Source organism: Stenotrophomonas sp. STEN054 (genome assembly GCF_056854535.1).
The window spans coordinates 54785-112256 of sequence record NZ_JBXFWG010000005.1; the positions used below are offsets into that span (position 1 = coordinate 54785).

General features: G+C 64.0%; 48 protein-coding genes and 1 tRNA gene (2 of these 49 cut by a window edge). 25 read left to right on the plus strand and 24 right to left on the minus strand.

Translation table 11 applies throughout. From position 1 onward, the window contains the following. The 5 genes from AC1VXD_RS03115 to AC1VXD_RS03135 form a co-directional block, all read left to right on the plus strand. Positions 1-345, plus strand: the end of a protein-coding gene (locus AC1VXD_RS03115) for a PepSY-associated TM helix domain-containing protein (RefSeq protein WP_482990780.1). 1092 nt of this gene lie to the left of the window's left edge; 345 of the gene's 1437 nt are visible here — the last part of the coding sequence; its start codon lies beyond the left edge, outside the window; the stop codon is at positions 343-345. A 58-nt stretch (positions 346-403) separates the two neighbouring features. Then, positions 404-1111: a superoxide dismutase gene (locus AC1VXD_RS03120; RefSeq protein ID WP_482990781.1), complete on the plus strand. Its 708-nt coding sequence runs from the start codon at positions 404-406 to the stop codon at positions 1109-1111. A 37-nt stretch (positions 1112-1148) separates the two neighbouring features. Then, positions 1149-3287: a TonB-dependent siderophore receptor gene (locus AC1VXD_RS03125; protein ID WP_482990782.1), complete on the plus strand. Its 2139-nt coding sequence runs from the start codon at positions 1149-1151 to the stop codon at positions 3285-3287. Continuing rightward, a complete protein-coding gene (locus tag AC1VXD_RS03130) occupies positions 3287-4216 on the plus strand; it encodes an alpha/beta hydrolase (protein WP_482990783.1) in 930 nt (309 codons plus the stop codon). Before AC1VXD_RS03125 ends, AC1VXD_RS03130 begins: the two co-directional genes overlap by 1 nt. 320 nt (positions 4217-4536) lie before the next feature. After that, on the plus strand, positions 4537-5052 hold the full coding sequence (locus tag AC1VXD_RS03135; protein ID WP_482990784.1) for a tyrosine-type recombinase/integrase: 516 nt from the start codon (positions 4537-4539) through the stop codon (positions 5050-5052). A 127-nt stretch (positions 5053-5179) separates the two neighbouring features. Here AC1VXD_RS03135 and AC1VXD_RS03140 read toward each other — a convergent pair whose 3' ends face one another. Next, positions 5180-5704, minus strand: a complete 525-nt coding sequence (locus AC1VXD_RS03140; RefSeq protein WP_482990785.1) for a DUF6622 family protein — start codon at positions 5702-5704, stop codon at positions 5180-5182. 556 nt (positions 5705-6260) lie between these two features. On the opposite strand from AC1VXD_RS03140, the gene AC1VXD_RS03145 reads away from it, so the two are divergent. Together AC1VXD_RS03145 and AC1VXD_RS03150 are read left to right on the plus strand one after the other, a co-directional pair. Next, positions 6261-6611, plus strand: a complete 351-nt coding sequence (locus AC1VXD_RS03145; RefSeq protein ID WP_482990786.1) for a hypothetical protein — start codon at positions 6261-6263, stop codon at positions 6609-6611. A gap of 351 nt (positions 6612-6962) precedes the next feature. Next, entirely contained in the window at positions 6963-7625 is a 663-nt protein-coding gene (locus AC1VXD_RS03150) for a cold-shock protein (RefSeq protein ID WP_482990787.1), read from the plus strand. A gap of 281 nt (positions 7626-7906) precedes the next feature. Here AC1VXD_RS03150 and AC1VXD_RS03155 read toward each other — a convergent pair whose 3' ends face one another. From AC1VXD_RS03155 to yidA, 3 genes are all read right to left on the minus strand, one after another. Next, positions 7907-8290: a hypothetical protein gene (locus AC1VXD_RS03155; protein ID WP_482990788.1), complete on the minus strand. Its 384-nt coding sequence runs from the start codon at positions 8288-8290 to the stop codon at positions 7907-7909. Between the two features lie 258 nt (positions 8291-8548). Next, positions 8549-10855 carry a TonB-dependent receptor gene (locus AC1VXD_RS03160; protein ID WP_482990789.1) on the minus strand — a complete coding sequence of 769 codons (2307 nt, stop codon included), beginning with the start codon at positions 10853-10855 and terminating at the stop codon, positions 8549-8551. Positions 10856-11189: 334 nt separating this feature from the next. Then, the gene (gene yidA / locus AC1VXD_RS03165; RefSeq protein WP_482990847.1) at positions 11190-12023 is read right to left on the minus strand and encodes a sugar-phosphatase; all 834 of its coding nucleotides are present in this window, start codon (positions 12021-12023) and stop codon (positions 11190-11192) included. A 168-nt stretch (positions 12024-12191) separates the two neighbouring features. Between yidA and AC1VXD_RS03170 the strand changes: the two genes are divergently transcribed. Further along, positions 12192-12854, plus strand: a complete 663-nt coding sequence (locus tag AC1VXD_RS03170; protein WP_482990790.1) for an exopolysaccharide biosynthesis protein — start codon at positions 12192-12194, stop codon at positions 12852-12854. A 139-nt stretch (positions 12855-12993) separates the two neighbouring features. On the opposite strand, the gene AC1VXD_RS03175 is transcribed toward AC1VXD_RS03170, so the two are convergent. From AC1VXD_RS03175 to AC1VXD_RS03205, 7 genes are all read right to left on the minus strand, one after another. After that, complete coding sequence (locus AC1VXD_RS03175; RefSeq protein ID WP_482990791.1) at positions 12994-13401, minus strand: hypothetical protein; 408 nt, start codon at positions 13399-13401, stop codon at positions 12994-12996. A gap of 47 nt (positions 13402-13448) precedes the next feature. Then, positions 13449-14759: a PQQ-dependent sugar dehydrogenase gene (locus AC1VXD_RS03180; protein ID WP_482990792.1), complete on the minus strand. Its 1311-nt coding sequence runs from the start codon at positions 14757-14759 to the stop codon at positions 13449-13451. Beyond that, positions 14752-15192: a DUF2231 domain-containing protein gene (locus tag AC1VXD_RS03185; protein ID WP_482990793.1), complete on the minus strand. Its 441-nt coding sequence runs from the start codon at positions 15190-15192 to the stop codon at positions 14752-14754. The genes AC1VXD_RS03180 and AC1VXD_RS03185 overlap by 8 nt, the downstream gene beginning before the upstream one ends. A 323-nt stretch (positions 15193-15515) precedes the next feature. Continuing rightward, positions 15516-15842 (minus strand): DUF2185 domain-containing protein, encoded by a 327-nt coding sequence (locus AC1VXD_RS03190; RefSeq protein WP_482990794.1) that lies wholly within the window; start codon positions 15840-15842, stop codon positions 15516-15518. Positions 15843-15851: 9 nt separating this feature from the next. Next, the gene (locus AC1VXD_RS03195) at positions 15852-16211 is read right to left on the minus strand and encodes a DUF7668 domain-containing protein (RefSeq protein ID WP_482990795.1); all 360 of its coding nucleotides are present in this window, start codon (positions 16209-16211) and stop codon (positions 15852-15854) included. A 287-nt stretch (positions 16212-16498) separates the two neighbouring features. Further along, on the minus strand, positions 16499-17695 hold the full coding sequence (locus AC1VXD_RS03200) for an aminotransferase class V-fold PLP-dependent enzyme (RefSeq protein WP_482990796.1): 1197 nt from the start codon (positions 17693-17695) through the stop codon (positions 16499-16501). Between the two features lie 62 nt (positions 17696-17757). Further along, on the minus strand, positions 17758-18018 hold the full coding sequence (locus AC1VXD_RS03205) for a hypothetical protein (protein ID WP_482990797.1): 261 nt from the start codon (positions 18016-18018) through the stop codon (positions 17758-17760). Positions 18019-18300: 282 nt separating this feature from the next. On the opposite strand from AC1VXD_RS03205, the gene AC1VXD_RS03210 reads away from it, so the two are divergent. From AC1VXD_RS03210 to AC1VXD_RS03220, 3 genes are all read left to right on the plus strand, one after another. Further along, the gene (locus AC1VXD_RS03210; RefSeq protein WP_482990798.1) at positions 18301-19152 is read left to right on the plus strand and encodes an AraC family transcriptional regulator; all 852 of its coding nucleotides are present in this window, start codon (positions 18301-18303) and stop codon (positions 19150-19152) included. Beyond that, a complete protein-coding gene (locus AC1VXD_RS03215) occupies positions 19149-20219 on the plus strand; it encodes an alpha/beta hydrolase family protein (protein ID WP_482990848.1) in 1071 nt (356 codons plus the stop codon). Before AC1VXD_RS03210 ends, AC1VXD_RS03215 begins: the two co-directional genes overlap by 4 nt. A 77-nt stretch (positions 20220-20296) precedes the next feature. After that, positions 20297-20965: a VOC family protein gene (locus AC1VXD_RS03220; RefSeq protein ID WP_482990799.1), complete on the plus strand. Its 669-nt coding sequence runs from the start codon at positions 20297-20299 to the stop codon at positions 20963-20965. Positions 20966-21042: 77 nt separating this feature from the next. On the opposite strand, the gene AC1VXD_RS03225 is transcribed toward AC1VXD_RS03220, so the two are convergent. The 3 genes from AC1VXD_RS03225 to AC1VXD_RS03235 all read right to left on the minus strand — a co-directional run bounded on the left by AC1VXD_RS03225 (position 21043) and on the right by AC1VXD_RS03235 (position 24899). After that, a complete protein-coding gene (locus AC1VXD_RS03225; protein ID WP_482990800.1) occupies positions 21043-22419 on the minus strand; it encodes a TPM domain-containing protein in 1377 nt (458 codons plus the stop codon). A 22-nt stretch (positions 22420-22441) separates the two neighbouring features. After that, positions 22442-24277 carry a M3 family metallopeptidase gene (locus AC1VXD_RS03230; protein ID WP_482990801.1) on the minus strand — a complete coding sequence of 612 codons (1836 nt, stop codon included), beginning with the start codon at positions 24275-24277 and terminating at the stop codon, positions 22442-22444. A gap of 94 nt (positions 24278-24371) precedes the next feature. Further along, positions 24372-24899 (minus strand): hypothetical protein, encoded by a 528-nt coding sequence (locus AC1VXD_RS03235; protein ID WP_482990802.1) that lies wholly within the window; start codon positions 24897-24899, stop codon positions 24372-24374. 156 nt (positions 24900-25055) lie between these two features. Here AC1VXD_RS03235 and AC1VXD_RS03240 point away from each other — a divergent pair, with 156 nt between their 5' ends. Beyond that, on the plus strand, positions 25056-25679 hold the full coding sequence (locus AC1VXD_RS03240) for a YiiX/YebB-like N1pC/P60 family cysteine hydrolase (protein ID WP_482990803.1): 624 nt from the start codon (positions 25056-25058) through the stop codon (positions 25677-25679). A gap of 72 nt (positions 25680-25751) precedes the next feature. On the opposite strand, the gene AC1VXD_RS03245 is transcribed toward AC1VXD_RS03240, so the two are convergent. Continuing rightward, on the minus strand, positions 25752-25934 hold the full coding sequence (locus AC1VXD_RS03245; protein ID WP_482990804.1) for a hypothetical protein: 183 nt from the start codon (positions 25932-25934) through the stop codon (positions 25752-25754). Between the two features lie 306 nt (positions 25935-26240). Here AC1VXD_RS03245 and AC1VXD_RS03250 point away from each other — a divergent pair, with 306 nt between their 5' ends. Further along, positions 26241-27902 carry an AMP-binding protein gene (locus AC1VXD_RS03250; RefSeq protein WP_482990805.1) on the plus strand — a complete coding sequence of 554 codons (1662 nt, stop codon included), beginning with the start codon at positions 26241-26243 and terminating at the stop codon, positions 27900-27902. Positions 27903-28037: 135 nt separating this feature from the next. Here the strand turns inward: AC1VXD_RS03250 and AC1VXD_RS03255 are convergent, their stop codons facing one another. The 3 genes from AC1VXD_RS03255 to AC1VXD_RS03265 form a co-directional block, all read right to left on the minus strand. After that, positions 28038-29429, minus strand: coding sequence for a short-chain fatty acid transporter (locus AC1VXD_RS03255; protein WP_482990806.1), 1392 nt, complete (start codon positions 29427-29429; stop codon positions 28038-28040). 226 nt (positions 29430-29655) lie between these two features. Further along, the gene (ubiA, locus tag AC1VXD_RS03260) at positions 29656-30549 is read right to left on the minus strand and encodes a 4-hydroxybenzoate octaprenyltransferase (RefSeq protein WP_482990807.1); all 894 of its coding nucleotides are present in this window, start codon (positions 30547-30549) and stop codon (positions 29656-29658) included. A gap of 107 nt (positions 30550-30656) precedes the next feature. Continuing rightward, positions 30657-32882 (minus strand): polysaccharide biosynthesis tyrosine autokinase, encoded by a 2226-nt coding sequence (locus AC1VXD_RS03265; RefSeq protein WP_482990808.1) that lies wholly within the window; start codon positions 32880-32882, stop codon positions 30657-30659. A 638-nt stretch (positions 32883-33520) separates the two neighbouring features. Here AC1VXD_RS03265 and AC1VXD_RS03270 point away from each other — a divergent pair. The 9 genes from AC1VXD_RS03270 to AC1VXD_RS03310 all read left to right on the plus strand — a co-directional run bounded on the left by AC1VXD_RS03270 (position 33521) and on the right by AC1VXD_RS03310 (position 44909). Then, on the plus strand, positions 33521-34687 hold the full coding sequence (locus tag AC1VXD_RS03270) for a nucleotide sugar dehydrogenase (protein WP_482990809.1): 1167 nt from the start codon (positions 33521-33523) through the stop codon (positions 34685-34687). Between the two features lie 44 nt (positions 34688-34731). Next, positions 34732-35784: a polysaccharide pyruvyl transferase family protein gene (locus tag AC1VXD_RS03275; RefSeq protein ID WP_482990810.1), complete on the plus strand. Its 1053-nt coding sequence runs from the start codon at positions 34732-34734 to the stop codon at positions 35782-35784. 98 nt (positions 35785-35882) lie between these two features. Then, entirely contained in the window at positions 35883-36593 is a 711-nt protein-coding gene (locus AC1VXD_RS03280) for a WecB/TagA/CpsF family glycosyltransferase (RefSeq protein ID WP_482990811.1), read from the plus strand. Beyond that, on the plus strand, positions 36590-37546 hold the full coding sequence (locus tag AC1VXD_RS03285) for a glycosyltransferase family 2 protein (RefSeq protein WP_482990812.1): 957 nt from the start codon (positions 36590-36592) through the stop codon (positions 37544-37546). Before AC1VXD_RS03280 ends, AC1VXD_RS03285 begins: the two co-directional genes overlap by 4 nt. Beyond that, positions 37543-39702: an acyltransferase family protein gene (locus AC1VXD_RS03290; RefSeq protein WP_482990813.1), complete on the plus strand. Its 2160-nt coding sequence runs from the start codon at positions 37543-37545 to the stop codon at positions 39700-39702. Before AC1VXD_RS03285 ends, AC1VXD_RS03290 begins: the two co-directional genes overlap by 4 nt. Before the next feature lie 254 nt (positions 39703-39956). Further along, a complete protein-coding gene (locus AC1VXD_RS03295; protein WP_482990814.1) occupies positions 39957-41204 on the plus strand; it encodes an O-antigen ligase family protein in 1248 nt (415 codons plus the stop codon). Positions 41205-41258: 54 nt separating this feature from the next. After that, the gene (locus AC1VXD_RS03300) at positions 41259-42788 is read left to right on the plus strand and encodes a lipopolysaccharide biosynthesis protein (protein ID WP_482990815.1); all 1530 of its coding nucleotides are present in this window, start codon (positions 41259-41261) and stop codon (positions 42786-42788) included. A gap of 22 nt (positions 42789-42810) precedes the next feature. Beyond that, the gene (locus tag AC1VXD_RS03305) at positions 42811-43776 is read left to right on the plus strand and encodes a nitroreductase family protein (RefSeq protein WP_482990816.1); all 966 of its coding nucleotides are present in this window, start codon (positions 42811-42813) and stop codon (positions 43774-43776) included. Beyond that, positions 43773-44909, plus strand: coding sequence for a polysaccharide pyruvyl transferase family protein (locus AC1VXD_RS03310; RefSeq protein ID WP_482990817.1), 1137 nt, complete (start codon positions 43773-43775; stop codon positions 44907-44909). Before AC1VXD_RS03305 ends, AC1VXD_RS03310 begins: the two co-directional genes overlap by 4 nt. A gap of 26 nt (positions 44910-44935) precedes the next feature. On the opposite strand, the gene AC1VXD_RS03315 is transcribed toward AC1VXD_RS03310, so the two are convergent. After that, positions 44936-45925, minus strand: a complete 990-nt coding sequence (locus AC1VXD_RS03315) for a glycosyltransferase (protein WP_482990818.1) — start codon at positions 45923-45925, stop codon at positions 44936-44938. Positions 45926-46079: 154 nt separating this feature from the next. Between AC1VXD_RS03315 and AC1VXD_RS03320 the strand changes: the two genes are divergently transcribed. Together AC1VXD_RS03320 and AC1VXD_RS03325 are read left to right on the plus strand one after the other, a co-directional pair. Then, on the plus strand, positions 46080-47300 hold the full coding sequence (locus AC1VXD_RS03320; protein ID WP_482990819.1) for an alginate lyase family protein: 1221 nt from the start codon (positions 46080-46082) through the stop codon (positions 47298-47300). A 191-nt stretch (positions 47301-47491) separates the two neighbouring features. Beyond that, positions 47492-47568, plus strand: a tRNA-Arg gene (locus tag AC1VXD_RS03325). A 156-nt stretch (positions 47569-47724) separates the two neighbouring features. Here the strand turns inward: AC1VXD_RS03325 and AC1VXD_RS03330 are convergent. The 5 genes from AC1VXD_RS03330 to AC1VXD_RS03350 all read right to left on the minus strand — a co-directional run bounded on the left by AC1VXD_RS03330 (position 47725) and on the right by AC1VXD_RS03350 (position 56589). After that, positions 47725-47931, minus strand: a complete 207-nt coding sequence (locus AC1VXD_RS03330; RefSeq protein ID WP_482990820.1) for a hypothetical protein — start codon at positions 47929-47931, stop codon at positions 47725-47727. 24 nt (positions 47932-47955) lie between these two features. Continuing rightward, entirely contained in the window at positions 47956-48420 is a 465-nt protein-coding gene (locus AC1VXD_RS03335) for a hypothetical protein (RefSeq protein ID WP_482990821.1), read from the minus strand. Positions 48421-48701: 281 nt separating this feature from the next. After that, entirely contained in the window at positions 48702-50057 is a 1356-nt protein-coding gene (locus AC1VXD_RS03340; RefSeq protein WP_482990822.1) for a Gfo/Idh/MocA family protein, read from the minus strand. A gap of 65 nt (positions 50058-50122) precedes the next feature. After that, a complete protein-coding gene (locus AC1VXD_RS03345; RefSeq protein WP_482990823.1) occupies positions 50123-53098 on the minus strand; it encodes a TonB-dependent receptor domain-containing protein in 2976 nt (991 codons plus the stop codon). A gap of 131 nt (positions 53099-53229) precedes the next feature. Beyond that, positions 53230-56589 (minus strand): TIM-barrel domain-containing protein, encoded by a 3360-nt coding sequence (locus tag AC1VXD_RS03350; protein ID WP_482990824.1) that lies wholly within the window; start codon positions 56587-56589, stop codon positions 53230-53232. A 323-nt stretch (positions 56590-56912) separates the two neighbouring features. Between AC1VXD_RS03350 and AC1VXD_RS03355 the strand changes: the two genes are divergently transcribed. Then, a protein-coding gene (locus tag AC1VXD_RS03355; RefSeq protein ID WP_482990825.1) for an SIS domain-containing protein crosses the window boundary here: on the plus strand, positions 56913-57472 show its 5' end (the start). The gene runs 607 nt beyond the window's last position; the window shows 560 of its 1167 coding nt (coding positions 1-560); its start codon is at positions 56913-56915; its stop codon lies beyond the right edge, outside the window.

Genomic DNA, 57472 nt, shown 5'->3' on the forward strand with positions numbered 1-57472 from the left:
GACATGACCTACGCCGACTACGGCCCGCTCGGGCGCGGGCTTGAGTGGGGCATCAACGTGCATCTCGGCCAGGAATACGGCACGGCCAACCGCTTGTTCCTGCTGATGGCCTGCCTCGCCATCGTGCTGCTGTGTGCCAGCGGCGCGGTGATGTGGTGGAAGCGTCGCCCGCTCGGCGGCCTGGGCGTTCCGCCTCTCCCACGACAGGGCCGCAGCGTTGCCGGCGTGTTTGCGCTGTTGTGCATCGGCGGCCTGATCTTCCCGCTGGTGGGTGCCTCGTTGTTGCTGGTGGGCTTGCTTGATTTCCTGGCTACCCGTGGCTGGCGTGCGCAGCCGGCACGCTGATTCGTTGTTCAACGCCCAACTGGGCATCGTTTGTTCCCCTGCCTGGAGACATAACCGCATGAACCGTCATTCCCTGAAGTACGTGCTTGCCACCCCGCTGTTGGCGCTCTCCGGTATCGCTTCTGCAGCCGATGCGGCCAAGACGCCGTTTACGGTGCCGGCCCTGCCTTACGCCAGCAACGCACTGGAGCCGGCCATCGATGCGCAGACGATGGAGATCCATCATGGCCGACATCACAAGGCCTACGTGGATAACCTCAACGCCAAGGTCAAGGATTTCCCCACACTGGCGAGCCTGTCGCTGGAGGATATCCAGCGGAACATTTCGACGTACGACACGGCGGTACGCAACAACGCCGGCGGCCACTACAACCACAGCCTCTTCTGGACGCTGATGGCACCTGCCGGCCAGGGCGGCACACCGTCGCCGGCACTGCGCAGCAAACTGGCTGAGACCTTCGGGTCCGAAGAAGCGTTCCGCACGAAGTTCTCGGAGGCAGCCACGAAGATCTTCGGCTCCGGCTGGGCGTGGTTGATCGTCAAGGACGACGGCTCGCTGGCTATCACCACCACCGCCAACCAGGACAACCCACTGATGGATGCAGTTGCCGAGCGTGGCACCCCCGTTCTGGCGTTGGACGTGTGGGAACACGCTTACTACCTGCACTACCAGAACAAGCGGGCCGATTACATCAAAGCCTGGTGGCCGCTGGTCAACTGGAAACAGGTCAATGCCCGCTATGACGCAGCCTCCAGCAAGCGCTGAGTCCCCCTCTGCAACGCAACTAATCAATTAGGCTGCCATGACACCTAGAACCCTGATCAGCACCGCCATCGTCCTGGCACTGGCCTGCGCGGCGCCGTCGGCCTTCGCCGAAGAAGATGCATCGCCGCCCGCGTCGCGTGCGTCGAATGACGCGCCCAGCTGGACGTTGAAGCCGGTGGAAGTGACCGCCGCGCGCGGCACCTATACCGCCTCGGCCACCTCCGCCGCCACCCGCACCGATACGCCCATCACCGAAGTGCCCCAGTCGGTGCAGGTCATCACCAGCACTCTGCTGCGCGAGCAGGACCGGCGCACACTGGGCGAGGCACTGGTCAACGTTTCCGGCGTCAGCCCTACGCGCTCGGACGAGAATCTGTTCATTCCGCCCATCGTGCGTGGGTTCCCCGCCGAGGTCTATCTGGACGGCCTGCCGCTGTTTGCAGGCAACCAGCAGGCCTACGACCCCACCGGCATGGTGGGTATTTCCAGCATCAGCGTGCTGAAGGGGCCCAGTGCGACGCTCTATGGCGGTGGTCTCGGCACGCCGCTCGGCGGCGTCATCAACATTGAAAGCGAACGCCCGGACCCATCGGCGTCCAGCGGCTACGTCGCATTGCGCGGGGGCAGCTTCTCCACCTGGAACCCCTACGCGGATATCAACGTTCCCCTGTCTTCTACCATCGCAGCGCGGATCGGTGCGGAGTACCAGAAGAACGACAGCTGGATCGATGAGGTTCATGGCGAGCGCTGGTCGTTGCAGCCCAGCTTGCTGATGCAGTTGAGCGAGGCGACCGAATTGCTGCTGCAAGGACAGTTCAACCGCCGTCGCGCTCTGGAGTATTCCGGCCTGCCTGCTGATGCGGCCCTGGTCGGCATGCTGGATCGGAACGCCTTCCCCGGCTCGCCTGACGGCCAACCGTTGACCAGCAACGATAGCAAGATGGGTACTGCCACCCTGCGGCATGCATTCTCAGACCGGGCCGAACTGACCGTGACCGCACGCTACTTCCGCGGCAAGGTCGATGAGAGCGGCAGCTTCGTCTTCCCTGGCTTGGCCCCAACGGACACAGTTGCACCGGAGTACGACGTCTTCCCGATCACGATGGTGAACCGCACGAAAGAAGCAACGCTGGATGCCAACCTCTCTGTCAAGACTGACATGCTGGGCGGGGAGCACACTCTGCTGGGCGGCATCAACTACGACTGGACAAGCTTCTACAGTGGCATGGGCCTGTTCATCAGCGATAGTCCTTCCGGGGTGATCAACCTCGCCGATCCTCGTTACATGCTTCGCTATACGGCGCAGTTGCCGGTCAACTCCTACACCGATGATCGCTTCACGACCATTGCCGGCTACATCCAGGACCAGGCGACCTATGGCCGTCTGCATCTGACCGGCGCACTGCGCTGGACGTCGCTGAAGTTCGTCGAGAACAGCAATATCGGCGTGGCCAACGACAAGACCTTCAGCCATGTGTCACCGCATTTCGGGGCAACGTACGACCTTGCCCCCGGCATCGCGCTGTTTGCAGGCTACGCGACCGCCTTCCGTGCACCGTTCGGCTTCATCGGCCTTGCCACGCCAGAGCCTGAAACGTCCACCAACGTGGAAGGGGGCGTGAAGCTGTCACTGCCAAGCCGGGGGCTTTCCGGCACCGTCGCGGTGTTCCGGCAGAAGCGCGAGGACGTGGCGGTGTCGGACCCGAACAACGTGGGCTTCTACATCCAGAGCGGTCAGCAGCGGGCACGCGGGGTGGAAATGGACGTGGTATGGGAACCCACACCGGCCTTCTCGCTGCTGGCCAACTACGCGCACACCACGACGCGGGATGAAGGTGCCTCTCCTGGGGATCGCGTGGCGCGTGTTCCGGACAACAGCGGGCGCCTTGCAGCGCGCTATCGACTGCTGGAGGGGCCGGCGAAAGGACTGGCCTTCGGGGCGGGCGTTACCGCCGTCAGTGCCAGGGAGCTGACCCTGCCCAATACCGTCGCCATTCCCGGCTATGCCGTGTTCGATGCCCAGGCATCCTACGACTTCGGGCGGTTCACGCTCGGACTGTCGCTGGTCAACCTCACCGGACGCAAGGCGTGGGATCCCTCCTCGTACATGGGCTACGCCGTTGTAGCACCCAACCAGCCCCGGTCGGCATTCGTCACGCTCAGGATGGACCTCTGATGGACAACCCTCTCAAGCGGTGGCTCGCTGCCGCCGCCTTGCTGTCGGCCGTTATCTGCGCATCCTCTGCTACCGCATCACCAGCAACGTCGACTGGCAGCGTAGTCATTCCGCTGTATCCGGCTGGCACGTCGCAGCCACTGGCCGTGCAGGAGCTGCACGACACGTTGGATACCGGCGAGACGCTGATCTACGACGTGAGTGAGCCAACCCTGGAGATGTACCGGCCCGCGCCCGGCAAGCAGAATGGAACGGCGGTCATCGTGGTTCCCGGCGGAGGTTTTGTTGCCCTTGGCTATGTCCGCGGCGGCACGGACGTAGCGCGCGCCCTGGCCGAGCGTGGCATCACTGCCTTTGTGCTGAAGCACCGTACAGTGCGCAGCGGCGATGGGCCGATGCGCATTCCGGCGGTGCACATGAAAGAGATGGAGCAGGTGATGTCACGTGCCAAGACGGGCTTGCCCGTTGAGATGCCGCCGTTTGCCGGCGAGCCGAACGCCGTTGAGGACGGAGCGCGCGCCATGGCCATTGTGCGGCAGCGTGCCGGTGAGTGGGGTGTCATCCCAGGCAGGGTGGGGATGATAGGCTTCTCCAGCGGCGCTTACCTGGCTGCAGATCTTGCCATCGGTCCCAAGGCCACACGTCCGGACTTCGTAGGTCTGATCTACGGCGGCCTGCGCACACCTGTGCCAGCAGATGCGTCGCCGGCATTCATCGCTGGCGCTGCTGACGACGATTATCAGCCGAATGATCCCATCCTGCTCTACAGCGCATGGCGTGGTGCGGGTGTACCTGCGGAGCTGCATCTGTACGAACGTGGGGGGCACGGCTTTGACCTTCAGCCGAAGGGCATGACCAGCGATCTCTGGTTCGGTCAGTTCATTGCCTGGATGCAGGTGCGGGAGCTGATGCCAACGTCGGGGAGGTAAGGGCCCTGCAACGCATCCTTGCAAAGAAGCTTTGGAAATCCCGCAAGGACTGGGCCGTGATCATTTGGGTGATGGTGCACGCATCTGGCGCACTTCTGCTCCGAAACTGCCATCAATCTAACCCCGATAGATCCTTCCGTGAGCTGCGCCAACGATGCCCGCGTCTTGATCCGGCCAGACTGAGCTGATGCCGCAAGGGGAGGCACGCTAGGTGCTCTTTAACTGGAGCATCCCATGTCATCTCACTTCACGCCGTGGAACAAAGGAAGCTGGTCGGTCAGAAGGCACTGCTCAGGCTTAGCGACATTTGGTCGATCAGAGTGCGCCTGCAAGTTGCAGGCCGCACTCGTGATCTGGCGCTGTTCAACCTAGGGATCGACTCGAAGCTAAGAGCCTGCGATCTAGTCAGCCTACGGCTTCGAGACGTGTCGCATGGCTCGGCCATCGACAGGAGGGCGATCGTTTTGCAGCGCAAGACGGGGAGATCAGTTCACTTTGAACTGACGGAGCTTACGAGATCTGCGCTCGCCGACTGGGTCCGAAAAGCTCAGCTATGTTCGGCATCTTACTTGTTCCCTGGGCTGAGGGATGGCCACCTCTCAACGCGACAGTACGCACGCATTGTGGGCTCGTGGGTTACAGCTATTGGACTCGACCGCAACAGCTACGGTACCCACAGCATGCGACGGACCAAGGCATCGCTGATATATCGCCGGACCAAGAATCTCCGCGCAGTTCAGATCCTGCTGGGCCACACCAAACTTGAGAGCACTGTGAGGTACTTAGGGATTGAGGTTGAAGACGCATTGGAACTCGCGGAGCAAACAGAGGCCTAGGGGGAGAGTATCTAGAGGAACCGCGGCCTGCTCAGGGCAATCTGGAGGCCGCTTTCGGCCAGAAGCAGACACCTTCATGGGACGGCAGGTCAAAAGGAGCCTGCAAGCGCCCAGGCTCCTCCCTACCTCAATGCACCGGGCCCAGAGTACTGGGCATGCCCTTGCGCAGCACCGACAGATACCGCAAGTACTTGCCAACAAAGATGCCGGTGAACCCGCCGGACAGCAGCAGATACGCGGCACTGAAGCTGCCGTCGGCACTCAGCGCAGGCGACACCGCAAGCGCCACCTCGAACCCGTACTTCACCAGAAACGTGGCCAGCAGCAGCGGCAGCAGACTGTAGTCCGCGCTGCGCCACAGCTGGCCCGTTGCTTCATCCACGGTCAGCGTCGCCCGGCGCAGCAGCACCCAGCCCAGCATCGCACCCGCACAGATGCCGGCGAGCCATTCGCTCCACGCCACCAGCGAACCGCCGTAGCGGTGGCTGATCGACCAGATGCCCCACACAGTGAACAGGGCCGGCACGATCGCCAGCCTCCGCAGCGAGGTCTGTCCTGGCCGCATGGCCGCGACGCCGCGGGTGATGAGGTACGCCAGGATCACCCAGACCCAGATCGGAGTGTGCGAGAGGATGGGCTGCAGCTGGGTCACGGGAGGTCCTTTCAGTGAGTGCCCGCACGGAGGGCGGTGGATGGCGCTCACTATTGACGGACCGGGCCGGTTGGACAAGTGACAGGTGTCAGCGACTACACCAACGTCTTCGGCCGTACATGCCTCATCTCTCAGTGTCGTACTTGCCACATCCGCGCGCCCTGATCGGCCATCTGACGCACTCGTCGCAAAAACGCCAAAGCCCTTGTCTGCCAAGGATCTGCTTGCGCTGCACCCTATAAGAAAAATACGAAAGAGCATTGGACGGTGGCGGGATTGCCCCTAACCTCTTGGCAATCCCAACAGCATCAGGCAACTCTGGCAGTGCCACCGACAACGGGTGGCCGGGCGTCGAAAACCCGCATGTTAGACGTTGTTTACGCTTGTCAGCCGGCACCACCCCGCGTGGTGCCGGCTGGCAATCCGTCTGCCGGCTACGGCGGGCGGTGCGTGGGGGTCTTGTACCCGCCGGCATTGTCTAACTCCGGTTTTCGAGCCACGCATCGTCCGCCACCTTTATCGGTGGCGGCTTCCGCTTGCTTGCACGGAGCCTGCCATGAACCAGCCGCATTCCCCTCCCCCGCGCCCCATCCAGGAAGCGCCCTCGCTTGGGTTGGATCCCAATACCCTCATCGCCCTCCTGCACAGCATTGGTGCGGGTGCGGCGTCCGACGGACAGCCTTGGCCTGAGCGCCATCACCTTCGCGGCCGGCAGATCGCCATGGCCGATGCGGACTGTGCGTTGGCAGGCCAGCGCGTGGTGCAGGAGATTCTGCTGGCGGCGATTCGCGCGCAGCAGAACGGAGACCCGGATCAGTACGTGGGGGATCGCGTGTTGGAGGGGTTGGCGATGGCTGCGCTGGCGCTGACGGCGTTTATCCAGGAGCGGGTGCGGCCGGAGGGGTGAGGGTTCTTGGGTTGGCCGCCAAGGGCATCCACGCGTGGCGTGGATCTACCTGGGGTCAGAGCCCTCCGCGGGGCGGAGGGATCCGACCCCGGTTGGTTGGTCGCGAAGGGCATCCACGCGTGGCGTGGATCTACCTGGGGTCAGAGACCTCCGCGGGGCGAAGGGATCCGACCCCGGTTGGTTGGTCGCGAAGGGCATCCACGCGTGGCGTGGATCTACCTGGGGTCAGAGCCCTCCGCGGGGCGGAGGGATCCGACCCCGGCCGGTTGGTCGCGAAGGGCATCCACGCGTGGCGTGGCTCTACCGGGTCCAGCCTGGACGGTGATGGGGTCGCATCGATGGAGGTGGTGAGTGAAGCAGTGGCGTTTCGCTTTGGCGCTGCTGGGCGTCGGGTTTGCGGGTGCGGTATGGATGCACTGGCCTGCGCCCGCAGGCGATGTGGTTTCGGCTTATCGCAAGCTGCCGGTGATGCACTACCGGATGGTGCAGACCGATGCGATGGTCTTTGCCGAGGCCAAGGGGTACCAAGGGCTGCGGTTCGTGCCGCGCACGGATGGGACGGGGTCGTTCGAGATCCGTTGCAAGGGGGTGCCGGTGTTGGTGGTGGAAAACACGCCTGCACGGGTGCTGGTGCGGTTGCCTGCCGATGGGTTGCGGCGGGCGCCGGATGTCGCGTGGTTGCTGGACACCCAGAGGCTGTGGCTTGTGCCTGAGCCGGGCAATGCAGCCGTGGGGAGCATGCATGGCAAGCCGTCGTGGTGGGAGGCGCGGTGGCGGGGGGTGGTCGAGCGCGTGCCGCGTCGGCAGCGATGCTTGCTTGAGGGCGACCGCCAGGGGCCCGCACCGGTCGAGCTCGCGCGGCTGTTCTGGCAGGGGGTGGTGGTGCGGTGGGGTCAGCGCCCTTTCCCGAGCGAGCTCGACGCTACGAGTCGGGTGCTACGCGATTCGGAAGGAGGTGCGGTGGGTGGCATCGAAGTGGAGGGCAGCTACTGGCACGGTACCGACCATGGGTAGCAGCCCGAGTGCATGCTTCTCCCACGGTTCCACTGCGCCTTCCACATCGATATCCACGGTGTGCACGCGATACTCGGCGGGGTAGTCATCCAGCGCATCGTCAAAGGGGCAATCGAGCAGCCACGGGCGTGAAGCCTCGTCGTCCACCCACATCAGACGCGGCAGGTCATGAAACCCGCGGTAGGCGAGGATGCGGTAATGGCCTGGGGGTAGAGGCATCGGCGTTTACTGCGCTGGCGCGGACGGGTGGCCGCGTCTCTACGATACGCCTGGGGCTGGGGTCAGAGCCCTTTCCTGCGGAAAGGGTTCTGACCCCTGCCAGCGACGGTTGCCAGGCGGCGGCTGACGAGGCCGTAGAGGTCCTGTAGTTCGGTGGCCCGCTCGGGGGTCATGTTGCTGCCGAAGAGGACGCGCGCGAGTGCGGCTTCGTGGGTGTCATCGGGGAAGCGTTCGCGGGCGCGGTAGACGTTCTGGAAGACCAGCCAGGCGAGGCGGAGACCGCCGCCGGGGAGTGGGTGAACGAGGCGTTCGTAGGCCTGCCAGAACTGGTACTCGGCCGTCAGATCGACCGTCGGCGCCGCGTAGGGCACCGGATGCGGGCGTCCGTGGGCACGCGGGCGGGTGGGCAGGTAGACGGAATCGGGCTGGGCCATGGTGGACAGCATGCCCGAGGAACGTTGTGGGAACCTTGCGTGGGTGCCGGAATATCAGTGCGGGTTGTGCAGAATGCGACGTGGAGGGAGGGGTCGGATCCCTTTGCGGAGCAAAGGGCTCTGACCCCGGTTGCGAAGAGCATCCACGCATAGCGTGGCTCTACTGGGGTCAAAGCCTGGGTGATGCGGCGCGCCGGAAGCATTCCGCCGGGCATGGCCCGGCGCTACCGGATTGCGGGTTTCACGGTGATGGGGTCAGATCCCGCCGCGTTAGAACTGCAGTGCGGTGCTGAACATCACCTGCCGTGGGGCGCTGCGCTGCAGGGTCTGGTAATCGCCATGGAACGCGGAGCCGGCAATCGTGGCGGTGCCCACGTTGTTGCGGTTGAACAGGTTGCTCACATCCAGCCGCAGTTCCAGCCCGGGCAGCACACTGCCCTCGCCCAGCGTGTACGCGGCATAGGTATTCACCTGCCAGAACGTGGGCACGCGGATGTCGTTCTCATAGGTAAACGGCTGGCGCAGGTACGAGGTGCTGGTGGCACCAAAGCGCCAGTCACCGAAGTGCGCGGACAGATCGCTCACCAGCGAAATCTGCGGGTAACCGGGCTGCGCCTTGCCATTGACCGGGTACACGGTGTCGTCCACCACGAAATCACTGCCGTAGTACGAACGGGCCACGCCCACGCCCTGGTAGAACTGCACGCGATCGGTAATGTCGGCCGTAATACCCAAGTCGCCGCCAATGACGTGCATCTTCGGCATCAGCCGCACGGTATTGATCTGCGCGAACTGCGTGCCCACCGCAGCCGACAGCAGACGGTTGCGGATATCGTTGTAGAACACATCGCCGGTGACGGTGAACCGGTCGAAGCGGCGCGTGGCGCCCACGGTGAAGTTCCAGTTTTTTTCCGGCCGCAACGTGCCGGCCACGCGGTCGAATTCGTCCTGCTCGCTGATGGTCCACGCCGAGGCGGTGTAGCCGATGTTGCCGCGCTGGGCCACGCGGTAGCCGTTCATGGTGTTGGCGATGTCGATGAAGGCATCGGTGGAGTCGCTCGGGCTCCAGAACAGCGAGACGTGCGGCAGGAAGTTGTCCTTGGCACGCAGCGCGCCGTTCACCGGGCGGTCCGGCGCATCGCCGAGGCCGCCGCCATCGGTACGGAAATCCACCGCCTTGAAGCCAACGCCCAGCTTCAACGTGTCGCTCAGGGCGATGTCATCGTGCAGGTAGAGCTGGCGCGAGCGGGTCACCCACGCCGAGGCGCTGTCGGTCATGAACGCCGGGCCATGGGTATCAAACGGGCCGGTGGCCTTCAGCGGCTTGCCCTCGCCCAGCAGCGGCTGCTGGTACCAGTCGGTGCGCGCGGCGGCCTTGCTCTTTTCCTGCCAGACACCTGCGCTGAAGGTATGTGCGCCGGTTTCAAACTGCAGGTTGCCCATGCCGCCCAAGCGGTTCACTCGCGGGGTCTGCACCTGTTCGGAAAAAGGTGCGCCATTGGGTGACGGCACCGTGGGGTCGGTCAGCGTGGCCTGGGTGTGGCTGTTGGCGTTGTACAGCTGCACGTTGCCGCTGAGTGCGGGCGTGATCTGGAAACGGTGGTTGATGGACGCCACGCGATCGCGGGTGATCTGGCCGGTCTGGTACGGAATCAGTTCGGAAAGCTCGCCGCAGGTGTACGCGCCGCAGGATTTGTCGGCATTCTCAGGCGAGGCCACGTAGTACGCCCACGCATAATCGGGATAGAAGCTGTCGCTCTTCCAGCCCAGCTTGCGGATCATGTCGAAGGAGATGTTGTTGTAGCCCCAGACTTCGGCCTTGGCGTCGGACAGGAACACGATGAAATCACCCCAGGCCACATCCTGCTGGGCCTTCAGGTTGCCACGCAGGAAATCCTGCGTGCCTGCCCCCTGGTACTTGTCGGCCGAAATGCGCTGCAGGTCGACCAGCACTTTCGGGCCGTGCTCGCCCAGCTGGCCGTTCTGCGCAGACACCGTGGTGACCAGGGTGCGGTTGCTGCCCACGCCTTGCTTGATGCGCAGGCTGGGCGTGTCCTGCAGATCACGCAGGCGGTATTCCAGGCTGCCGCCGTTGGCGCTGCTGGAAAACACGCTGACCGGCGCGCCGCCCGGGCTGACGGTGATCGCGCCGATGCCATCGGGCACGCCCACATTCACCACGCTGGTGCCGGTAAGCGAGAGAAAGCCACTGTCGTTCAGCGGCACGCCTTCGAAGGTGATGCCCATTTCATTCATGCGGAAGCCGCGCACGAACAGGCTGGTGGCGGAGATATCCAGGCCCAGGCCGTCGGTGGCGGTGTAGCTTGCACCGGGCACGGCCTTGAGCATGGCCAGCCCGTTGTTGCCGGTGACCATGCCATCGAGATCGGCGGCGTTGAGGATGTAGCGGTTGGGGCCAACCACCTGCGTGGGCGCAACGGCGGCACCGCGCGGCGTGGCGATGACCTGCAGGGCGTTGAGGGTGGTGGGGGCGTCGTTGGCTTCGGCGGCGCAGGCCGGTGCGGCGAGGGCGGCGCTGAGTGCGAGGGCGAGCAGGGTCGTGGGTGGAGTGTTCATGGCCAGATCCAGGTGCAGGAGGAAGAGGACGCAGGCGCACGCCCAGCGCGTTGCAGCACCGGATGGTGCGGCCGTGGCTGGCGATGCAATTACGTTGAAGAGGGAGGGGCGCTGTACGCGCCGATCAGGGGCAGTGGAAGACGTTCAACTGCCGGGTGATGCGAGGGGGTGGTTTCGACGGGCGGCAGTGTTGCACTGCCGTGCCGCGCGCACCATTGCACCGTGGTACACCACGGATATACGCAGGTATCGTGCGGCGTTGGTAGCGGCCGACCTTGGTCGGCGCTCGGGTCTGCGTTTGCCAACCAAGGTTGGCACCTACCGGTGCAGCGGGTTACTGCAAAACGAACCGTTCGATGGCCTTGGCCACGCCATCTTCGGAATTGGTGGCCGTTTCAAAGCGCGCCACGGCCTTCACTGCGTCGATGGCATTGCCCATCGCTACGCTGGTGCCGGCGAACTGCAGCATGGTCAGGTCGTTTTCCTGGTCACCGATGGCCATGACGTTGGCGCGGTCGATGCCCAGGTGCTCGGTCAGCTTCTGCAGGCTCGGCCCCTTGCCGGCGCGGTGGTCGAACACTTCCAGGAAGAACGGCGCGCTCTTCAGCACGGCGAAGCGCTCGGTCAGTTCGGCCGGCAAGCGGCCGATGGCGGCGTCGAGCATCTCGGGTTCGTCGATCATCATCAACTTGATGAAGGACATCGACGGGTCCATGTCCTCCACGCGGCGGTACGACAGCGGCACGTGCGAGAGGTGCGAGTCGATGACGGTGTAACGGCTGATGTCCTGGTTGGGCGTGTACAGGCGCTGGCCATCGAGGGCCTGGAAGTGCACGCCGATCTCGCGCGCGACCTGTTCGCAGTAGCGGAAGTCTTCGAAGCTGAGCGGGAATTCGGCCACGTTCTCGCCGGTGCCCAGGCTCCGCACCAGGCCGCCGTTGCAGGCGATGCAGTAGTCGTCGTTGCCATTGATGCCCAGTTCGGCCAGGAACGGCGCCAGGCCGGACACGGGGCGGCCGCTGGTCAGCACGATGTGCACGCCCAGCGCGCGCGCCTGCGCGATCGCCGCCTTGGCCCGTTCGGTGAGCGTGTGGGCGGGGTCCAGCAGGGTGCCATCCATATCGATGGCGACCAGTGCGATGGTCGATTGCCTGCGGCCCATGTCCATCAACGTCCAACCGTGCATGTGGGGACCGCTATTTTAGGCCAGTCGCGCGCCTGCCCGCCTCATCCGCGGTTCATACCGCCGGGCACGGCTGCAGGGATACTCAGCAAGCCTGTGCGCCCCCCACCGCAGGACGGCCCCATGACCGCCCTACCCTGGAGATCCAGACGCATGACCTACCGCGCCCCCGAGGCCACCGACACCGCACCGCTGGCCGAGCAGATTGAAGACCTGATCCACGGCCTGCCCGGCGAGCAGATCCGCGTGGGCACGCTGCTGCAGGCGCTGGGCGACGAGGGGCTGATGCTGATCGTGATCCTGCTCTCGGCGATCTTCCTCATCCCGGTGTCGATACCCGGGCTGAGCACGGTGTTCGGTGCGTCCATCCTGCTGATCGGCCTGAGCCGCGTGCGCGACCGCCCGCTGTGGGTGCCGCGCCGCCTGGCCGAGCGCGAGGTAGCGACCGAGAAGCTGAAGGCCAACCTGGGCCGTGCGTTGAAGTGGGTGCACCGCATGGAGCGGCTGTCGCAGCCGATGCGGCTGGCGGTGATGGTGCGTTCGAAGAAGATGATGCGGCTGAACAACCTGGCGCTGGTGTTTGCCACGCTGTTGTTGATGGCGCCGGCGGGGCCGATTCCCTTCAGCAACACCCTGCCCGCGCTGGCGCTGATGTCGTTCGCGATCGGGTTCATCCAGCGCGATGGTGCGGCGGTGGCGGCGGGTTATGCGTTCGTGGTGGCCACGGCGGTGTACTTCGGCGTGCTGCTGGGTGGGGTGGGGTTTGCGGCGGAATCGGTGTTCAGTGGGATGCGTGGCAGCACCGCGACTGTGTAGAACCGAGCCCATGCTCGGCTGGTTCTGATCTTCCGTAGAGCCGAGCCCATGCTCGGCTGGTTCTGATCTTCTGTAGAGCCGAGCCCATGCTCGGCTGGTTCTTTGAAGAGCAGCCGAGCATGGGCTCGGCTCTACAAAATCAAGCCCGGCACACCGGCGGGCGGGCGCCCATCCACTGCGCGGCACCGGGCCGCAGCACGATCACTTCCCCATCCTGCCCCTGCAGGTAACGCACCCGAATCTGCGTGCGCTCACGGGTGATCGAAAACAGCGCCGGCGCCCCCGCAGCCTCGACCGCAACCGTGGTGCCGCCTTCCTCGCGCAGCATCAGTACCTGTGGTGGCAGCCCCTCGCCTTCGAAGGGCTGCCAGAGCACGGCCGTGCCGCCGCCGTAGGCAATGAAGGACAGCTCCGCGCCCAGCAGGTCACCCGATTGCGGGTGCACGCAGACGTTGGAGTAGCTGCCCTGCCAACCCGATGCGGACACCGGGTTGGCAACCACAAGGCCCGTGCACAGCAGCGCGGACCACAGCAGTGCCCTGGACATCCCTGTCGCTCCTCGGCCTATGGCCAAGCATTGGTGATGGGCGGACTCTACTTCGCCGACACCCGCCACACCACATCGCCCACGTCGTCGGCTACCAGCAGCGCGCCGTCGGCGTCCATCGCCATGCCCACGGGGGCGCCCATCAGCGTCTTTTCATCCTTGGAGGTAAAGCCGCTGACCACTGGCTCCGGGCGGCCGGTCGGCTTGCCGTCCTTGAACGCGACGTAGACCACTTCGTAGCCGCTCAGCGGCGAACGGTCCCAGCTGCCGTGTTCGCCGATGAACGCGCCGCCGTGATACTTCGCCGGCAGCGCCTGCGCGGTGTAGAACATCAGGCCCAGCGGCGCCACGTGCGAGCCGATGGCGTAGTCCGGCACGATGGCCTTGGCCACCAGGTCCGGCCGCTGCGGCTGCACCCGCTCATCCACGTGCTGGCCGTAGTAGCTGTAGGGCCAGCCGTAGAAGCCGTCTTCCTTCACCGAAGTCAGATAGTCGGGCACCAGATCGGCGCCGATTTCATCGCGCTCGTTGGCCACCGCCCACAGCGTGCCGGTGCTCGGCTCCAGGTCCAGGCCGGTGGGGTTGCGGATGCCCGATGCATAGATGCGGCTGCCACGGGTGGCCACGTCCACTTCCAGCACCACCGCGCGGCGGTATTCGACGGCCAGGCCGTTCTCGGTGATATTGCTGTTGGAGCCCACGCCCACGTACAGCTTGCTGCCATCGGCGCTCGCGCGCAGATCCTTGGTCCAGTGGTGGTTGATGGTGCTGGGCAGGTCGGTGAACTCGCGGCCCTTGTCGGTCATGCGGGTTTCGCCGGGCACATAGTGGTACTGCATGATGTTGCCGGTGTTGGCCACGTACAGCGTGTCGCCGATGAGCTGGATGCCGAACGGCGAATGCAGGCCTTCGATGTAGACGTGCTGGGTCCAGGTATTGGTGCCAGGCGTGCGCCGCAGCAGGGTGACCCGGTTGCCGCCCTTGCCGGCCTTGCCCGAGCGTGCCTTCACCTTGCCGGCGATCCACTGCTTGGGCGTGGTGACCGGCTCTTCGCCAGGGCCATTGCCTTCCACCACCAGCACATCGCCGTTGGGCAGGGTGAGCAGGCGGCGCGGGTGCTGCAGGTTGGCGGCGATGCGCTCGATCTTCAGGCCTTCGGCCACGGTGGGCGCCTGGCCGTCGGCCCAGCCCACGCCCTTGGGCACCTGCATGGGCGGCATGAGGAAGTTGGCCGGCTTGGGCAGCGGCGGCTGCGCCCCGGACTGGTCGGCCGGATGGTATTCGGCCTTGCCCGCGCAGGCGGCCAGCATCACCGACAGCGAGAGGATGCCCAGCGTGGGCAGGATGCGATCAGCCATGACGACCTCCGTGCAGTACCGGCGTCTGCAGCGACAACAGGATGAAACCGATGGCGATCAGGCCCACGGTCAATGCGGAAAGAATGGTGCCCGGCACGGCCACCGCGTAGGCATCGCGGCTGTGCACGAAGGCGTTCCAGATGGCCAGCACGATGGCGACCAGGTTGAGCAGGAAATCCACGCGGTCGGTGCCGGTGGCGGTGCCGTTGCGGCGCCAGACCGCGAACAGGTTGATCAGCCGCGGGACGATGGCGATGAGCAGGCCGAAGGTGATCAGCCAGGCGGCGGACTTGCCCCACATCACCTCGGCGGTATTGAGGTAGAGGACGTCGAAGATGAGGCCGGCAACGAAGAAGCCGAACGGTATCGGATTCAGCAGGCTGAAAAGTGTGGTGCCCAAGCCGCGATGGGCCTGGGCGACGGGGTTGACCATGGTCGTGCTCCGGAGAGGAAGGGGTACACGGCCGTAGTAGCACAGCCGGCCGGGAGGTCGCGCGATGATGGCCGGGGGGGTGTCGCCGGGCTTGGATGGATGTGCCGACCAACAGTCGGCCCCCACCGTAGATCCACGCCATGCGTGGATGGACGATGCCGGGGTCCATGCCGCGGATGGATGGTGCCAACCAAGGCTGGCATCTGAAGTAGATCCACGCCGTGCGTGGATGGATGATGCCGGGGTCCATGGCCCGGACGAATGTGCCGACCAACGATCGGCACCCACCAGGATGGATGCCGCCCGACACGTGCCATCACCGATCAGACGGGCAGCAACTTGCCGTCTTCAGTGCGTTCGAACTCGGTACCCGCCGGCGCATCCACCACTGCCAGGACGGTATGATCGCAATTGGCGATGGTGTTCACGTCGTACACGCCGGAGTTTCCCGGCTCGTCCAGGTAGTCTTCGGTTTCGTCACCGGCAAGAAATCGCCAGCCACTGTCCAACTCGTTGTCCGGCGCCTCGCGGTAGCAGTAACCCACGGGCTGGCCATCAACGGTGATGCGATCGGTGGCGATGCATCCACCATAGCCCTCCAGCAGCGGCTTGATCTGCTCGGCGGTGAGATGGAATTGCTTCGGCTTCATCGTGCCTCCTCAGGGAACGTAGACCAGGTGCAGACTGTACTCGAAGCCGGTTTCGGTTTCGGCGATATCCACATCCATCACCAGATCACTTCGCCCTTCCGCGGCCGTATGCAGATCGACCAGGACCTTCCAGCGCTCGCCATACCACTGGCTGACCGAAGTTTTCCAGGCGGCCTCGGGGAGCGGCACCAGTGTTTCGCCGTAGTCCTCGATGATGCCGGTGATGATGCGCCAGGTGTCGGCGCTGCATGGGGGCACGTTCGCAGCCTGCGGCGAACGGCCGGCGGCGATCTCGTTGGCCATCCACGTCAGGGTCGGACGGAATGCTTCGTCCACAGGGGTTTCGGTGTCCGGGTCTTTCCTGACCATCGGTCTTCCTTGTGCAAGGGCTGCGAGACATGGCCCATGCATGATGGCATGGGTGAGGTGTGCCGCGCCCGGAGGGATGTGCCGACCAACGGTCGGCACCCACCGGCTTGGATGGACGGTGTCGGGATTCATGGCCCGGAGGGATGTGCCGACCAACGGTCGGCACCCACCGGCTTGGATGGACGGTGTCGGGATTCATGGCCCGGAGGGATGTGCCAACCAAGGTGGCATCTACCAGTAGATCCACGCCATGCGTGGATGTGCCGACCCACGGTCGGCACCCACCGTCAGGCAAACGCGGCCAGCGCTTCCACCAGCGCGTCCATCTGCTGCGGCCGGGTGAACACCGACGGGGTCACGCGCACGCAGGCGCCCGATTCCAGGCCATCACGATGCGTGGTGAACACGCGGTGCTCATCCAGCAGGCGCTTCTGCAGGGCCATGTTGTCGGCAACGCTGGTGCGGCCGCGCAGGCGGAAGCTGGCCAGTGCGCTGGCCAAGGCCGGGTCCGACGAGGACAGCACTTCCAGGTGCGCCATCTGCCGCGCGGGCACCGTCCAACGCTCGCGCAGGTAACGCAGGCGTGCCTGCTTGTTGGCCGAGCCGATGCGCTGGTGCAGGGCAATGGCTTCGGGCAACGCCAGGTACGCGGCGAAATTGACCGTGCCGGTGTGCACGCGGCTGCCCACGCGCCCATCATCGGTCTCGCCCATGTACGGGTCGAGGTCGGCCACGCGGCCCTTGCGCACGTACATCGCGCCCACGCCCACCGGCGCGCCGATCCACTTGTGCAGGTTGATGCCCACGAAATCGGCCTTCAGGTCCGGCACCGCGAAGGCGATCTGGCCGAAGCCGTGGGCGGCATCGACGATCACATCGATACCGCGCGCACGCGCGCGTTCGGCAATCTCGGCCACCGGCAGCACCAGGCCGTGGCGGTGGCTGACCTGGGTCAGCAGCACCAGCTTCAGCTTCGGCAGCCGCGCGAAGGCGGCATCGTAGGCCTGCAGGATCTGCGCGCGATCGGGCACGGCCGGCAAGGCGATGCGCTCCACCTGCACGCCGCGCCGCTGCTGCAGCCAGTGCATGGCGCCGATCATGCTGTCGTAGTCCACGTCGGCGTACAGCACCTGGTCGCCCGGCGAGAGGCGGTTGTAGCCGCCGATGAGGGCCAGCATCGCCTCGGTGGCACCGCGGGTCAGGGCAATCTCGTCGACGCCCACGCCCAGCATGTCGGCCACCTGGCGGTGCACGGCCATGTACTCGGCGGGGAACGTGTGGCGCCCGTACCAGGCGTTGCCGCGGTTCACCTCGGCGGTGTGCCGCTGGTAGCTGGCCAAGGTCTCGCGACCCATCGCGCCCCAGTAGCCGTTTTCCAGATGGTTCACTTCATCGGTGATGTCGAAGTGGCTGGCCACGGCGGCCCAGTAGCCTTCATCGCGGGCCAGCACGTCCGGCGCCACGGTCGTTGCAGGAATTTCCATGGCCGCAGGGTAGCGCGGCCGCACGACCGTGCGCGGTGAAGACGCGCACTGCAAGGAGCCGATCAAGCACCGCGCCGCTGCGGAAGTCTCGGCCACGGCAGGAACAGTGCGATGGCCAGAACAAGGAAGAACGGGGTCGTCAGGAGCGCGGCGTAATCGCTGCCGAAGGCCCACAGGTCAATGAACACGCGATCCTGCCCTGGCAGGTTGACCAGGACCACCGTCAGCGCGGCGATGGACGGCACCGGCAGGGCCGCGTGCTGCGCCAACAACAGCGTAGGGGATAACAGGGCCAGCTGCAGGGCAAACAGGGCCCTGAACATCCAGCGATTCGCTTGCCAGCGACGAGCGCGGCGCCACAGCACCGTCAGCAGGATCAGTGGCAGCACAGACAATACGATGCAGGCCCCCCAGACTCCCGTCATGCCGACGTGCCCGCGTGCCTGCAGAAAGAAGAGATTTTCTTCACGATGTGCGTCCCTGCGTTTTCGAGGGCTTCATTTTCTTCTCAACCGACCAGCCAGGGAACCCCAGAAGGCGCAAGAACTGCTAAACGCTGCCCGCGTTGATCCGCTACGCTCCCAGGCATGCAACCGGGGGGCGCAATGAGCGCGGCAAGCCAGGCACTGTGGTACATCGAGACGCACGCCGCGCTGCCGCTGGCATTGGCTGATATCGCAGCGGCTGCCGGCGTTTCTCCCTTCCATCTGTCGCGCCTGTTCCAGGCACGCACCGGCACCTCGGTCGTGCGCTACCTGCGCGGACGGCGCCTGACCGCCGCGGCCCAGCAACTGGCCGCCGGCGCGGCGGACATCCTGCCGGTCGCCCTGGAAGCCGGCTATTCCACCCATGCGGCATTCACCCGTGCATTCTGCGAGCAGTTCGGGCAGACCCCCGAGCGGGTGCGCGACAACGGCCTGGACGGTCTGCCACTGGTACAGGCCCTGCGGCTGGACGATGCGCCCTCACCCTGCACCGAAGCACCACGCCTGCTGGACGCGCCTGCGCTGGATCTGGCGGGCATCGGCCAACGCCATGGACGCGAGGGCAGCGGGGCCATCCCCAGCCAATGGGCGCGACTGAACCGCGCGTGGCCATCGCCGGTGCCGGTCAGTTTCGGCGTGTGCTGCAACCACGATGATGACGGCGGCTTCGACTACGTGGCCGCGCTTCCGGCCAGCACGCTGCCGTCCGTACCCGCGGGCTGGCAGCGCGTGAGGGTGCCGGCGCAGCGCTACCTGGTGGCTTGGCACGGCGGGCACATCTCAGCCATCCGCTCAACGTGGTTCTGGCTGCTGGACACCTATCTGCCCTCGGCCGGGCTGGATCTGGCCAACGCCCCCGAGCTGGAGCGCTACGACGCGCGCTTCGATGAGCACACCGGCCATGGTGGCATGGAGATCTGGCTGCCGGTCACCGAACGATCCCCCCTGAAAGGACACAGGCAATGCAGATGAAGGGAATGCTGTTGGCGCTGTTGTGCAGCGTGTTTTCGCCGGCCGTGCTGGCGCAGGAATGGAAGGCAGGTGAACAGCACGGCACGACCGCGCTGGCCAGTGCAGGGGTGCGTGACGCGCAGCAGCGTGACACGCTGCGCTTCACGGTGTGGTACCCGGCACCCGCATCCAGCAACGAGACGCCGCTGACCATTGGCGCGCCGGATGCCCCGTTGTTTGACGTGGGCAGATCGGCCATCGACGCGCCCATCGCGGGTGATCGGCTGCCCACGCTGCTGCTGTCCCATGGCAACGGTGGCAGCGCGCGGATGATGGGATGGCTGGGCACGGCACTGGCACGCGCAGGCTACATGGTGATTGCGGTGGACCACCCCGGCAACAACGGTGCCGATGAAATGACGCTGGCCGGCAGCGCGCTGACCTGGCTGCGCGCACAGGACCTGCAGGCCGCACTTGCCGCCGTGCAGGCCGATCCGCGCCTGGGGCCGCATGTGGACGCACAGCGCCTGGGCGTCGTCGGCTTCTCGGCCGGGGGCTACACCGCGCTTGTGGCGGCGGGTGCCCGCCCCAAGCTGCAGCGGCTGCTCGATTTCTGCGACGCGCATCCGTCCGATGGCGTGTGCCGGCCGCAACCGGAAGCGCCGGCGCATACGCTGCAGGCGCGCCAGCAGGCCCTCGCCTCAGCGCAGCTGCAGCCGTACCTGACGGATGCCGACCAGTCGCGCGCCATCCCAGGCATACGCGCCGTCTACCTGCTGGCGCCGGCCATCGTGCAGGCCTTTGCCCCCGAGCAACTGCAGGCGCTGCAGCAGCCGGTGGCCATCGTACTGGGCGAGGAGGATGACATCGCTCCTCCGGCCACCAACGGCGAGGCGGCAGCGGCGTTGATTCCCGGCGCGGCCCTGCAGCGCCTGCCCGGCGTGGGCCACTACGACTTCCTGTCCTCGTGCACGGCGCTGGGCGAACAGCAGCTCGGGCCGGTGTGCAGCAGCCGCGTTCCGCGTGCGCACACCCATCGCGGCGCAGCCGAGGGCGTCATCGCGTTCTTCAGACATGCACTGAAGTAGATCCACGCCATGCGTGGATATGCAGCCTTCCGGCGGCGCGGGTTAGTATCCTGGCATCGCGCAAAGGAGACCGCATCATGCGCCTGCTGCACCTCACCCTGCCGGTGTCCGACGTGGGCACTGTCGCCGCCTGGTTCCACGACGTGCTGCAGCTGCGCGTGGTCGGCAATCACGTGCACATCGGCTGGAGCACGATCGAACTGCAAGCGGCGAACGGACAGCCGCTGGGCGGGGTGCACCTGGCCTTCAACGTGCCCGACAACCGCTTCAACGAGGCCATGACGTGGCTGCGCGAACGTTTGCCGCTGCAACGCAATCCCGAAGGCATCGACTACTTCGCGCTGGAGAGCAACTGGCAGTCGCAATCGGTGTATTTCACCGGGCCCGATGGGTTGATCCTCGAGCTGATCGGCCGCAGGCGCCTGCCCGCGGGTACGCATAGTGGCGCGTTCCATGGCAGTGAGCTGACCTGCCTGAGTGAAGTGGGTCTGCCCAGTGCGGACGTGGACGCGGTGCGTTCCGAGGCCAGCGCGCGGTTCGGATTGCAGCCGCTCAGCCCGCCGTCGCCGCAGTTCGCGCCGATGGGTGATGACGAAGGTCTGTTGATCGTGGCGGCTGCGGATCGCCGCTGGTTTCCCGAGAAGAAAGACCTGCCCAACGCGCGGGGCCTGCTGCTGCGCGTGGGTGATGTGCAGGGCAGCGGCGAGCTGGCCGATGCCGCGCAGGGCTGGCGGGTGGTCGCGTAGGTGGCACACGGTAGCGCCGGGCCATGCCCGGCGGACGCTGTCCCGGCACGGAGAAATATGTCAACCAAGGTTGTCACCTACCAGCCGCCCGACGCGCCCCCACCGCCACTGCTGCCACCGCCGCCGGACCAGCTGGACGACGACGACGACGAAGAGCTCGACGAGGAGGAAGAGGAGCGCGAGCTGCCGCCCGAACCACCACCTCCACCGCCGCCGCCCTTGGCCATCAGCAGGATCCAGCCCACATAGGCTGCAAACCCCGCCACCGACCACAGCACGGTGCCGGCATCGGAGTCGCGTGCCTGGTCGATGATCCACACCGCCGCGAAGCCGCCCACGATGACGAATACCAGCAGACGCACGGCGAAATCAGCGCGACTGTGGCGCCAACACTCACGCGCGACCAGGCACGGCAGTGTCACCAGGAACGCGAGCACGCCCAGCGCGACGTAAGCCGCCACGTGGATGACCAGGCCGGGGAACACGCCGCGCGTGAGCTGCAGGGTCAACGCCAGCACTGCGCTGATGGCCAGCATGGCGAACAGCGTGCCGCGGGTGCCGCGGCTGCGCCGCCAACTGCGCCCGCAGCCCCAGGCGACGGGCACGATGAACGTCAGCAGCATGCCCATGCCGAGCACCGCGCGCGGCTGGATGACTGCCGTCAACAGCGTGCCCGCGATGATCACGCCCAGCCACTCCAGCGGTGCGCGCCACCAGCGGCGGGGCTTGGGGCCATCGCCCGCCGCTGCGTCCGCAGCCTTTGCTGCGGCTTTCATGCGCTTCTTGCGCGGCCCACCCGGCCGCCGCAGCGGAGGCGGGTCCATCATCCGCGGTGATCGCCACAGGCCGGCGAAGAATGCCAGCAGCGCGGTACTGAACACCACCGTGTCAAAGTTGCCCCAGGCGATGTCCAAGGGGTGGTTGCTGGGCGGCGGCGGCAGCGGCTCGCCATCGATGAGCTGGACCAGCTGCGCGCTGCCGTCGATCACGCCCTGGTCGATATCGCCGTCGCGGAAGCGTGGCAGGATCGTCTCTTCGATGATGCGCTTGGCATACGCATCGGGAATCGCGCCTTCCAGGCCATAACCCGGCTGGATGCGCACGTTCCGGTCCTGCACCGCCACCAGCAGCAGCACGCCATCGTCCACGCCCTTGCGCCCCAGCTGCCACTGGTCGTACACGCGATGGGCATAGGCTTCGATGCTTTCATCACCGGTGCTGCCCACCACCAGCACCTGCAGCTGCGCGCCACCGCTGCGCTCGAACAGCGCGCGCGACTGCTGCTGCAGGCGGTCGGTGGTGCTGGCCGAAAGGACGCCGGTGGAATCGACCACCGGCGAATCCAGCACGGGGATCTGGGTCTGGGCGATGGCCAGCAGGGGCACGGCCAACAGAAGCATCGCGCACCACAGGTAGGCCAGCAGATGCCGGTGCATGTGTTGCGGTCGTGCCATCGCCTTCTCCATCGTTGTTCCTTCAGCCGCCCTGCCCGGCTTCGATCTGCGCATGCAGCGCCTGCAGGCGCGCCACCTGGGCATCGAACACCTGCAGGTCCGCATCCACCAGCGCCGGCCAGTCCGGTGCGTGGCCCAGCAGCTGCGCCACCTGTTCCTGCGGCGCGCGGTCGAAGCCTTCGGACAACACGGCCAGATAGCGCTGGCGGAAGCCCTGCGGGTCCTGCTGCTCCTGCACGTACAGCTGCACGGCGACGAGGCCGGCGAACAGGTAGTTGGCCAGGTACAGCGGATCTTCGTACATCAGCCGCTTGGTTTCCCAGGTGGCGCCCAGCGCGGGGTAGCGCTCGGCCATCATCCCGTAGCCGGACAGCACCTTCAGGGTCAGCGCATCGAGATCATCGGCCGTGCCGAGCGTGCCAGCGGCCACGCCCTGGTAGATCGACTGCTCCAGCTGCGCCTCCTCGGAGGCGGTGAACAGCTGCAGCACGATGTCATCCAGCAGCGACGTGAGGTAATAGGCCTTGGCACGCGGATCCTGCGCCTGCTGGTACAGCTGGTCGCGGAATTCCAGCTCGTTGAAGATGGCGTAGGCCTCGTTCAACCACGAGGTACCGTTGCGATAGAACGCCGACACGTTCCCGCGCTCCATCCATTGCCCATGCACGGCATGCCCGGCCTCGTGCACGACCTCCACATCGCTTTCCAGCGTGCCACCGCGCTGGCCGACGAACAGCAGGGAGGGCACGCCAGGGGCTGCGACCGGGAAGGCATCGGCGCTGCGCGGACCCAGCGTCGGAGCCATGTCCATGCGCCGCTGCGCCGGGTCGAGCAGTGCGCGTACTTCACCGGCGTACCCGGGTCCCAGCCCGCGCATCGCGTCGGTGGCGGTGTCGCGCACCTGCTCAAGGGTGAGGACCGGCGGTACGAAGCCTGCATCGGGCAGACTGAGATCCCAGATCTGCGGGTCCGGCGAGCCCATGCGTCCGGCATGTTGCAGCAGCACCTGCTGGTAGGCACGGCGCTGCGAAGCATGGCGCTGCACGGCGGTCAGGGTTGCCTGCACCGCGTCCGGGTCCAGGCCCATGCGGCGGTAACTGTGCTCGGGGGCACTGCCATCTCCCTGCAGTTGCGAGGCGCGATCGTTGACCTGCACCAGCGCCAGCAGCGTGCTGGCCATGGCCTCACGCTGCGATGCCACGCCCTGCCAGTAGCCCTTCCAGCCGGCCTCGCGCAGCGCACGGTCCCGGTGCCGTGACAGTGCCGTGCGGTCCTTGCGGCTGTCCAGCAGCCCGCCGTTGCTGGCGAAGGCCGGATAGCTGGCATGTTGAAGCAGCTGCCGCTGCAGGCGCGCGAATGCATCCAGTGCCGGGCTGGCCACCTCGTCCACGGCATCCTCCAGACCTGCAGCAGGCGGCGGCGTGGAGCTGCTGGCGTTGCCCAGCGCGCGCGTGCGCAGCCAGGCGTAGGGCGCCACCCAGCGCGCGTCGGCCGGTGCATCGACCAGCGCCTTGCGCGCGATGCCGGCGGCGTCATCGCACACATCCGCGACGGCGCGCTGCGCCTGCACCGGGCGGGAGTCACGCGCGTTGCGTGCGGCCTGCAGGTGCAGGTAGGCGCGATGACGCTGGCATTCGCCGAGCAGGCGCTCGGCCTGCTGTACGCGCGTAGCGGGGTCCGTCGGGCCGGCATCACGCAGCGTGGCGACAGCAGCGGAGTGCCGGGTGCGTGCCGCCTGCTCGGCCGCTGCATCGGCGAACCAGCTGCGGTCGTCGGCGTGCAGCACCTGCGCGCTGACCGTGCCAGCGGAGAGCAGCAGCACGCTGGCGGTGATCGATCGCATCCTGCGGGTGTTCATGCCAGCTTCCTTTGTAGAGTCGAGCGATGCTCGACTGGATTCATCCGCAGTCGAGCACGCTCGACTCTACGCCATGACCCAACCTTCGGCAGGGTCAGATCGATTGGTCTTCACGCCTGACCAGCTGCCAGCACGGCCTGCGGACGAAGGTGTAGGTCTGCTGGTCGCTGGTGTCAGGGGTGCGCATCTGCACCTGCATCCGGCCGTCGGCCAGGGCGGTGACCTGCATTTCGCGGCCGCGCCCCTTCAGCGTGGCTGGGTCCGGCATCACCGGCCACTCGACCTCGGCCAGCGCGACGGTGCGTTCAACCGTGGCCGGTTCGGGCTCGGCGCCAGCATCGATGTAGCTGTCCAGCAGCGGATCGGCCGTGGCCGCTTCCTGCAGGGCGATCTCATGACCGAAGTGCGCGAGGAAATCCTCGAAGACCGGGTGGGGGCACTGCGTGCCGGCGCCTGCGGAGGCCGCGACCGGCGCGGCCGGGGCACTGGCGGTGGCGGCCGTGCTGGTCGGGGCCGGGGCCGGCGCCGCAGCTTCGGCCGGTGCTGCCTGCGGGGCGGGCTTGCAGGCCGACAGCGCCAGGCCAAGGGCAAGTGCCAGGGCGGCATAGTGAAGATGGCTCAAGGGATCCTCCTGATTCCGGGTCGGTCGCGCGGGTGCCTGGCGCGGGGCAGGCAAGCATAGCCACGGGCGGGTCAACTGCGCTTCCACATCCGTGGCCCGGAACCGCCGCGGGCGGCAGGGGTAGACTAGCCCGCTCACGCCCGCCCCTGGTTTCCCATGCGCACCTTCCTGCTGGTCATCGGCCTGCTGCTCTCCCCTTTCTCGACCGCGCTTGCCGCAGGCGTGCAGGTGCGCGAGGGCGACTTGTTGTTCGTCACCGCCGGGCACAGCGGCCTGAGTGCGGCCATCGACGACGCCACCGCCACGCAGGGCGCGACCAGCTTCGACCACGTGGCCCTGGTGGCGGCCGGTGCGCACGGCTGGCAGGTACTGCATGCCGATGAGAAGGGCTCGCGGCAGCAGACGCTGGTGGACTTCCAGCGCGACGCGCGCGGCAGGCAGCGGCAGATCGTGGTGTACCGGCTGCGTGCGGCGCCGGCCGGTGCGATCGTCGATGCGGTTGCCAAGGCACGCGCGATGCTTGGCAAGCCGTACAACACGGCCTATGTGTTGAACGAGGACAGCTACTACTGCTCGGACTTCATCGAGCGTGCCTTCCGCGCGCACCATGTGTTCGCGCTGCAGCCGATGAACTTCCGCAACCCGCAGACCGGGGAGATCGCCCAGCATTGGGTGGACCTGTACCACGGCATGGGCATGGATGTGCCGCAGGGCCTGCCCGGCACCAACCCCAACGACATGGCCGCCAGCGCGGTGCTGGAACGGGTCGGCGTGCTTTAAACCGGCATGTCTTGAAAAGCGAAGCCCCGCACGGGGCGGGGCTTCAGTATTCAGACCTGGCGGGGGCCGGGCTCATTCTTCTTCGTCGTTGCCGCCCTGCTGCTGGTTGCGGTTCTGCTGCTGGTCCTGCTTCTGCTGGTCCTGCTGCTGTTGCTGCTGCTGGTCACGACCGCGACCCTGCTGCTGATCCTGCTGGTTCTGCTGACCCTGCTGGTTCTGCTGACCCTTCTGGTTCTGCTGGTTCTGCTGTGCCATGTCCGTGTCTCCGAAGCCACGCGCGGAATGCGGTGGACGGGGCCATCGTCTGCAGTCGAAGGTTAACCATGCGTTGCAACCCAGCTAGGCTGGCGTGCACGCGCTCGCGAAAACACCGCGCGCCCCTTGCCGCACAAGGCCCTGAAGGATTCATGCGGCGTGTGCATGTGCTCATGCCCGCACGGCAACAGCCGCATTCAGCGGCCCTGGCCCTTGTGACGCGCGCATGACGGCCTACTCCCAAGGTCCCATTTGCAGCCGCGCGCGGCACCGCTATGGTCAGGCGGACACCCGCCGGAGACGCGCATGGCCCCGCAGACCGCAGTACGCCCTTCCTACGATGAAGCCCGCGACCGCTTCGATATCGCGCAGTGGCAGGCCCGCTTCCAGGGGCGCCTGGACGAGGGCCTCAATGCCTGCGTGGAGTGCTGCGACCGCTACTGCGGAAGTGATCGGCTGGCCCTGCGCTGGATCGACGCACAGGGTGCGCTGCACCTGTACACCTTCGATGACCTGCGCGATGCCGCCGCCCGCGCCGCACAGGTGCTGCGAGCCGCCGGGGTCGGCCCCGGCGATGTGGTGGCCGGCCTGCTGCCGCGCACGCCCGACCTGCTGGCTACCATCCTCGCTACCTGGCGCCTCGGCGCGGTCTACCAGCCACTGTTCACCGCGTTCGGCCCCAAGGCCATCGAAAGCCGCCTGAAGACCGGCCATACCCACCTCGTGGTGACCGACAGTGCGCACCGCGGCAAGCTGGACGAACTGGATGCCTGCCCGCCGGTGGCCACCGTGCTGACGCCCGGCCAGGTACTGCGCGATGGTGACATAGACTGGCGCGCCGCCACCGCGGCGGCCACGCCTGCACTGGAACCGGTGCTGCTGCCCGGCGATGCGCTGATGGCCCTGCTCTCGACCTCCGGCACCACCGGCAGCCCCAAAGGCGTGCCCGTGCCGCTGCGCGCGATGATGGCCTTTGCCAGCTACATGGAACTGGCCGTGGACCTGCGCGCCGACGACGTGTTCTGGAACATCGCTGATCCCGGCTGGGCCTACGGTCTGTACTACGCGGTGATCGGCCCGCTGATGCTTGGCCATGCCACCACCTTCAGCGAAGCCGGCTTCAGCGTGCACGGCCTGAATACGATCATCGGCCAGCTGGGGGTGACCAACCTGGCCGGTTCGCCCACCGCGTACCGGCAGATCATTGCTGCCGGCCCCGCCGCCAGTGCCGGCATCAAGGGCCAGCTGCGCGTGGTCAGCAGCGCCGGCGAACCGCTGAACCCGGAGATCGCCCGCTGGTTTGCCGAGCACCTGCAGACCACGGTGCTGGACCACTACGGCCAGACCGAGACCGGCATGGTGGTGAACAACCACCACACGCTGGCCCACCGCGTGCGTCCGGGGTCGTCGGGCTTTGCGATGCCCGGCTACCGCGTGGCGGTGCTGGACGACCAGGGCAACGAGCTGCCACCGCGCACGCCCGGCATTCTCGCGGTGGACCTGAAGCAGTCGCCGATCATGTGGTTCACCGGCTACTACCAGGCGGAGACCCCGGCCATCGCCGGCGGCTACTACCGCACCGGCGATTCGGTGGAGTGCGAGGACGACGGCTCGATCAGCTTCATCGGCCGCTCCGACGACCTCATCACCTCGTCCGGCTACCGCATCGGCCCGTTCGATGTGGAGAGCGCGCTGATGGAACATCCGTCGGTGGCCGAAGCCGCGGTGATCGGCGTGCCCGATCCGGAGCGGACCGAGATCGTCAAAGCGTTCGTGATCCTGCGTGATGGGTTTGAAGGCAGCGACGCGCTGGCGCACGAACTGCAGCAGCACGTGCGCCAGCGGCTGTCCGCGCACGCCTATCCGCGCCAGGTGGAGTTCGTGGTGGCGGTGCCGAAGACGCCCAGCGGCAAGGTGCAGCGGTTCCTGCTGCGCAAGGCGGAGATCGAGAAGCAGGCGGCAGGCTGATGTAGAGCCGAGCCCGTGCTCGGCTGGTTTTTGTAGAGCCGAGCCTATGCTCGGCTGGTTTTTGTAGAGCCGAGCCTATGCTCGGCTGTCGTTGCAAGCAGCCGAGCATGGGCTCGGCTCTACATTCTGCAGACGCTACGGCATCACGGGCGGCACATAGGTCAGGGTCATGCCCAGCAGCCACAGCAGGCCCAGCACCAGCGGGATGTGCACCAGCAGCTGGATGAAGGTGAAGCCGACGATGTCGCGGGCCTTCAGGCCCAGCACGCCCAGCAGCGGCAGCATCCAGAACGGGTTGATCAGGTTCGGCAGCGCCTCGGCCGCGTTGTAGACCTGCACCGCCCAGCCCAGGTGCGCCTTCAGTTCGTTGGCGGCCTGCATCACGTAGGGCGCTTCGATGATCCACTTGCCGCCACCGGACGGCACGAAGAAGCCCAGCACCGCCGAGTAGACGCCCATCACCAGGGCGAAGGTATCGGTGCTGGCCACGTGCACGAACAGGCTGGACAGGCGATGCGCGAGGGTCTGCCCGTCGCCGCCGGCGGCATGGGTGAGGATCATCGCGATGCCGCCGTACAGCGGGAACTGGATGAGCACGCCGGTGGTGCTGGGCACCGCCTTGGCCACCGCGTTGAGGAAGCTGCGCGGGCGCCAGTGCAGCAGCAGGCCCAGCGAGATGAACAGGAAGTTGTAGGTATTGAGGTTGGCGATGGCGGTGACCACCGGCTTGTTGGCGAACTCGTTGAACAGCCAGCCGAAGGCCAGCAGCGAGAGCAGCACGGTCAGCAGTGGGCTGTATTCCAGCCATTCACCCGGGCGCGTGCGCTGCTGCAGCGGCTCGGATTCGGCCTGCGCGGCACCGGGGAAATCCTCGGCGGTGCGCGCACTGCCCGCCGCCGGCGCGGTCAGCCAGGCAATCAGCAGCGAGACCAGGATCAGTACCGCGGTCAGCGCGATCGACTGCCACAGGAAGATGGTTTCGGTGAAGGGCAGCACGCCGGTGATTTCCACCAGGCCGGGCGGCATGCTGGCCGGGTTGGCCTGCAGCTGCGCGGCCGAGGAGCTCAGGCCCATCGCCCACACGGCACCCAAGCCTAGGTAGGCCGAGGCACCGGCGGCGCGGTAATCCATGCGCAGCTCGGTACGGCGGGCGAGCGCGCGCACCAGCAGGCCGCCGAACACCAGCGAGAAACCCCAGCTGAGCAGCGAGGCCAGCATGCTGACCAGGCCGACGTAGACCACGGCGCCGCGGCCGGTGCGCGGCACCCGCGCGAGGAAATCGATGAAGCGCGCCACCACCGGCGCGGTGGCCAGCGCATAGCCGCCGATGACCACGAAGGCCATCTGCATGGTGAAGGGGATCAGGCTCCAGAAGCCGTCGCCGAAGGCGCTGGCCGTGGCCTGCGGGGTCGAGCCAAAGCCCATTGCCGCCACCGCGACGATGACCACGCCCAGCACCGCGAACACGTACGCGTCGGGGAACCACTTTTCCGCCCAGGCGGCCGAGCGCAGCGCTGCGCGCGCCATCCAGCCGTCCTGTACTGCTGCCGTTGCTGACGAGGCCATCGCCTACCCTCCCAGGTTCGATGGACCGATTCTGGGCGGTGGGGTGCGGGCTGTCAGCCACCTATTGGTCGTAGGGGGCGGGATTCCCGGCGCTGTGCGCCGCCGCCCGAGCATGGGCTCGGGCGCTACGGATATCCGGTTCCGGGATTGCCCCCTGTAGAGCCGAGCCCACGCTCGGCTGCGTTTCTCAGCGCAGCGCCAGGTCCACTGCGATGCCCGCAAACAGCGCCGCACCCACCCAGTTGTTGTGCAGGAAGGCCTTGAAGCAGGGGCCGCGCTCGCGGTTGCGGCAGATCCAGAACTCGTACACCACCAGCACCGCGGCCACGGCCACGCCGGTCAGGTAGTACCCGCCCAGCCCGCCGCGCACGCCCACCAGGGCCATCGTGGCCAGGAACAGCGCGTACAGCACGCCTTGGATGACCAGATCCAGCTCGCCGAACAGGATGGCGGTGGAGTGCGAGCCCATCTTCAGGTCGTCCTCGCGGTCGACCATGGCGTACCAGGTGTCATACGCGGTGGACCACAGGATGTTGCCCGCATACAGCAGCCAGGCCAGCACCGGCACCTCGCCCTGCACGGCAGCAAAGGCCATCGGGATGCCCCAGCCGAAGGACATGCCCAGGTACACCTGCGGCAGGTGGGTGTAGCGCTTCAGGTAGGGGTAGCTGGCGGCCAGGAACACGCCGATGAAGCTCAGGCCGATGGTCAGCCAGTTCAGGGTCAGCACCAGGCCGAAGGCCACCAGCATCAGCACCGCAAACAGCGCCAGCGCCGCGCGGCCACTGATCGCGCCGGTCGCCAGCGGCCGCGACTTGGTGCGCTCCACGTGCGGGTCCAGCCAGCGGTCGGCGTAGTCGTTGATGACGCAGCCCGCCGAGCGGGTCAGCCAGACGCCGGCGGTGAACACGAACAGCGTCCACAGCGGCGGCAGGCCGCCGGTGGCCAGCCACAGCGCCCACCAGGTGGGCCACAGCAGCAGCAGGGTGCCGATCGGGCGATCGGCGCGCATCAGGGACCAGTAGTGACGCCAGCGCGGCGTCGGCGCCGGATGCGGCGCGGAAAGGGGGGTGTCAGCCATGGCGATAGGATACTCCTGCGCTGGAGGGTCGGCGGCGCGGGCTTGGAAAAGACAAGGCCCGATGCGCCTGCGCGCACCGGGCCCCGGTGTCCTGCCTTGCGAAAAGATCAGGCCTTTTCGTCGGACTTGTACTCGTAGTAACCGTAGCTGTAATAGCCCGTGGCACGCTTCTCGACCGCGTTGAAGATCGCTCCCTTGATCTGCACGCCGTTCTGCTCGAAGCGCTGCAGCGTCAGCTCGATTTCCTTGGCCTGGTTCACGCCGAAACGGGTAACCAGCAGGCTCGAGCCAGCGTGGGTGGCGACCAGCGCCGGATCGGTCACGGCCAGGATCGGCGGCGTATCGACGATCACCAGGTCGTACTTGCCGGACATGTCCTGCAGCAGCTGCGCGAAGCGCGGGTGCATCAGCAGCTCGGCCGGGTTCGGCGGAATGTCACCACGCACCATGTAGTGCATGTTGTCCAGGCCGGACACCGGATGGATCACGTCGTCGACCGTCAACTTGCCGCCCAGCACGTCCGACAGGCCCTTCTGGTGCGACACACCCAGGATCTTGTGCAGGGTGCCCTTGCGCATGTCGGCGTCGATGACCAGCACGCGCTGGCCCGCCTGCGCGATGACCGCGGCCAGGTTGGTGGACACGAAGGTCTTGCCCACGCCCGGGCGCGGGCCCGAGATGGTCAGGATGTTGTTCTTCGCTTCCAGCATGGCGAAGTGCAGGCTGGTACGCAGGCTGCGCAGCGCTTCCACGGTCGGATCGGCCGGGGCAGTCACCGCCAGCAGGTGCTGGCGACCGTCGGCCACCACGCGCGTACCGTGCTTGCCCTTGCGCAGCTTGGGCAGCGTGTTGGACACGCTGAGCGGGATCGCGGCGTAGACCGGCAGGCCCAGGGCTTCGATGTCCGCCGGGTCTTCGATGCCCGGGTTGAGCATGCGCTGGAGGAAGACGGCGCCCGCAGACAGGAGCATGCCAAGAAGCGTGGCAATGATGACAATGATCTTCTTCTGCGGCTTGACCGGATTAACGATGTCAACCACCGCCGGATCCACGATTCGAACGTTGCCGACGGCGCCGGCGCGGGCAACATCCAACTGCTGCGCCTGATTGAGCAGCGCGGTGTAGAGCTCATTGCTGACCTGCAGATCGCGGGTCAGACGAAGCAACTCCTGCTGGGTATCAGGCAACTGTCCAACCTGTCGCTGAAAACCGGCTTTGCGCCCTTCCAAGTCGCTGATCTGCTTAAGCAATGCCCGGTAGGCAGGATGCTCGCGGGTGAAACTGCGGTCCATCTCCGCCTGTCTCAGACGCAGCTGCTGGATGCTGGCCTCTACGGCAACTTCCTGTTCCAGCAGTCCCTTTGTCTGCATGGTGATGTCGACAGAGTTTGAACGCGACTGGTATGCGCTCATCTCCGCCTGCGCCTGCTCCACTTGACGGCGGATGGTCGGCAACTGTTCTTTGACGAACTGAAGCTGCGACGCTGCCTCGGCGGAACTTCGGTCGACATTCTGCCGCACATACGATTCGATGACCCGCTGTACCACAGCCTGCGCACGATCCGGATTCGAGTCCTCGAATCGAACCTGCAGAATCCCGGACTCCTTCCCGAGCTCAGAGGCACGAACGCCATCCTGCAGCGCAGAGATCACATCAAGTCGGCGCAGTTTTGTAACCAGGAAACGAGTACCTGGGTTAGCGTGAAGCGCTGCCACTTCAAGTGTCACGCCACGCCCAACCGCCGGTTGCCCCACCTGCCCCTTCAGAAGAAGGTTGCCATCTGAATCGGAAACGCTGAACGTGCCGGCCTTCTCGCCAGCTTCCAAGGTCAATGGCACTGAAACGAGGAAGGGAGGTACGTCAAGCCGGTGGACAGCAATATCCTCACCACCCCAGCCATAACGACTCATGCCAAACCGAGGCGCCGCTACCTGACCCACGGACTCCGGCTGGAAGCGCCGGGCCAGGAATTCACCGATCAGGGGGAAGCGAGACGGCGCGACTTGGATGTCCAACTGCAAATCGTCGACGGCACTGCCAACGACGGTCCGCGAGGTGAGCAGGGCCACCTCAGTCGTTGCCGCGGTGCTACCACCACCGGTCAACGAATTCAGATCGGACAAGCCAGGGATCGAAGGTACCTTTGACTCTACCTGCACCATGGCCTGTGCCTGGTAGACCGGCGTCGAAAGAATCGCATACAGCACGCCAACAACGGCGAACACGGCCGTCGTGCAGATGATCCACCACTTGCGGTCGATGAAGATGCCAGCCAGCTCGCGCAGGTCGAGCTCATCATCCTTGGTCAATCGTGATTCCGTTTGTTTTGTCATCGCTTCCACATGATTTCAGAATCAGAAACGGAGCCAGCCCCCGCCGGCAAGCCGTTTCACAAATAGTGCCTGACGGAAGCCACCCGGTCAGCCCTTTGCGAAAGGCTGAGCAGGGCTCCGACCATCTGCCACGTCGCGTCTGCGCCGGGAAAGCTGCACCCAGCTCAGTAGTTTACCCTATGTTGAAAGAGGCGCGCGGGGGGTCGCACCCGACTCTGAGACGGGGGACCTGAGATGGACAATCACCGTGCCCAGGCGCGTCTGGCTGAGCTTACGGCCTCAGCCAGGTTGGCCAGACGGTCAAACCCGCTTGCGCGACCAAGGGGAGCCATGTCGCGCACAGCGCCGTTCAGAATGGGCGAGAGGTCGCCCCCCCCCAGCATCCCAGGTTGTTGCAGATATGACGTCACCAACCGTACGGCTCGTGAACAGGGGCGCCGAATACTGCCATGAATTTGACGCTTGTAGTACGATCCATGACGTTCCGCAGGGCCGTCTTCACTTGATGGACTTGGGAATTGGGTCGCGATCGCGACCCCACACATCATGGATTGCGGCCTGTGCTTTGGGGAGCGCAACGGCACTTCCTGTTGCCCCGCCCCGCTAGCCTGAAGTGCTGCATGCAAAAGGAACTTGAAATGAAGATTGCCGTGGCCGGCACTGGATACGTCGGCCTGTCCAACGCAGTATTGCTTGCGCAGCATCACCAAGTCGTTGCGCTGGATATCAACTCTGACCGGGTGGATCTCATCAATTCTCGAAAGGCTCCGATCGAGGATGTCGAGATTGCAGATTTCCTTGCCAACAAGCCTCTCGACCTTACCGCAACACTCGATTGTCGAGAGGCATACGAAGGCGCTGCCTTCGTTATTATCGCGACGCCAACCGATTACGATCCCCAGACCAACTACTTCAACACGAAGTCGGTAGAGTCCGTCATTCAGGACGTACTGGAAGTAAATCGCCAGGCAGTGATGGTGATCAAGTCGACCGTGCCAGTAGGGTGCACGGAGGAACTGCGCAGGCGCTTCGCCACCGACAACATCATTTTTTCGCCGGAGTTCCTCAGGGAGGGCAAGGCTCTCTACGACAACCTGCATCCGAGCCGCATCATCGTCGGTGAGAGGTCCGCTCGCGCGACTGCTTTTGCCAACCTGCTGAAACAAGGTGCAATCCGCAAGGACGTACCAACGCTCTTCACCGATGCGACCGAGGCTGAGGCCATCAAGCTGTTTGCCAATACGTACTTGGCAATGCGCGTGGCGTATTTCAACGAGCTTGATACGTATGCAGCTGCTCATGGGTTGGATACCCGCCAGATCATCGAGGGCGTCAGCCTGGATCCCCGTATCGGCGCACATTACAACAACCCTTCGTTTGGCTACGGGGGCTACTGCCTGCCGAAGGATACAAAGCAGCTCCTTGCTAATTACAGCAACGTCCCCCAAAACCTGATCCACGCCGTTGTCGAAGCAAATCGAACGCGAAAGGACTTCATTGCCGATGAAGTCATCCGCCGCTGCCCAAAAGTCGTGGGCATCTATCGTCTTGTAATGAAATCCGGCTCCGACAACTTCCGCGCATCCGCGATCCAAGGCGTTATGAAGCGGATCAAGGCCAAGGGTATCGAAGTCATCGTTTACGAGCCGGTACTCACTACGAGCGACTTCTACAGATCACGTGTCGTCAACGACCTCGCGGCGTTCAAAGAACAAGCAGATGTTATTGTCGCCAATCGCATTTCTGCGGAAATTGCAGATGTCGAGCATAAGGTCTATACGCGCGATCTCTTCGGTGCTGATTGATCAGGCACCGGATGAACATGCATTCAACCAAAACAGTCTCATTCATGAGCATCAAGACCCAGTTTGACAATCTGGGCGACGCGCTTATCAACCGCGAACTCTGCCGGCTCGCCGCCAGAAGGACCCTTACCTATGTCGATTTTTCCAGAGCTCCGCAGAGCTTTGAATCCTCGATGCGGGTTGATGGCCAGCAGAACGTCGTCAGCCTTCGCAAGCGTGGCTTCGCGCAGCTGTTACAACTGATGGTCCGACACCGACTGCAGGGTGATAGGTGCGTATTTTTTTTGAATCCGGGCGGTCTAGGTGGAAGAAAGAAGTCACGGAAGAGTCTTCTGGCCGCATCTCTATACAACGTGATCCTCTCCGCGCTTTGTCTCGCAGGCGTCCGTATCTGTCATGTCGGCATGTCATTTGATGCCATGGATCGACCTGAGAGGATCGTAGCCGGATGGCGGAGACGCCTTCTTTATTCGTTCGCGGTGCGCGATCGCATCAGCGAGAGCTATCTGCATTCGATTGGCGTGCCCGTCGACGAAGTCGTACCGGACCTGTCATTTAACCTATATCAGCATCCTACGCCCTCCGCTGCCCAGCGGCGCGCTGTTGCCTTCAGCTTTCGATTCGATGGCAAGGCTGACGAAAGGGAAGTACAGCAGACCGTAAGACGAATAATGGAGGCACTTGGCTCCTCCAATGAGTATCTATTCGTCGTACAGGTGGCTCGCGATGAACCAGGAACGCGGAGGTTGATCAAGGCACTCGATGGCCATCAGGCGAGCATGCGCCTCGTCATCTGCGACAGCAGCATTGATGACCTGACCCTGCTTTACTCGAGTTGCATTGCCATCTATTCCAACCGCCTGCACGCTCTGCTTCTCGCGGCCCATGCTGGAGCGTCCCCGTATGCTCTGGTCTCGCGAGGCGCCCAGCCGAAGATCGATGGCATATTCCGGGATCTGGGCATCAGCGAGCGGATTCTGTGCGTGGACGAGCCCATGCAAGAGTTCGCCGCCCCCGTCCCGTTCGATATTGAACGCATGCATGCGCCTTACAGAGAGCTGCAGAGCTACTTTGATCGCCAATTGAGTACTCCCTGATTCCGATGAGTAGTGAAATTCGAAACGTGCGCGTGGGTGGTTTGGCCACCGCATCGATCTCCAGGTCCGGACTTGCCCGGAAGATGCTGGAGGACTGCATGAAAGCCCGCCTGAACCGGCATGATTGGTTGCCGAAGGTCGTGCTGTCTTCAAACGGCCAAGGTGTCGCACTTGCCGGCTCCGACCAAAACTTCATGCGCGCCATGAAGAGAGCAGACATCATTCATGCTGACGGCATGCCTGTGGTGTTTGCCAGTCGCTTGACGCGGCATCCACTTCCCGAGCGAATCGCCACTACCGATTTCTTCCACGACGCAGCAAAGGCAGCATCCGAAAATGGCCTCTCATTCTTCATCTTGGGTGCGAGTGAAAGTCAGAATGAACAAGCCGTCGTTCAGATCCAACGCCTATATCCGGAGCTGAAGATCGCAGGCAGAAGGAATGGATACTTCGACGAGGCGGAAAGTGAGGCCGTCTGTGCAGAAGTCCGCGCAAGCGGAGCGGACGTCCTGTGGGTTGCCCTTGGCAAACCGAAGCAGGAGTACTGGTCCATCCGCAATCGCCATAATCTGAAAGGCGTGGGCTGGATCAAGACTTGCGGCGGCCTTTACGCGTTTCTAGCCGGGGACGCGCCAAGAGCACCGCAGTGGATGCAAGCGCTCGGACTTGAGTGGCTGTTCAGGGCCCTGAATGAGCCGAGCAGGTTGGGCCTCCGATACCTCGCGACCAATCCTTATGCGTTCTACCGGCTGATCCGATATACCGAGTGGAGCAGAGTACTGCGCCGCAAGAGCAGTGCTACGCCATGATGAGCAATGACCAGATTCACTGCGCCCTCGTCACGGTGATCATCCCCCTTTTCAATCGTGGGGATTCGATTATCAGAGCCATCAACTCTGTTCTGACCCAGGATGGTGTGGAACTCGAACTCATCATTGTTGACGACGGGTCTACCGATGGTTCGATTGCGTTGATCCGTCGCGAGATTACTGACCCCCGCCTCCGCATTATCCAGCAACAGAATGCCGGTGCTTGTTCGGCGCGTAATGCGGGAATTGATGCGGCGCGCGGTGAGTATGTGGCGTTCCTCGACTCCGACGACATGTTCCTTCCAGGCCACCTGTCCCAGTCCCTTCATTGCCTTAGCGAAATGCCCGAGCCAGCAGCGGTGTATGGGCGGATCTTGGTCGATAGAGGGCAGAACAAGACTTTCCTGAAGCCCCCCAGAGCCATCCGTCCAGACGAACCCATGTCGGAGTACCTGCTTTGCGATCAAGGTTTCGTGCAGACATCCACCGTGGTCCTTTCCAAGGCTCTCGCCCAGCGCACGCGGTACGACACTTCACTTCGGTTTGGACAGGACACTGACTTCGCAATCCGGCTCGCCGCAGCCGGAGCGAGGTTCGAGATGCTGGTCGAGCCGCAAGCAATCTGGACCGATCATTCAGCCCCAGGGCGGGTTTCAAACGCGCTCGACCCCTTCCCCCGTCTGGACTGGCTTGCGAGGCGTAGCGAGCAGATGACCGCCAGGGCCAGGAAGGGCGACCAGGGATGGTACGTTGCAAAGGCAATGTTCAAGCGTGGCCATCGTATCCGGGCAGCGTCCCTGTATCTGCGCGCGGTTGTTGGAGGATGCTACAACGCGAAGCTGGCTGTTCGGATTGCGCTGCAGATCTTCCTACCGACCCGCCTGTACAGGAAGGTCGCCGACCTGACGCTTTCCTCACGGCGACGAATCAAGTACATAGAGCCCCGAGCATGACGCAATCGAGCACAGTGGCAGGCAGCCGACCGGCGCCGCCCAAATCCATTCTGCGCATCGACATTCAGGCATTGCGGGCAATTGCTGTCCTGTTAGTGATCCTCGATCATCTGGTCCTTATCCAGAAGCTGCCAGGCCATCCGTTGGGTGGATTTATTGGAGTTGATGTCTTTTTCGTCATATCCGGATTCCTGATTACCCAGCATCTTGCCAAGGAAGTGGCTTCCACAGGGAGCGTCTCGTTTCGCGACTTCTATCGCCGACGTGTGCGCAGAATCCTGCCCATGGCATTGCTGGTGATTGCAACGACTCTCGTTGCGTCTTGGCTGGTTTTCTGGCCGTGGCAGACCGCATCATCTGCGCTGGATGGGCTCTGGGCTGCTCTTTTTGTTTCGAACATTGCATTTGCCCTTCGCGGCGTTGATTACTTCTCGGCGGATCACGTTTCAGTGTTCCAGCACTACTGGTCGTTATCAGTTGAAGAGCAGTTCTATCTCGTTTGGCCGGTGCTCATAGCGGCCGCAGCCTTGGGTGGTACACGCGACAAAGTGCTGCAGCGGAGACTGTTCTGGATCGCGCTTTTTGTGGGCTGTGCGTCATTAGTCTGGGCTTGCCTAGAAACGAGATCGTCCCCTGCCGGCGCCTATTTCTCCACCTTATCGAGGGGGTTCCAGTTTGCCATTGGTGCGATAGTCGCTTTGACCGGCCCGCGACTTGCGAACCTGAGCCACTCTGTGCGTCCGTGGCTCAGTGGAATTGGCTTGGCGATGATCATCGCCTCCGTATGGTTTGTGGACCCCTCAACCGGTTTCCCCGGTCCTATGGGATTGCTACCTGCATTGGGGGCTGGACTATTCATAGCAGCAGGAACAGGAACCGCCCGTCAGATCGCATTTTGGCCTCTTCGCACGCGGCCGATGACCTACCTTGGTGACATCTCGTACTCACTGTATCTGTGGCACTGGCCAGTGATCGTTTTCCTGAGCGCCCTGATACCGCGCGACATTGTTGTGGTGCCCGCCACGCTTGCGCTTACCGGCGTGCTTTCCATCATCTCTTACCGGTTCGTAGAGCAGGGTGTCCTGCGCTCAAAATGGCTCCTCCCCGCTGTGCGGACGCAGCCGTCGGAGCGCGCCCTCCACCGGCAGCCTCACGGCCGCGACACCCTCTTGCGCAATGCGGGCGTCATGATTTCAGCAATTGTCCTGGTTGGAGCCACCATAGCTGCCGGCGACGCTGCCGTGCGCAGGATTTCCTCATCGCGAGTGGCAAACACGCCGGCCGGCACGCTTCAGTTGCAACCGCAGCCGGTATCCGCGTTGAAGTACATCGAAGAGATTCAAGGCCTCATTGCCACTTCGGACGTAAAGAGCGACTGGACCGGCCTGAAACCCGCGATTTCGGACATCAGCGCATATGGCACAGAGCTGACCAAGGAGTGCTGGACGGGCCAGCGTGACGACCCGCGCAGTTGTGTGCGTGGAAACCCTGAGGCACCCCATACGATCGTGGTACTGGGAGATTCAATTGCCATGAATGCCGCGTTCTCCGTAAACGCGTTCGTGCGCCAGAATCCCGAATGGAAGATGATCGTGTACGCAAAGCTTGGCTGCGCGTTTGCCAACATGGACCAGCCCGCGCCCGACGGCTCGCCGTACCACGAATGCACTGCATTCAGGAAATGGGCGCTCGCCAAGATCAGGGAGGACAAGCCGGATATCGTGTGGACGACCTCTGCGATTCCGAGTCGTACATCGAGCTCATCAGAGGCGCAACTGGAAGACATGTGGAGACACGGCGTGGAGGATTCGCTCAGTCAGCTGTCTGCAGTGCCCCGGATTCTGATAGTTGCGCCACCGCCAGCGGGGCAGGACCTCGTGTTCTGCTCAAGGCCTTTCAACCGGCCTTCTGACTGTTCAGGATCCGTTTCCAGTAGATGGCTGCACATCAATGCCGCAAGTCGTGATGCGGCAGCTTCTGCAGGCAGGACCTATATCGACACAGGACTCTGGTACTGCAACCGCAATGGATACTGCCCTGCTGTGATTGGAGACTACATCGTGCGCCGGGATGAGCGGCACCTCACCTATGAGTATGGGGAGTTCCTGGCGCCGCTGGTCAAGTCATGGGTGGAAGCAACCTCCGGCGACAGGTAGGTCACGGGCGATGATTGCGTTGGCGGGCCCAATGTCGGCAAGCTATCCGCGGTCTAATCCCTTCACGCCACTTTCAACGCGCCCCCAGTCCGGGGGCCATGGTCCGGAAACTAGCCGGGCCGTCCATTTCCGAGCCACAGAACGTGCCCGATTCAAGCCATACTGATGCTGCGCCCTGCCTGAGGCATCCATCCAAGCGACCTGCCCGAGTAGTAGGTCTACTGCTCGGACTCGCAGCGGCGACACCTGGATTGGTGTCACCGATTGCTGGTCTGCCTCTCCGTCCTTGGCACGCATTCATCCTTGCCGCGTTCGGTTTGGCCCTATTGAGCCGCGCTGGCTCACTGCGAACTTCGAATGCTTCTGTCCCCAAGCTGGACATAGCCGTTCTGCTCCTGACGATCATTACGGCGATCATCGAAGCTTCCAATGCCGTTTACCTGAACTACGCACCGGACTACATGTTTGTAGCACGCCCCATGATCTGGTTGATGATCTACTGGGCTGCACGACTTTCCGTCAGCTCATTGGAAGATTCAAGGCGCCTGCTATTCTGGTTCGCACTGCCAGCGGTTCCATCTGTCGCATTGGGTTTTGCCCAGATTCTGGGCGTTGATGCAGTCCAGCAGCTGATCGTTCGGCTGTCCCCTGACAGCGGCGGCTTTATTGCACGGCTGGAGGACGGAAGGCTGATCCGCGCTACAGCACTGGTCCAGCACTGGACATCGTTCGGATCGTACCTTTGCACGGTCGTGGCGGCATCAATGGCACTGCTCACGTTGTCACGCATCTACAAGCTCGGGAAGGAATGGATAGCTTGGGGCTTGCTCGCCATTTCAGGCATCGGCGTGCTGACCACTTTGACTTTGGCTCCCATCGTCACGGCTTTCTTCATCTTTGTCGGGGGGTTGAAGACTGCACGCGCGGTAGGCCGGGCTGCTCCCATGATTCTTCTTGTCGCTGTCGTAGCAGCCGCGTCGCTTGGCTCCCTGTTCGCCGAACGCTTTGAACAGCAGTTCGCCACTAGCCGTGAGGCAAGTAGCGACGGCGCCAGTACCTGGGTTCCTTCGACTCTGGCTTATCGCTACAACATCTGGGTGACTGAGACGATCCCAATGATCAAGGATCGACCACTGACTGGATGGGGCACCAGCGTCTACGAAGCGGCAATCTCGAGCCCGGATACCAAGCGAACCTACCCCTACCAGATGGCCTGGAGCTCGCCGGAATCACAGTGGTTCAACCTACTGATGACCTTCGGCGTCATCGGTTTCATCGGGTTTCTCGCGGTATTCTTTCTTATGTGGACGACGCTTCGAAGAGCATCCAAGGCAGGGAATCAGTGGATTGCCCGGCCTACCATTCTGCTCTTTGTTCTGATGCTGATATCTGCGTTCACCGCACCGGTCTTCACCAATCATGGGCTCCCAGTTGGCCTCTGGACGCTGCTCGCGCTTGCGTCTGCCTTTGCTGCACCGAGCCGAGCATGGCGCTCGTCCTGACGCCATGACCAGCTTCTCCGTTTCATCCCTCCGGCCCGCCGCCTCCAGGTCCCGATGTCCCGTTCTCTAAAGATCGCCAAGAACTCAGCCTACCTCTACTTGAGGATGCTGCTGGTCCTTGCCACAAGTCTGTATACCGTGCGCGTGGTCTTGCAGGCACTGGGGGTCGATGACTTCGGCATCTATAGCGTGGCTGGTGGGATTGTCGCCATCTTCTCATTCCTCAATAACACCATGTCCGCAGCTGCGCAGCGCTTCATGGGCATCGATATCGGCAAGGGCGACCAAGTGGCCCTCGGAAAGACGTTCAATGCAACATTCATTGCACACGTTGCTATCGCTGCTGGCGTCGTTGTTCTCGGTGAAACGCTCGGCATGTGGCTTCTGCGAAGCGCATTGGACATTCCACAGGGCCGACTGCCCGCTGCCGTCATGGTGCTCCACCTATCTATAGCGGCATCCGTGGCATTGATCCTGCGCACGCCGTTCAATGCTCTAATCATTTCAAGACAGAAAATGTGGTTCTTTTCAGCCACTAGCGTCATAGAGGCGTTGATGAAGCTCGCGATCGCCTTCATGATTTCGCACACAGGCCTCGACCGGCTGGTTCTGTATGCTGCGCTGGTATGCTGCGTATCTTGGTTGATGCTCGGCTGCTATTTGCTTTTCTGCCAGATGCACTTCTCCGAATCACGGTTTGCGCCGCATCGAGAGTGGAAGATCTATGCCGCATTGGCATCGTTCATCAGCTGGAGTTTCATCGGCAGCTTATCGAACGTTTTCCGGACCCAGGGCTCCAATACACTGCTTAACGTGTTTTTTGGTCCGGCTTTGAACGCCGCACATGGTGTAATGACCCAGGCACAGAGTGCAGCGACGCAGTTTGCGAGCAGCTTCCACTTGGCGCTCAGTCCTGAGATCTATCAGAGCTATGCGCAGGGTGAACGTAAGCGCCTGCAATCCCTTGTGACCATGGGCTCCAAGCTGAACTTCATTCTTCTGGGGATCTTGTTCCTACCCGCGATCCATTGTATCGACTACCTGCTTTTCATCTGGTTGAACACTCCGCCACCGCACTCGGCAACATTCATTAAGTGGATGCTGGTCAACATCCTGCTCGAGACGGTCTCACAACCCTTGATGACTGCGGCGTCGGCAACAGGGCGCATACGAAACTACCAACTCGTCGTGGGCGGCGTCATCCTGCTCAACCTTCCCTTGACCTGGCTGGCCTTCGCGCTGCATTCCAGACCTGAGAGCTTTCTCTGCATAGCGCTGGTGCTCCAGGTTGTTACGTTCTGCTTGCGCATATGGTTCCTGAAGCGAATGATGGATTTTGACGCCGTCGCCTACATCAAGACGGTAGCTCTCCCCTTGTTGATGCTGCTTGGCATTGCCGGCGGACTGCTCCTGGCAGCAAATGCTTGGCTTGGCCCTCCCCTCACCTTCTTCGATATCGCATTCCATGGAATGCTGCTGGCCCTACCTATGGCGGCTGCTTCCGTATTTGTCGGGCTTGGCAAAGATGAGCGGATTTATATCGTGAATAGAATCAAGAGTCGGAAGAATAGCAATGGCAAATAGTCCATCGTCCAGGGAGTCCATCGTGCGCCTACTCCGCAAGCGCATCCGCATGTGGGCGGATCTGGCCAAAGTCCTAACCTACGATGCGCAACGTTTTGTTCGCCATTCCGGCCTGCTGCGCAAGTCGAAGCATCCGCCATCAATGGCCGCCCTCATCACCAAGCAGTACCACCGCATCGAGAAGGGGCTCGCACTTCCCCAGCCGCGTGCCGGATTCGGGGAAAGTGGTATACACGAGCTATGCATGCTCATACAGGAAGGACTGCGGAAGCAGACATGCAGGTCCGAGATTACGCTCGCAGTCGACGCTTTGGTCGGCTATCGGGACTTCAATCTCAGTCATGGAATTTCGCCTTTCCCATGGCTCGATGCAACTATCAAGCTTGCAGTCAATTCCGGCATAGCCGTCACAGGAACGCCGGTCAGGCCGGGTGCGACTCATCCGTCACTTCCTACAGGCAATCCGGGTCTGGATATGATTGTAGGGAGGACGTCCGTACGTGACTTCTCGGACTCATACGTTTCTGATGCAGTGCTCGAGCAGGCAGTTCTAGCGGCACAGCACGCACCCTGTGTCTGCAATCGACAGTCCGGCCGAATCCACTTGCTGAGAGACGAGGCAGCAAGGAAAGCCGCTTTGGCGCACCAGAATGGCAATCGGGGATTTGGTGACACCGCATCCGTCATCGCTGTAGTAACTGTTGATCAAGCAGAGATGCTTGAGCCGACGGAGCGTTATCAGCATTGGATTGATGGTGGAATGTTTGCGCAGAACTTCCTACTGGGCCTACACGCCCAGGGCTACGGTGCATGCCCACTGAACTGGTCATCGTCAGTGGCAAAGGATCGGCAGATCCGAAAGGCCCTCTCGTTCCTACCGGCGTCGGAGACAATCATCATGCTCATCGCAATCGGTGCACTCAAGAGTGACTACCATGTGGCGCGCTCTGCCCGCCGCCAGCTGTCCGAGGTCATGAAGATCGTATGAAAGTTGCCGTCCTTACCCTTTCACTCTACGCCAACTATGGTGGGAATCTACAAGCATATGCACTGCTTACGGCGCTGAAAGACCTCGGCCACGACGCATGGTTCCTCAACCGTGAACGCCATAAGGTCCCCTTCTGGAAGGTCCCGCCCATGCTTACCAAACGGCTGCTGAAGCGTTATGTGCTCGGGCGGAGAGTCAAGATTCGTGATGGCCTGCTCGACCAAAAGGAGCGCGCTATCGTGGCGCAGCATTCGCGGCGCTTCATTGCTGAGCGGATCCAACCACAGACAGATGAATACCTGAGCAGCGCTGCTCTCAGTCAGCACATGCCTGGCCTTGGATTCGGCGCTGTTATTGTCGGTAGCGATCAGGTGTGGCGCCACAGATTCGTCAAGTCAAACCTGACCGACTATTTCTGCGGCTTCATTCCCGAGTCAGACCTTAGCACGCGCCGCATATCCTACGCGGCGTCTTTCGGAACGGCTGAATGGGAGTATTCACCCGAGGAGACGCAGCGATGCGCCGCTCTGGCAAAGCGCTTTCACGCCATCTCTGTTCGGGAAGACACGGGTGTCGACCAGTGCCGTGAAAAATTCGGCGTATCTGCGGAACATGTCGTGGATCCTACGATGCTGCTTACGGCAGATCGTTACACCCAGCTGATTAACGAACCGGAGCGCAGATCAGAGGGGATCTTGGTTTACATCCTGGACATGACTGCCGAAAAGCAGAGGATTGTAGATCAGGTCGCCTTGCAACTTGGCCTTCCAGTATTCTTTGTCAATGCAAGGCCTGAAAAGAACGATGCATCCATCAATGTACGCGTTGCGCCCCCGGTTGAAGACTGGCTACGCGGTTTCCGGGACGCTGCATTCGTGATCACCGACTCCTTCCACGGAACGGTGTTCGCCATCCTGTTCAACAAGCCATTCATCGCATACGGCAATGCCACTCGTGGCATGGCACGCTTCAGTTCCCTGCTTGGCATGTTCGGGCTGCTTGAACGCTTGGTAGCCGGAGCGGATCAACTCGGTGACCTTGCAAACCAGCCCATTGAATGGAATGAAGTGAACCACAAGGTGGCCAGCGAGAGAGCGAAGGGTCTCGAATTTCTTCGTAGTTCGCTGAGCTGAGGTTGGGCTTCCTGGCCAAGTCTGGATCAGGAAGCCTTCCGAAGTTCAATTGCACGCAGGTAGGCAGCATGGTGCTGCCTGCCTACGACGTCCCAGTCACGGCCACTAAGCTGTGGTGGATTGCGCTGCATACTCCGTACCTCTTCCAGAACTGCCAGAAGTTTTGCCTCTGAAAGATCGCCGTCGAACATGTTGACCCAACCAGGTCCAACCTCTTCTGCCAGCAACTCATTGGTGGGTGAACGCGGTGCGAGCACTGGCCGTGCGAGGGAAAGCGCAACCAGGATTGCACCAGAATTGTGCATTTCCCTGTACGGCAGCACGACGAGTTCCGAAGCGTAAATCTCGGAAGCTAGCACGTCATCCGGGACGAATTGCAGTCTGGCGCTAACGCGCTCATCCTGTTCGCAAACTGCCTCAATCAGGCTCCGCAGTTCGGGCGTTGGCCTGCCGACTACACGCAGGGTCTTCGTGTCATCTTGGATCGACTGAAAGATGCCCAGCAATCGCTCCACACCTTTGTAGGGACGAATAAGCCCGAAGTAGAGCAATCTGCCAACTCGTACATCCGTAGGCTCTGCACCGGGGTATCGCCCAATGTAATGCCCATGCAGGATGGTTACTCCAGTGGACTCATCCATCGGTGTCGCGGTGTTCAAGCGAATGTTGAGCTGGGTGGCCGCATCGAGCTTGCCAAGCAGTCTGCGCTCCACACTGTCCCCTTCCTCATGCGGCTGCAGATTGTGCAATGTGCGCACAACGGCAATCCCCGACAGCTTGAAACGAAGCAGCAGCAACCGGAAAAGGATCCGCTTTACCATCTGGGTGAGTGCACCCGGCGCTCTGACCAACTGCTCCGGCCAATGGACATGGAAGACCTGATATCGACCAAGCAGCGCCGTTCTCCAGGAGAAGTACCGGTACTGCGTCTCTACGTGCTTGCCCTCGGTCAACTGGTCTACGAACTTCGTGGTACCGTCCGGTGGCGAAAGCGAGAGAAGCACTTCAACAGTCATCGACATTCCTAGTCGGGTCAGACCAAGCATTCTAGTCTTTCAAGCCCGACTGGTCATGAATCTATCCATCTCCTCCGCATTGCCAGTCCTTGCATACCCTTTGGTCACGCTGGGCGTTGATATCCTGCACGCCTGATCAACTTCTGGCTCGGGTATGCGCACCCTATTCAGTTTAGTGCTGCTTCTTTCGCTGTCGCTGACCTCGACGGCTTCGGCAGCTCCATGGCCCTACATAAGCTTCGACCCGGAGCACTTGGACTGGACGAGGGCACAGATTGCCGCCGGGAACGAAGCAGTGAAGCCAGCATACGGGGACCTACTGAGGCGCGCGGACCGCCTCCTTCAGCGCGCACCGGCCTCGGTGATGGATAAGCGCCGCGTGGCTGCCTCTGGCGATAAGCACGATTTCTTTGCAATGGCCAAGTACGCATGGCGCGACGCTTCCAAGCCCGATAGCGCTGCGTATGCAACAAGGGACAGTGAAAGGAACCCCAAGGCAGAAGACGGTGACTTTGACCGGAAGCGCTACAACGATACCGTGCGCAGCATCAATGTACTGGCGCTGGCCTACCGACTCTCAGGCAAGCGCGAGTACGCAGTAAAAGCCGGGCAGCTGTTGAAGGTCTGGTTCATCAATCCCGACACACGAATGAATCCGAATTTCCGCTTCGCGGCGATGCGCCCTGGTGCCAACGACGGGCACTTTAGCGGCATAATTGAAGGTGTGGTTCTGGTTGAGATGCTGGACTACGTCGCCCTGCTTCAGGATTCAGGAGCACTTTCGCAATCCGAAGAGACTCGCTTGAAGAGTTGGTTCAAGGAACTGGCAGACTGGCTGCTCACCAGCGACTTCGGCCGCAGGGAAAGCGCGCAGTCCAACAATCATGGCAGCTGGTACCGGGCACAGGTCGCTGCGTTTTCGCTCTACAGTGGTGACGCGGCTCGCGCAGAGTCCCAGATCAGAGCAGCCAGAGGTCTTATCAGGGCTCAGTTCGCTCCAGACGGCAGCATGCCCCGTGAGATGGCCCGGGCCAATTCGGCGATGTACTCGGTCTACGGGGTCCGCTCCGTCATCTATCTCGCCCGGCTCTCTGGCCAGTCGGAAAGTTCTCTCTGGCAGGAGCAGGCCAATGGCAAGCCGCTTATCAAGCATGCGCTTACATATCTGGCGCCGTATTATTCAGGCCAGAAAAACTGGTCATCGGGTCACGTTAAGACAGCAGTGGACCCTTACGTGATCCAAGTCTTCCGGCTGGGTGCCGCGGCTTATTCCACGTCTGAGTTTGATCCAGCCATGAACCACATCATCGCCCAATTGCCGGCGACCGATCAGCGGGCAAGGCTGCTTGGACCGCCGAAGGCCGTCCCGGATTAAGATCTGACCATTAGATCCCCGCCAATGCCCTGACCGGGGAAACTGCGTAGGCAGGTCTTGCCCGCGGTCCAGAGGAATTTTTCTGAGGGGGCAGATTTGTCCTGCATTTCCGGATAGAATGCCCATCCGCATCGCTTCTGGTGGTTGCGGCGCCCGTCACGGTACTGCCGATGACGCGGCGAAGCGAAAACGCGCTCGTAGCTCAGCCGGATAGAGTAGTGGCTTCCGAAGCCATTGGTCGGGGGTTCGAATCCCTCCGGGCGCGCCATCTTCCCCTGCTCCCGTCTGCCCTTGCAGGCCCCGCCTCCCAGCAGGACGCCCCCCAGCAACACCCCAGCTCCCAGGGCCCCACCGCCCAGCGCTTCAGCCGGCGGCAAAGTGCCATGGCCGATCGTCAGCGCGAGCCTCCGCGCGCCCGCCCCGGTCACCCGAGCCCATGCAGCGCCCGCAGCTCAGGGTCCTTCTCGACCTCGTACAGGTTAAACAGCTGCGTCGCATCCCGCGACCAGCCCCCTTCCAGCCAGCGCCACGTCGCCGCGTCCACCCGCGGCAGCTTCCGCTCCAGGCAGTAGACCCGGCTGCCATCGCCCGAAAAGTACCCGCCCAGCAGACGCCAGCGCGCGCGATCCACCCCGGGAAGCGGCTTCCCATCGCATTAGACGTTGCTGTCATCAACGGCGTACAGCGGGTCCTCTGCCACCCCCTGCAGCAGGTCCCCACGCCGGCAGTGCTTCATCCGCCGGCCGCAGTACCAGCCCCCCTCGTTATCGGCACCATAGCCTCCACCGATGTCGCGGAACGTCGTGCACTCCGCCCCAGGCAGGGCCTTCAGCGAAGTCTCGTACTCGAAGTAGACGGCGCGGTCATCCAACCAGTACGCGCCGCACTGGCGGAAGCTGTCGCGATCAATGGCAGGCAGCCGCGTCCACGCGTGGTAGACCGCATGGGCATCGCGACCCATGAAGTGGCGCGCTGGCATGAACTCGAAACTGGCGGCGTCGGCGTTGCGCAGCGGCCGCCCTTGGTGGAAAACCTGGCCGTCGTGGACGCTCCAGTACTCGATGCCGTACGAACCGATGAAACGCTGGTCCGGCAGGGCGATGATCTTCTGCCATGGCATGGGTTGGGCTCCGCCGGTGGTGGGGCCACAGTGTAGTGCGGGCGGCTGCAGGAGCAGTCGAGCAAGCTCGAATCTGCAGGGGCGCGCTGCCGTGCAGCGAAAGGCAGCCGAGCATGGGCTCGGCTCTACAGGAGACAGGGACGGATGAAACGCTGGTCCGGCAGGGCGATGATCTTCTGCCATGCCACGGGTTGGGGCTCCGCCGGTAGGGTGGGCCGTAGTGTAGTGCAGCCAGAAACAGCAACGCCGGGCATGGCCCGGCGCTACCGTGGGGGCACAGATCAATACTTGCCGTCGAACGCGAAGATCGGCTTGCGCTGCTTCCACGCGCCGGCGGTGAAATCCGGGAACTCCAGGGTCTGGAAGCTGTTGGCGATCGACTGCTCGGACAGCGGCGTGATCGCGCTCCAGGTCACCGCATCGTAGATGTCGATCGGCATCGGCGCCTTGGCCTTCAGTGCTTCCACGAAGGCGTGGATGACGAACCAGTCCATGCCACCGTGGCCGGCACTGGCGGCGGTGTCGGCGTTCTGCTTCCACAGCGGGTGTTCGTACTGGTCCTGGTAGGTCTTGAATTCTTCCCACTGGTGCGGCGGGCTGCGGCCTTCGATGTGGATCGAATGGTTCACGTCCATCCACAGGCCCTTGGTGCCCTGCACGCGGAAACCCAGCGAGTACGGGCGCGGCAGCGAGGTGTCGTGCTGCAGGATGATGGTCTCGCCGTTCTCGCAGGCCAGGGTGGTGGTGACGATGTCACCCAGCTTGAACTTCACCTTGGTGCTGGGATGGGTGGTGCCACCACTCTTGGCCACCGTGTACTCGTGCAGGCCGCGCGCCTTGCTGGCAAACGCGTTGATGTGGGTGAAGCGGTTGCCGCGGTTGATGCCGGTGTACATCGCGCACGGGCCGATGCCATGGCTGGGGTACAGCTCGCCATTGCGCTGCACCGAGTGCTCGGTGCGCCAGCGCGCTTCGCTCCAGCCCTTGGGGCCGAACTCCACGCCGCTGTCGTAGGGCTGGCTGGGATCGCCGGAATTGAACTTCACCCCGCGCAGGTCGTGCTGGTAGCCGGCCTGCAGGTGTACCAGTTCGCCGAACAGCCCCTGCCGCACCATCTGCAGCGCGGCCATTACGTCGCGGCGGTAGCAGACGTTTTCCAGCAGCATGTACGGCGTGCCGGTGTCGAGCTGGGTCTTCAGCACATCCCAGTGGTCCTGCAGGGTGATGCCGGCCACCACTTCGCAGCCGACGGCAACGCCGGCCTGCATCGCGGCAATCGCCATCGGTGCGTGGTATTCCCATGGCGTGGCGATGACCACGCCATCGATGCCCTTCTGTTCCAGCAGGCGCTTCCACGCGTTGGTGTCGCGGTCCTGGCCGTAGGTCTTCGGCGCGGCCTTGCCGGCCTTGGCCACCATGTCCACGGCACGGCCCAGCATGATCGGCTCGATGTCGCACAGCGCGACCACCTCCACATCGTCCCGGCGCACCAGCTCCTTCAGCAGCACCAGGCCCCGCATGCCGGTACCGATCATGGCCAGGCGCACCTTGCGCCCTGCCGCCCAGGCGGGCGTCTGCGGCAGCAGGCTGCTGGCGGCGACGGCGGCACCGGCCGCGATGAATTCCCTACGCTTCATGGCAAACACTCTCCTCTTGAAGGTGCGCCGGCCACGACCGGCGCACCCGGGTCACACGAACGGAATCACTTGAACCGGTAGCCGACGGTCACACTGTAGCCGCGGCCGAAGATGGTGGCGTAATCGCTGGAATCGCCCAAGAAGCTGTTCGGATCGTAGAACGGCAGGCGATCGAACAGGTTCTTGACGGTGAAGCTGAGGTTCCAGGCGTCGTCCGGGCGCCAGGTAACGCTCAGGTTGGCGGTCCACCACGACGGCGCGCCATCACACTTGCTGGCCTCCAGGGCCAGGAAGCCGGCGGTGCAGGTGTCCTTGTTGTTGTCCACTGCATCCACGCGGTCGCGCGCCCACTTGGTGCCGCCCACGTAGTTGACGAACATGCTGGTGGTCACCTGCTTGTAGGTCCAGTCGGCGTTGAGCGTGGCGCGCAGGCGCGGGTTGTTGTAGTAGCCCACCACGTCGCCGTAATACCAGCCGCTTTCGTCATCCATGTAGTAGCGGTTGCGGTTGGCGATGGTGGCGGCCAGGCCCACGTTCAGCCCGCCCCAGTCACCCAGCGGGAAGCGGCTGCGTGCATCGATGTCGAAGCCATCGACCAGGGTCTTGCCGCGGTTCTTGTACTGCCCCACCACGCTGGCCACGTTGCCCACGCTGTAGCCGGGCAGCACGGCCGGGCAGCTCACGCCGCTGGCCGGGTCGGCGCACATCGCCGCCAGCTGCGCCAGGTTGGCGCGGTCGGCATCGGTGATCGGCGAGCGCGAGGAGGAGATGATGTCGGTATCGCGGCTGAAGTCCGGCGCGACGATCTCGTTGTTGCGGTAGATGAACCAGTAATCCGCCGACACTGACAGCCAGCTGGCCGGCTCGTAGACGAAGCCCAGGGTCGCGATCTTGGCCTTTTCCGGCTTCAGGTCCTGGTTGGGCTGGGTCATGCGGGCGACGGTGCGGCTGCAGTCGACGTTGGCCAGGCTCTTGCCCAGGTCCACGTCACCGGCACGCTGCGACTGCCGCAGCAGGTCGGCGATGGCGTTGGTCTCGGCGCAGCGCACCTCGTCGCGGTAGCCGCCCAGCTGGGCGAACACACCACCACTGCCCGACTCGGCCAGGCTGGGGGCGCGGAAGCCGGTGGAATAGGTACCGCGCAGCATCAGCTGCTTGAAGGCCTGGTACTTGAAGCCGATCTTCGGCGCGACGTTGGCGCTGAAGTTCGGATACTTGTCCACGCGCAGCGCCGCGTCCAGTTCCAGCTTTTCGGTGATCGGCGCAACGGTTTCGGAGAACAGCGCATAGGTGTTGCGCGCACCGTCGAACCACGAGCCACCCTGCTGGGTGATCAGGCCGGCGGCGGCATCCGGGTTGCCCGGGGTGTAGAAGGTTTCGCGGCTGGCGCTGAAGCCGAAGGCCGCGCGCATCTCACCGGCAGGCAGCTGGAACAGCGGGCCTTCGATCTTGCCGTCCAGGGTGTGCAGGCGCGTCCAGGACTGGATGTCGAAGGTCGGGAAGGCTTCGCGGATCAGCGCAGCGTTGGCCTCGCTGATCTCGCCGAACGTGTACGCCGGGTGGTCGGAGATGATGACGCGGCCAGTGCCCGGGTCCACCGAGTACGGACCGAAGGCCTTCTCGAAGCCCTTCAGGTTGACGTTGATGGTCTGGTAGGTGGTGGAGTGCGTGCCGGCGGTGGCGAAGGCGGTTTCCCAGTTCCAGTCACCGACGTTGCCACGCGCGCCGGTCAGCACCCGGTAGCTCTGGTCGGTGTTGCGCTGGCCGAAGTAGTTGGCACCGGCATCCTGCAGCAGGTACTGCAGGCCGACCACGCCGCCCATCATCGCCTTCAGTTCGGGGCTGGCGTGGTTGTACTCGTTGTTCGGGCCCAGGTACGGGTACAGGAACTGATTGACCGTGGTGCCGGTATCGCGCGAGAACCAGCTGCTCGGATTGCCGGTGGTGGTGCTGTAGGTGCGCGGCGTGCCGCCGTTGGCGCGCAGGTCGATGTCGGTGTAGGTGGCCTCGGCGAAGATCTCGGTGTTGTCGCCCACCAGGAAGGTGCCGTTGAGGTAAGCGGTGTTGCGCTCGGACTTGGCGCCGGCATCGATCTCGTTGTTCATCCACGTTTCCCAGACGCAGCTGGGGCCTGCAGCCTGGCCCTGCAGCACGTTCTGGCAGCCCGGTGCGGCTTCCTGCACGCGTCGGCCGGTGACCGGATCGAAGGCGAAGTAAGTTCCCGGATTGAACTGGCCCGGCTTGCTGCCCACGCCCAGGCGCAGGCCGCTGAGGTAATTGGGGTTGTTGACGTAGTACTGGCTGGGGCGCTTGTCGTAGAAATCGCTGAGCGGAATCGCGTCGCGGCGGTACAGGTTCACCGCGCCATAGACGTTGAAGCGGTTCTCGGTCAGGTCGCCGAAGCCGGCGGTGATGCTGGCCTGGCGCTCGCCGTAGGAATCGATGCGCGAGGAGGTATCGTTGGTGAAGTTGATTTCCGCGCCCTGGAAATTGCGCTTGGTGATCACGTTGATGACGCCGGCCACCGCATCGGTGCCGTACACCGCCGAGGCGCCGTCGGTCAGCACTTCCATGCGTTCGATGGCTGCGGCCGGGATCGCATCGATGTTGACGAACTGGGTCTGGAAGCCCGCCGGTGCGCCGTAGTACGACAGGCGGCGGCCGTTCAACAGCACCAGCGTGCCCTGCGCGCCGAGGCCACGCAGGTTGGCCTGCGAGGCGCCGTCCGAGCCGGTGAACAGCGAGCGCGAATCCTGTTGCGCGGGCCGCGCGGCCGGCAGGTTGTCCAGCACCTGCAGCAGCGTGCGCGCACCCATGTTCTGGATGTCCTGCTTGCTGATGACCTGCACCGGCGATGCGGTTTCGACGTCCGTGCGGCGGATGTTGGAGCCGGTGACCTCGATGCGGGCCAGGTCGGTGGCGTTGTCCTTGCTGTCCTGGGCGGCAGCAGGCAGGGCGATCGACAGCAGCACGCCGGCGATGGCCAGCGACAGCGGGGCGAAGGAACGACAGGGCGGACGGGAGTGGCGTGCGGGCAACATCGGGGTTCTCTCCTGGCAGGGGTGCGCGGCGGGTGGGCGGCGCGAAAGCGATTGGCGGGCAAAACGCTCCCGGGCCACGGCTCTGGAGCCATGGTCGGAATGGGCGGGGGAGGAGCGGTGTTACGTGGGGGTCATGGGGCGACGATGCTGGCGGAGTCGCCCTCCTGGCCGATCAGCACGGCGTTGGCCCAGTTGGCGCAGACCTGGGCGGGTTGGCTGCCCTGCGCACCCAGCGTGCGCAGGCTCAGGGTGGAAAGACCACGGATGTCCAGCTCCGGCTTGACCACGCCGGGGGCCTTCACCAGGCCGCTGTCGTACAGCAGGCGGCCATCGCCCCAGACCTGGAACTGCAGGCCGCCGGCGGTGCGGCAGGCATCGTCGATGCCGAGATCGGCGCGCAGCAGGTTCCAGCCGCCCTGCAGGCGCAGGTCGATGCGGCTGTTGCCAGCGACGCCCAGGCCACGGCGAAACTGCAGGCCGTTCATACGCAGGCCGGCATCGCCACGGAAGGACTGGTCGACGCGGACCTGGCTGGCAAGCGCGGCCGGCACCGGCAGCTCGGAGAGATACTGCTGCCGGGCCGGTCGCTCCGGTTCCTGGTGTTCGAGGATGTGGAAGGTGGACAGCGCGATCGGGCCCACATCGCGCGGCTGCAGTGCGTCGAAGGCGCGGGCGCTGCCCTGTGCGGCGGTGACCATCGGATCGGTGCTGCTGGCGCCATCACCTTCGGGGTTCTGCACGCTCAATACGCGGAAGCGCAGCAAGCGGCCGGCATGGGCGGGGAAGTCGATGCGCTGCACGCCTTCCTTCAACTGCAGGCGGCCACGTGCGATGGGTTCGCCCCACTCGCCATTGCTGTCGCCCAGGTAGACCTCGTAGTCGCGCACCTGGCCGTGCTTCCAGTTCTTGTCGCTGCGCGGCGCGATCTCGATGCCGTCAATCATCTTCCGCTCGCCGAAGCCGACCACCCACTCATGCGCACCGGTACGCACGGCCTGGTTGCGCACGCTGCGGAACCAGGTGTTGGGGTCATCATCGAAGGCGTTTTCCAGCGCGTGGCCCGGCTCTTCGGCCGGGCGGTTGACCACCAGCAGGCTGTCGGCCGGCAGTTCGCGGCCCAGCACCGGTGCGGCCGGGAAGGCATCGTCGGCAGCTGCGGCGGTGACGGCGAAGTCCAGCTGCAGCTGCAGCGGCTGGCGGATGTCCTGCGTGGCCGTGCGTACATGCAGCGTGCCGCGGCGATCCTTGGCATCGAAGTACCAGCCTTCGCTGGCGCTGTTGAACGCGGCGGCATCGGCCAGCGCCGGCAGCGCGCGACCACCGGCCTGCACCGCGCGCGGCACCTGCCGGCTCAGCACGCGCAGGCCATAGCGGCGCTGTGCCAGCTGGCCGGCATAGCTGCCCTGCACCGCCTCGATCTGCACCTGCACCGGGCCACTGCCCTGTGCCGGGGCGTGCACGCGCACCACCTGGGTGCTCGATTCACCCTTCTGGTAGCGGCGCGTGTTGCCGTCGTCCTCGTACAACGTGTATTGCGCATCGCCCTGCGGGTACAGGTCGAAGGTCACTTCATCGAGGGGCTTCTCGCCGTCGAACAGCATCGACGGGTACAGCGGCAGGATCGCACCGGCACGCACGAACACCGGCAGCGTGGCCAGGTCCACCTGACGGTCGAGCTGGCGGCCCTCGGCCCCGGCCTGCACGCGGCGGCCATCCCAGTAGTCGATCCAGCCACCGGCGGGAAGATGGATGTCGCGGCGCCAGCCACGGCTGGCCGCCTGGCTGCGGTACACCGGCGCCACCAGCAGGTCGCGGCCGAGAAGGAACTGGTACTTGTAGGTTTCATCCTGCGCATGCGGATCGCGCGGGTTGTCCCACATCAGGCCACGCACCGGCGGCGCGCCGGTCTGCGCGGCCTCGTGCACCAGCCCGTACATGTACGGGGTCAGGCGCATCTTCAACTTCAGGTAATCGCGGTTGATGCTGCGGTAGGGCTCGTCGAACCACCACGGATGCTTGCGCGCGTTCGACGACCAGCCGCTCATGCCCATCAGCACCGGAGTGAACGCCTTCCACTGCAGGTCGCGGGTGAAGGTTTCGGCGCTGCCGCCGAAGATCGCATCGACGTCGCCGCTGGCGTAGGCCATGCCGGACAGGCCCGAACCCACCAGGGTCGGCACGTGCCAGCGGATGTAGTCCCAGCTGCTGCTCTGGTCGCCGGTCCACGCCACGGCGTAGCGCTGGATGCCGGCCCAGCCCATCACCGTCCACAGGAACGGGCGTGAATCGGAATTGTCGAGGATGCCCTTGAACGCCTGGCGGTTGGCATCCATCGCGAACTGGTAGCCCTTGCCGGTCCAGGCCACGTCCAGCTTCTGCACGCGGCTGCCGACCTTGCCCACTTCCCAGGCGATCTTGTCGACGCCGTTCTCGGTCCACAGGCCGGTGCGGAAGCCGTATTTCGCCAGCCCCTGCACGGTTTCCGGCAGCTTCTGGTAGCCGCAGCCATAACCATCGTTGGGCAGGATCCAGCCGCCGGGCATGTCATGTTCGCGGTACTGCCTGGCCACGCTGTCGATCACATCCGGCGTGGTGCCGGTCGGGCCGTCGCTCCAGCCTTCGGGCACGGTGCCGGGCTTTTTGCTGTTGTCGGCGTCGTTGTAGCAGTCGGCATCGCCGTAGGAGAGCGCCCAGCGCGCGACCATGTTCGGGCGGCCGGTCAGCTGGGTGTAGCGTTCGATCAGCTTCGGCAGGTCGGCGCCGACGAAGTAATAGGCATCGAAGCGGTCTTCGCGGTGCAGCAGGGTGGCCTGGTCGGCCTGGCGCAGGTCGTAGCTGCCGTCGCTCCAGGTGTTGCGCAGCATGCCCCAGCCACGGCTGCTGAGCAGCATCGGCGCCGGGCTCGGGCGATCACCTTCTTCCCAGCCGCCGGAGTAGGAGACCTCCAGTTCGCGACCCTTGAACTGGTAACGGCCGTTCTGCTGGCCACCACCGAAATAGCCTTCGTCGGCCTGCGAAGAGAGCACCTGCACGCTCTGCGTGGCATCCAGATCCAGCGGCTGCAGTTCCTGCCACAGCGCGGTCGGCTGGCCGTTGTCCAGGCGTTCCAGGCGCAGGCGCAACGGTTGCCGCTGTACATGCAGCACCAGTGCGTCGGTGCGCACGCGGATTTCCTGTGCGTCTTCTTCCAGCTGCGCCTGCACGTTTGCCTTGGGCTGCGGCAGCACGATCGGCGCGGCCTTGTCGCCGGCCCCGGTCAGGGTGCCCTTGCGGCCGGCCTGCACGCGGATGATGTCCGCGGCCGGCAGTTCGATGCGGATGCGCGCGCCGTTGTCGGTCTGCAGATCCCAGCCGTGCGCGCCGTCGCGGCTGTCACTGGCGCTGACCGAACGCAGGTTGCCGACCGGCTCGGCCTGGGCCGATGTCGCTACCAGCATCAATGCCGGCAGCAGGGCCAGCAGCAGCGGCGAGCGACGAATGCGGTTCTCCACACGGACTCCCAACCCGTTTACCGGGCGTTTCGAAAGCAGTTGCGGCCGACTCTAGGGCAGTGATTCGAAAGATGTCAATAAACTGAAAGGAAAACGGAAGATATATTTGGTAGAAACGAAAGTTGTTGCGTCGCAATACTTTGTGTAAGCGCTTGCAACTCCCTGTTAAGCATTGTGCGATACCGCATCCGGCCGATTCTTGCGTTTCGCGATCGACCCCATCCCGGGCAAGTCACGTCAGCCACTTTCTTTCTTTTTGCTTTCGATGTTTGACATTTCGAAAGAAAACGCTGATGGTGCGCTGGCCCAACTGGAACCTCCGAATGGACGTCACCCTGCTTTCCGATGTGTCCGCCTGGCAGCGCCGCGGCGGAGCCGATACCGCTACCGAAATCGCCCAGCAGCCGGCGCTGTGGGAAGCCCTTGCGCAGGACCTGTCGCGTGCCCGCGACCGCCTGCAGGCCTTCCTCGGCGACAGCCTCAACGATCCCAACCAGCGCGTGCTGTTCACCGGCGCCGGCAGCTCCGGCTTCATCGCCGAGATGGTGGCCGATGCGATCAACGCGCAGTGGCCGGCCGAGGTGCGCGTGGTGCATACCACCAGCCTGCTGACCCACCCGGCGCTGTACCTGCAGCGCGACCGCCCCACCCTGCTGGTGTCGTTCGGCCGCAGCGGTTCCAGCCCGGAAAGCGTGGCCGCGGTCAACCGCGTCCGCAGTGACGTGGCCGATGCCCGCTTCCTCGACATCACCTGCAACGCCGATGGCGAACTGGCCCGTCGCGGCGCCGGCCGCAGCGATACCTGCACCCTGCTGATGCCTTCGGCCAGCTGCGACCGTGCATTCGCCATGACCAGCAGCCTGACCTGCATGCTGCTGGCCGC

Excerpts from the sequence above, each read along its gene's own strand:
- AC1VXD_RS03200 (WP_482990796.1), bottom strand. The coding sequence starts at position 17,695 with ATGGAAATTCCTGCAACGACCGTGGCGCCGGACGTGCTGGCCCGCGAT.
- AC1VXD_RS03160 (WP_482990789.1), bottom strand. The coding sequence starts at position 10,855 with ATGAACACTCCACCCACGACCCTGCTCGCCCTCGCACTCAGCGCCGCC.
- AC1VXD_RS03230 (WP_482990801.1), bottom strand. The coding sequence starts at position 24,277 with ATGAACACCCGCAGGATGCGATCGATCACCGCCAGCGTGCTGCTGCTC.
- AC1VXD_RS03240 (WP_482990803.1), top strand. The coding sequence starts at position 25,056 with ATGCGCACCTTCCTGCTGGTCATCGGCCTGCTGCTCTCCCCTTTCTCG.
- AC1VXD_RS03315 (WP_482990818.1), bottom strand. The coding sequence starts at position 45,925 with ATGACTGTTGAAGTGCTTCTCTCGCTTTCGCCACCGGACGGTACCACG.
- ubiA (WP_482990807.1), bottom strand. The coding sequence starts at position 30,549 with ATGGCTGACACCCCCCTTTCCGCGCCGCATCCGGCGCCGACGCCGCGC.
- AC1VXD_RS03120 (WP_482990781.1), top strand. The coding sequence starts at position 404 with ATGAACCGTCATTCCCTGAAGTACGTGCTTGCCACCCCGCTGTTGGCG.
- AC1VXD_RS03190 (WP_482990794.1), bottom strand. The coding sequence starts at position 15,842 with ATGAAGCCGAAGCAATTCCATCTCACCGCCGAGCAGATCAAGCCGCTG.
- AC1VXD_RS03340 (WP_482990822.1), bottom strand. The coding sequence starts at position 50,057 with ATGAAGCGTAGGGAATTCATCGCGGCCGGTGCCGCCGTCGCCGCCAGC.
- AC1VXD_RS03310 (WP_482990817.1), top strand. The coding sequence starts at position 43,773 with ATGAAAGTTGCCGTCCTTACCCTTTCACTCTACGCCAACTATGGTGGG.
- AC1VXD_RS03255 (WP_482990806.1), bottom strand. The coding sequence starts at position 29,429 with ATGGCGCGCGCAGCGCTGCGCTCGGCCGCCTGGGCGGAAAAGTGGTTC.
- AC1VXD_RS03125 (WP_482990782.1), top strand. The coding sequence starts at position 1,149 with ATGACACCTAGAACCCTGATCAGCACCGCCATCGTCCTGGCACTGGCC.
- AC1VXD_RS03170 (WP_482990790.1), top strand. The coding sequence starts at position 12,192 with ATGACCTACCGCGCCCCCGAGGCCACCGACACCGCACCGCTGGCCGAG.
- AC1VXD_RS03345 (WP_482990823.1), bottom strand. The coding sequence starts at position 53,098 with ATGTTGCCCGCACGCCACTCCCGTCCGCCCTGTCGTTCCTTCGCCCCG.
- AC1VXD_RS03245 (WP_482990804.1), bottom strand. The coding sequence starts at position 25,934 with ATGGCACAGCAGAACCAGCAGAACCAGAAGGGTCAGCAGAACCAGCAG.
- AC1VXD_RS03225 (WP_482990800.1), bottom strand. The coding sequence starts at position 22,419 with ATGGCACGACCGCAACACATGCACCGGCATCTGCTGGCCTACCTGTGG.
- AC1VXD_RS03290 (WP_482990813.1), top strand. The coding sequence starts at position 37,543 with ATGACGCAATCGAGCACAGTGGCAGGCAGCCGACCGGCGCCGCCCAAA.
- AC1VXD_RS03275 (WP_482990810.1), top strand. The coding sequence starts at position 34,732 with ATGAGCATCAAGACCCAGTTTGACAATCTGGGCGACGCGCTTATCAAC.
- AC1VXD_RS03155 (WP_482990788.1), bottom strand. The coding sequence starts at position 8,290 with ATGCTGTCCACCATGGCCCAGCCCGATTCCGTCTACCTGCCCACCCGC.
- AC1VXD_RS03210 (WP_482990798.1), top strand. The coding sequence starts at position 18,301 with ATGAGCGCGGCAAGCCAGGCACTGTGGTACATCGAGACGCACGCCGCG.
- AC1VXD_RS03205 (WP_482990797.1), bottom strand. The coding sequence starts at position 18,018 with ATGTTCAGGGCCCTGTTTGCCCTGCAGCTGGCCCTGTTATCCCCTACG.
- AC1VXD_RS03335 (WP_482990821.1), bottom strand. The coding sequence starts at position 48,420 with ATGCCATGGCAGAAGATCATCGCCCTGCCGGACCAGCGTTTCATCGGT.
- AC1VXD_RS03145 (WP_482990786.1), top strand. The coding sequence starts at position 6,261 with ATGAACCAGCCGCATTCCCCTCCCCCGCGCCCCATCCAGGAAGCGCCC.
- AC1VXD_RS03130 (WP_482990783.1), top strand. The coding sequence starts at position 3,287 with ATGGACAACCCTCTCAAGCGGTGGCTCGCTGCCGCCGCCTTGCTGTCG.
- yidA (WP_482990847.1), bottom strand. The coding sequence starts at position 12,023 with ATGGACATGGGCCGCAGGCAATCGACCATCGCACTGGTCGCCATCGAT.
- AC1VXD_RS03220 (WP_482990799.1), top strand. The coding sequence starts at position 20,297 with ATGCGCCTGCTGCACCTCACCCTGCCGGTGTCCGACGTGGGCACTGTC.
- AC1VXD_RS03300 (WP_482990815.1), top strand. The coding sequence starts at position 41,259 with ATGTCCCGTTCTCTAAAGATCGCCAAGAACTCAGCCTACCTCTACTTG.
- AC1VXD_RS03175 (WP_482990791.1), bottom strand. The coding sequence starts at position 13,401 with ATGTCCAGGGCACTGCTGTGGTCCGCGCTGCTGTGCACGGGCCTTGTG.
- AC1VXD_RS03270 (WP_482990809.1), top strand. The coding sequence starts at position 33,521 with ATGAAGATTGCCGTGGCCGGCACTGGATACGTCGGCCTGTCCAACGCA.
- AC1VXD_RS03320 (WP_482990819.1), top strand. The coding sequence starts at position 46,080 with ATGCGCACCCTATTCAGTTTAGTGCTGCTTCTTTCGCTGTCGCTGACC.
- AC1VXD_RS03265 (WP_482990808.1), bottom strand. The coding sequence starts at position 32,882 with ATGACAAAACAAACGGAATCACGATTGACCAAGGATGATGAGCTCGAC.
- AC1VXD_RS03215 (WP_482990848.1), top strand. The coding sequence starts at position 19,149 with ATGAAGGGAATGCTGTTGGCGCTGTTGTGCAGCGTGTTTTCGCCGGCC.
- AC1VXD_RS03195 (WP_482990795.1), bottom strand. The coding sequence starts at position 16,211 with ATGGTCAGGAAAGACCCGGACACCGAAACCCCTGTGGACGAAGCATTC.
- AC1VXD_RS03180 (WP_482990792.1), bottom strand. The coding sequence starts at position 14,759 with ATGGCTGATCGCATCCTGCCCACGCTGGGCATCCTCTCGCTGTCGGTG.
- AC1VXD_RS03280 (WP_482990811.1), top strand. The coding sequence starts at position 35,883 with ATGAAAGCCCGCCTGAACCGGCATGATTGGTTGCCGAAGGTCGTGCTG.
- AC1VXD_RS03250 (WP_482990805.1), top strand. The coding sequence starts at position 26,241 with ATGGCCCCGCAGACCGCAGTACGCCCTTCCTACGATGAAGCCCGCGAC.
- AC1VXD_RS03185 (WP_482990793.1), bottom strand. The coding sequence starts at position 15,192 with ATGGTCAACCCCGTCGCCCAGGCCCATCGCGGCTTGGGCACCACACTT.
- AC1VXD_RS03285 (WP_482990812.1), top strand. The coding sequence starts at position 36,590 with ATGATGAGCAATGACCAGATTCACTGCGCCCTCGTCACGGTGATCATC.